This is a genomic window from Devosia sp. Root413D1 (assembly GCF_001425235.1).
Lineage (GTDB): Bacteria > Pseudomonadota > Alphaproteobacteria > Rhizobiales > Devosiaceae > Devosia_A.
In genome coordinates this window covers 225,273-282,253 of the sequence record NZ_LMEA01000012.1, presented here as the reverse complement: position 1 = coordinate 282,253, position 56,981 = coordinate 225,273, and the positions used below count along the sequence as shown (strand labels likewise).

Below are 56,981 nucleotides of genomic sequence, written 5' to 3'. Positions count from 1 at the left end.
CGCCTGATCTACGAGCGTCTCGCCGAGGCCCCCGATCGGCTCTACGGCACGGGCCTGGGCTCCAATTACCAGGCCCAGACGCTGAAGCTGAGCAAGCACTTCAAGCCGTTCGCGCTGTAGCGCCGACGCCGATCACCCCCGCTGGCGCCGCGGCTGCGCTTGCTCGGTCGCAAACAGCGCCGGCGAGCAGGTCCGTCCCTCAGTACTGATCCGGCGAATTTACTTGCGCCAACAGTCGATCAGGCAGCGGGCAAGTCTGTCCGCCTTGCGTTGCCCTCTCGCACAGGCCGTCTAGGGCAGTCGTTACGCAGCGATTTCAGCCACTTGCTTGATTGCCAAGTCGCCCGCGACCGTGCCTGCGTAAATCTTCGTTAAGGTTAAGTAATTCTCAACAGGTTATCGACAAGGTGGCGTAAGCCGGGGGTTTTGCCGGTATTGATCATACTTGGCTCATTTGAAGGTGGGTGGGGGCATGCGCCTGAAGGTTGCGCTTTTGGCTGGTATCAACGCGGTTCTGCTGGGGACGACGGCCGCCAGCGCCGCCGACCTGGATCAACTGGTCATCGAGGAGCCCGGGAACCCCTGGGTCGTGACCATCGGCGCCGGCGTGGCGGGTTACGCTGTGCCCGGAGTCGTCGGATCCTACTTCGAGGTCGATGGCAGCCAGGTCGAGCTGGAGTCCGATGGACTGGCGCTGGGTGGCCTCATTGGCATCAGCGCGTCCACCCAGTTGGGTGAGCAGAACGGTACCATCAGTTCGCTCGGCATCTCCGGCTTCATGTCGTTCGCGACCCGCAGCTCCAGCAGCACCATCGCGCTGGGGAACGATAGCTCGCTGTTCATTCCGGGCATCACGACCCCGACGGGCACGATCACCCTGACCACGGACCCCGCTGGCCCGACGGCCGGCGCCGTGGTCAGTGGCACCGCTGACATGAACCAGGTAGCAGCTGTTCTGTCCAACTCGGGAGGCGCCACCAACGGCTACGGCGTCAATCCCGACGCAGCGGGGGGCGGCTTCTCATACGTCGGCATCGCGACCCTGACTGGCGCTCCGAACCTCGCCTATGCCTTCGGCGCCATCGCCGATGAAACAGGCGGCGTTTTCCTCGCCGTCGGCGACCTCGCGGGCTGGGAGGTGAACACCGAGGTCTCGCACAGCCTCGTCTACACTGGCGGCGACGTCACTTTCGCCCTCACCAGGGCCCCTGAAGCGGGCGAGCCCACCATCACCGGTTATGCCGGTCCCAGCTACCGTTTCCTGGGGCAGGGTATCACCACCGAGATCTCGGTCGACGCGGCTGAGCTCCAGCCCACCGCGCCCGCCAATTTCGCCTATCCGCTCTACACCCAGACCACCGACGAGACGCTCGACTCGCACTATGTCGGCGGCATCGTCGGCGGCAACATCACCATGCCGGTCGCCGAGACGGCGAGCCTCACGCTCGGTCTCGAAGGCGGCGCTTACTTCATGGGCACCAGCTACGACGTGCGCGAGACCTACGCCGTCTCCGGCGGCGTGCCGAGCGCGGTCGACCACTCGGTCGAGAACGTCATCGAGATGGGCGAAGACAGCGGCTTCGCCTACGCGGTGCGGACCCAAGCGAACTACACGACCGCCATCGGCGAGGCGATGCAGTTGAGCTTCGGCGTCGGTGGTGAGTATTTGTCGCGGGTCGCCTCCATCGGGCGCGATCCGGCCGGGATCACCAGCGCTGCCTCGGTCATCGGGGACGACGCCACCTATAGCGGCCCGCACGACAATAGCGACCGCAACTTCCTGACCTTCGGCGATATGTGGTCGTTCACCTTGACTGCCGGTATCACCGGGCAGTTCTGATCACAGATCCGGGACCAGGGACCAGGGACCAACGGGCGACGGAGGGCGTCGCGCGTTTGTTTTGGCTAAGCGCATGGAGCGAATCTGAAAGATCGCGACGCGCTTTAGCCGCGGGCATCGCGCAGCTTATTCCTGCGTGATGATGGCGATCTGACCGACGCCGACCTGGCTGACGACGGCAGTGTTGCCGGTGCCCTTCTGATCGATGATCGAGAGCTGCAGGAGGCCATCCTGAATGGTCACGGCCTCGTTGAAATCGCCGCGCTGCGTGGTGCTCGACGCCTGCAGCGAGCCCCACTGCTCGGTGTGGGAGAAATTGCCAACGCCGCGCTGCTTGGTGTGCGCTGCCTGGAAGCCGGGGAAGCCGACCTGCAGGGTGTTCGAGTAGTTGGCCGCACCCTTCTGGGTGCTCACTGCGATCTGAGTGCCCACCACGGGCGAGGCTTGGGTGATATAGGCAGTGTTGATGCCCCAAGCGAAGGCGGAGTTCGTGGCGAGAAGCACGGCGGCGGCGGAAAGAACAACGCGATACATCTTTATTCTCCTGAGGAATGAAAGTCGCTTTGAAATAAACAGCGACCGAAATCCCCGCCGCTGCCGCCGGTGAAAGAAACTCAGGAGGCTAAATTCTACAACAACGTTATCGTAATGCTGTGGTGAGGTGAGTAATGGGAAGTCCTGCATATTTACCAATTGAAACTGCAGGGCAGATCGAAGTGATGGGGTATTTGAGTATTTCGATCGTCATCTGAGACGCGGCGGGCCAGGGCATACCGTTCCGATGACGCTGGTGAACCAGCAACCTGGTATGAATGTCCTGTCTGGTGATGCGCTGTCGCCGCTGTCCGGATCGATCTGCCCCGGAGCGGCCGAGGTCGGCTGCGGCGCCCTGGACCTGGGGCGCGGATGCGCCATGGCCGGTCGGCCGGTAACCATCCTCATGGTATACATGTGGTAAACGCCGAAAACCGGCCTAGAACTGGCGGCGAGCTCGAGGATGGACTGCAGGCGACGGCGACGTGCCGGACCTCAGCAAAATCGGGACGACAACGTTGTTGCGGAAGAAGGGGCGAGTAACCTTCTCGGCGCTTGTGACAAGAGTACAAACGCATGGGTTTTGCGCAGAACAGTCTCACCAGCTGCATCTATGACATGGCGCTGGGCCGCTCGAACTGGGACACCATCCTCGATATCCTCGCGGCAACCTTTCCCGGCTGCATCATCACGGGGTCGGCAGACAACGTCGCAACCGGCACGAACCTCGCCTTCGCCTCGCGCGGCTTGGCGCCGTCGGCTGTCGCCAGCTATGTCTCCACCTATGCCTCGCTGAATCCGATCCTGCCGGCGACCGCCTTGCTCGCCGCCAACCAGGTGTTCCACGATAACCATCTGCTCGATCGCGCCGTGACCGCCGCAGCGCCCTTCCACCGCAAGTGGGTCGCGCAACTGGGGGATTTCGCCGCGTCGTCGGGGGTGGTCCTGCTCCGCCAGGGCACCCGCCAGCTTACGCTCGAGGTGCGTTACTCGGCACAGCGGCAGGCCGAGCTGCGGCCGCTTATCGCCGGCGTGCTCTCCGAGGCCGCTCAGCATTTCGAACGCGCCTTCGAGATCGCCAGCCGCACGCGTTTTTCCGGTGGCCGCGGCTATCTGGAGGGCGTGGTCGCCGACTTGCCGTTCAGCGTGTTCTTCGTCTCCGAGGACATGCGGATTCACTATTCCAACGTCCATGGCGAAGCCCTTCGTCGTCAGCACGGTGGCCCGTTCAGCAGCGCCGATGGCATCCTGCGCGCGGCGGACGAGCGGGCCGACCACCAGCTGCGCACGCTGGTGGAACGCGTGACCACCTCCAAGCGCACCCCAACCTCGGTGCAGCAGATTTCGCTGGGTGGAATGGACGAGCGCTACTTCGCCATCGCGCGGCTGGCCTTGCGCGGCAACCAGCACTACCAACTGCACGACGCGGTCCTCGACCCCGGGCCGCTGGTGATGCTCATCATCCACGGCAGCCTCGAAATGTCATCGTTGCCGACCGACCTGCTCTGGCGCGCCTTCTCGCTCACTGAATCCGAAGCCCGTCTGGCCGAAGCGCTGCTCAACGGCGCCACGTTGGCGGATTTCGCCAAGGAGCGTGAGGTATCCAAACAGACCCTGCGCAACCAGTTGGTGGGGGTCATGCGCAAAACCGGCACGCGACGGCAGTCGGAACTGGTGTCGCTGCTGACGCGCCTTGCACTCACCTGCCTCTAGGCAAACTCCTGCGCATCGGCTCGCCGGACGGCAGTTCGATGTCATCGATGAAGCAATAGCGCCAGTTCTCGCCGATCTCGTAGGACTGGATCACCGGATGGCCCGTGGCATGGAAATGCCGGCGGGCGTGGCGGTTGGGCGATTCATCGCAGCAGCCGACATGGCCGCAGACGAGGCACACCCTCAGGTGGACCCAGTCGTCGCCGCGCGCCACGCACTCGGGACAGCTGTCAGCCGAGCTCGGCTCGACATCGCGGATCAGTGCATCATGGGCGCAACGCCCGACCTCATCGAACGACATAGGTCTTCTCCGGTGTCGCCGGGTGGCCCAGCCGCAACGGCAAGACGATGCGGAACTCCGTCCGTCCGGGGCGAGAGGTGAAACTGATGCGTCCGCGGTGCCGGTTGACCACGATATTGTGCGCGATGTGGAGCCCGAGGCCGGTGCCGACGCCCTGCGCCTTGGTGGTGAAGAACGGCTCGAAAATGCGCCGCCCGACCTCCTCGGGGATGCCCGGTCCGCTGTCGGCGATCAGCACTTCGACTTCATCGCCCAGCCGCTTTGCCCCCACTTCGAGCCGGCCCTCGCCGCCCATCGCCTGCACGGCGTTGTCGATCAGGTTGGTCCACACCTGGTTGAGCTCGCCGGCATAGGCCTCGATCCGGGGGAGGGCCGGCTCGTACATTCTCGTGACCGCCACCCCATGCTTCAGCTTGTGATTGAGGATCATCAGCGTGTCGTCGAGGCTCATGGCGATATCGACATCCTGCACTGGCGCCTGGTCGAGATAAGCGTAGGCCTTCACCGACTTGACGATGCCCGAGATGGCCTTGGAGGCGACCTCGATTTCTTCCATCAGCTGCTGCGCCGCCAGCCCGCGCCCCAGCCACTGCAGCACCGGATCGACATGTGCCGTCGCAAAGGTGGCCAGCACCCGCTCCAGCCGTTCGACCGACCAGCCATAGGCCGCCATGGCCGGAGCGATTTCCCAGGGTTCGGCCACCCCGAGCGTTTCGAGCCGCTGGCTGAGGCGAGATTCGATCCGCCGTGCTTCGGCGTCCGAGCAGCGGGTCGCGCGGCAATCGGCGATGCTGCGCTCGAGTTCCGCCAGCCCCTGCCGCTCCTCTTGTGTCATCGCCAGCATGCTGAGTTCGACCGTCCGGCGGCGCCACCCCTCGAATGCTTCGCTGAGATAGCCGGTCGAGCGCTGGATCGCCGCGGCGGGGTTGTTGAGTTCATGCGCCAGCCCCGCCGCCAGGGTACCCAGCGCCGCCAGCTTGTCCGACTGCACCAGCGAGGCTTCGGTGCTCCTCAGCCGCGAGGTTACCGTGCGCAGCAGCGTTGCCGCCGCCTCCGGCCGGCGCGCCAGCAGCTGGCGGAACGCCTCCGAGCCGATGGCGAGCAACTCGCTCGGCTCGGTGGCCCGCACCGATGCGGTGCGCGGCGCCTGCTCGAGCAGCGACATCTCGCCGAGGAACTCGCCCGGCCCGCGCGTTGCCAGCGTCACCTCGTGCTCGCCATCCTGCTTGGTCACCTCCACGGCGCCTGCGAGGATGATGTAGAGCGAGCCGCCTTGCTCGCCCTCACGGATGAACACTTCGCCGGGGGTGACGTTGACCCGCTGGCCGGCATGCCAGAGCTCGCTGGCTTCGGCTTCGCTCAGTTCGGCAAAGATCGGCACCTGGCGGATCAGGTCGGTGCTGTGTCCCGCGTCGGTGGCGGCTGCGGACATGGCTCAGCCACCGGCCGCCGGCGGTGGCCGCTGCGCCGGGGCAGGGCCGCGCAGATGCTGGTGCACAAAGGTCACCGCCATCGCCCCTTCGCCGACCGCCGACGCGATCCGCTTGGTCGATTGCCGCCTTACGTCGCCGGCGACGAATACCCCTGGCACGCTGGTTTCCAGCCAGAACGGCTCGCGCTCCGCCATCCAGCCTTCGGGCTTGCGCCCGGGCTCGCGCACCAGGTCCGGACCCGAGAGGATGAAGCCCTGCGCATCGAGCTGCAGCTTGTCCTTCAGCCAGTCGGTGCGCGGCGAGGCGCCGATGAACACGAACACCGCCCGCGCCGGCACCTCGGTCACCGTGCCGCTGGCGCTGTCGAGCACCGCCACCTTTTCGAGACTTTCCTCGCCGATCAGCGCACTGATCGAGGCGCCGGTCTCGACCGTAACGTTCTCGGCCTCCTCGATCCGCTCGATCAGGTATTGCGACATGCTGTCGGCGAGCGATTTGCCGCGCACCAGCAGCGTCACCGAGCGGGCAAAATGCGCGAGGTGCAGCGCCGCCTGGCCGGCCGAGTTGCCGGCGCCGACGACGAACACGTCCTGGCCGGCGGTGCCCATCGCCTCGGTCATCGCCGCGCCGTAGTAGAGCCCGGCTCCGGACAGCCGCTCCGCCCCCGGCACGTCGAGCAGCCGATAGGAAACGCCGGTCGCGACGATCAGCGCCTGCGCCGCGACCTTGCTGCCATTGCTGAGCGTCAGGATGTGATAGCCGTCCTGCGTCTCGAGGTTCAGCGCTTCCACCGGCGTCAGGATCTCGGCGCCAAAGCGCCGCGCCTGCTGCACGCCCCGGCGCGCCAGGTCGGCGCCGCTGAGCCCGACCGGAAAGCCGAGATAATTCTCGATCCGCGAACTGGTGCCCGCCTGTCCGCCGGGCGCTTCACGCTCGATCAGCAACGTCCTGAGCCCTTCGGACGCCCCGTACACTGCCGCCGCCAACCCAGCCGGGCCGGTGCCGACCACCACGAGGTCATAGGTCTCGGCCACCGCATGGGTGTGCAGCCCGACTTTTTCGGCCAGCGCCGCGATGGTCGGACGCGACAGCGCCGTGCCGTCGGCGAGGATAACCAGCGGCAGCGGTTCGGCCGCGGCCCCCGCCAGCTCACGCAAGGTCGTCGCCTCGGCGTCGGTCTCGATGTCGAGCCAGCGATACGGCACGAGGTTGCGGGCGAGGAAGTCGCGCACCCGGTGTCCATCGGCCAGCCAGCGATGGCCGACCACCCGCACCCCCTCGAACACCGGCTGATAGTTGGCCCGCCAATCGTCCAGGAGGTCATCGAGCACCGGATAGAGTTGTTCCTCCGGCGGGTGCCACGGTTTCATCAGGTAGTGGTCGAGCTTCACCTCGTTGATCGCCCGGATCGCCGCATCGGTATCGGCATAGGCGGTGAGCAGCACGCGCCGCGCCTCAGGGTAGAGTTCCATTGCCCGCGCCAGAAACTCGACGCCGCTCATCTCAGGCATCCGCTGGTCGGCGATGAACAGGGCGATCACCCGGTTGGCGAGCTTGAGCTCGCCCAGCACCTCCAGCGCCTCCGCCCCGGAGGCCGCGCGTTCGATATCGTAATGCGCGGCGTAGTGCCGCCTGAGGTCGCGCGTCACCGCGGCGAGAACCGAAGGTTCGTCGTCTACGGCAAGGATCACCGGTTTTTCCATGGCTAGGCCTGGATGATGTGGGGCAAGGCCGCCGTCGGCGGAGGTAGCTTGATCTCGTCCCGAAGGCTCGCCGCCTCCTCGCGCGCCGCGGCCGCCGCCTCGCGGTCGTCCAAGGCATCAGCGACGTCGCCGAGCACGCTCAGGGAATTGGCGAGATAGGGCTTCAGGTCCATGCGGCGGAAATAGGCGATGGCCGCAACGATGGTGTCGCGCGCTTCGCTTGCCCGCTTGAGCCGGAGGAGCGCCCGCGAGAATGGCATGGCCAGTGCCGCGACGACGAAATCGTCGTCGGTCGACCGGGCGCTGTCGATGGCGCTGCGCAGCTTCTCGACCGAACCCGTCGAGCCCTGCTCGAACTCAGCCTCCGCCAGCCCGGCGCGGATCAGGTTGATGTAGTAGTCCATGCCCACCGCGTCGGCGAGCTTCAGCGAGCGCCGGAACTGCGCCAGCGCATCATCGATATTGCGTTTGTCGAGCTCGCCGCGACCCACTCCGAAGTAACCGGCGCAGGCGCATTCCAGCCCGTTGGCCGACATAGCCAGATCCGCCCCGATATGCGCATGCTCGAGCCCCGTCTCGATGTCACCCATGTCGTAATACGCCATGCTGGCGCCGATATGTACGTCTGCCCGCTTCACCGGCGAGCCGATGCTGGGGATCAGCGCCAGGGCCTCCTCGACCAGTGCACTGGCCTCGTCGAACTCCCCCAGCCGGGCCAGGGCGATCGCCCGATAGGTCAGCGCGTGGCCGAGGATATCCGGCGCGTCCTGCTTGCGCGCCATGTCGATCACCTCGGCCAGCTTTTCCTCCCCCGAGCGGGCATCGCGCTCCACCAGCGACCAGGTGGCGATGAACAGCGGCAGCAGCAGCACCTGGTCATCACCGGTCTCGGTTGCCAGCGCCTGCGCCTCTTCGAGGTAGGGGAAGCCGCGCGACGGAAAGCCGGTGACCATGTGGACGTTGCCCATCCACGACAGGGTAAGACCGAGCCTGCGCTTGTCGCCGAGCTCGCGGGCGATCTGCACCGCCCGCTCGATCTTTTCCAGCATGCCCTCGTACTGTCCGCGGCGGTTGCGCACCCACGCCCATTCGAGCACCGCATCGATCAGCTCGGCCGGCATGGCGCCCGGCATCTTCTCGAGCGTCGAGAGAATCCGGTCGCGATGTTCGAGCTCTTCGCGCACGGCATAGACCCGGCGCGCGTTGTCGGCGGCGACCCTCGCATATTGCAATGTCCGTTCAAGATCGCCGGCCTCCTCGAAATGGTGCGCCAGCATCGCCGCGAACTCGTCGCGCCGCTCGGCGAACAGCAGCTCCAGCGCCGAGCCGCAACGTGCGTGGAGGTCCTTGCGCCGCGACCGCAGCAGCAGGTCATAGGCCGCCTCGCAGGTCAGCGCGTGCTTGAAGATATACTCCCGCTCGGGGTCGCGCGCCTTCTCGCGCACCAGCTGCTCGTAGCTGAGCGTCGCCAGATGCGGCTCGATATGCTCGATCCGCTCCAGCGCCGGCCCGCTATGCAGCACCGATTCCAGCACCCGGTGCTGGAACACCCGCCCGATCACCGCCGCCGTCTGCGCCACCCGCTTGGTGGCGTCGGGCAGCCGGTCGATGCGCGAGCTGAGGACGCCCGCCAGCGTGTCGGGAATGGTCGCCTCGAGGATGGCGCGGGTGGCGCGCCAGTGCTCGCCCTCGCGCACCACCTGGCCTCCATCGATCAGGGAACGCAGCACTTCCTCGAGATAGAACGGGTTGCCCTCGGAGCGCTCGAGGATCTGCGCCCGGATGCTCTCGGGCAATTCCTCGATGTGGAGGAGGTTGCCCAGCAACTCGCTCGATCCCGCCGCATCGAGCGGCTCGAGGTCGATGCGCGAAAAACTGCTGCCGAGGCTCCCCTGCAGCCGATCCAGCAACTGCCAGCTTTCCGCCTTGCGGTCGGGCCGCATGATGGTCACCAGCATGATCGGCTCGAACGCCGCCAGCGTCGCCACCTGGGCGATCAGTTCCAGCGTCGCCGAGTCCGACCAGTGCAAGTCATCCATCACCATCACGTAGGGTGTCATGCCGCTATCGGCGTGCATCACGGTCTTGATGGCGTTGACGATCCCCGCCGCAACGCCGTTGACCACCATCTCGCCGGACATGGCGCGCAACGCTATGCGGCTCGCATCGCCTTCGACCGCAATCATCGTTTCGTAGAACGGGATGTCGCTCGGCTTGAGCCCCAGCCTTTCGACCCACGCGGCGATCTTGTCGCGTACGGCGGGCGCCGCATCCATATCGTCGGCCCCGACAATCATCCGGCCCAGCTGTCGCCACGGATAGTAGGGCACCGACTGGCCGTAGGAAATTGCTCGCGATTCCCGCCAGATCGGCCGCGGCTCCGGCAGCGCATCGCGCAGGTGTTTCAGTTCGGCAATCAGCCGCGATTTGCCGAGGCCGGCTTCGCCGAGCACCGCCACCACCGAGCCGATGCCCATGGTGAGGTCACTCAACCGGTCGCGCAGCAGCCCGATCTCGCGCTCGCGTCCGACCAGCGGCGAGGACAGCCCTGCGAGGCCCCGCGTTGCCTCGGGCACCGCCTTGATGCCGGCGACCTCGTAGGACTCGACCGCCTCGGTCTTGCCTTTCATCTCGATCCGGCCGCGCGGCCGGAAATCGAACAGCGCATGCACCAGTTTGTGGGTATCGGCGCTGATCAGCACGGTGCCGGGTTCGGCCGCCGACTGCAGTCGCGCGGCGATGTTGGCGGCGTCGCCGAGCGCCGTGTACTCGGTTCTGATCGCGTCGCCGACGAAAGCCAGCACCGCCATACCGGTATTGATCCCGACCCGCAGATCGAAATCGACGCCGTGCTGCTGCTTGATGCCACCGGCATAGCGCATCGCCGCGTCCTGCATTTCGAGCCCGGCGCGCACCGCGCGCTCGGCATCGTCCTCATGCGCGATGGGCGCCCCGAACAGCGCCAGCACCGCGTCGCCCATCAGCCGCGAGACCGTGCCGCCATAGTGCGAGACTGCCGCATTCATGAAGGCGAAGGCGCCGTTCATGATGCCGGCCCAATCTTCCGGATCCATCTGCTCGGCAATGGCGGTGGAGCGCGCCACATCGGCGAACAGCACCGTCGCAAAACGGCGTTCGCCTTCGACGGATCGGGCGACCTCGAGCGCATTACCGCAATTGGCGCAAAACTTAGCCGCGTCCGGGTTGTTGAAACCACACTTGAGACACGTCTGCATCGCCATCTCTCGATGGACCTGCCGATCGGACATCAAGCCCATCGGCTACAAGTCCAGCCGCCACCTTAGCGTTCAGAACTGGCCCAAACAAGCCACGGCTTCGGGAGCATGTTGCGGCTGTCATCGACCGGCTGCGGGAATTGGTCGCAATTGACAAGTCCGTGTGCCGATGTGATCATCAAGTCCTAAGTGCCGGTGCCTAAAGCAAATATGGCTCCGATTCTAGCTGTCCTGCGACCATCCGGGCCGTATTTGCTCTGTAGCGACGCGCCACTCATGGCTGAAGACGAGCAGAACCTCTGCTGCGCCCGATGTCTGTTTTGTGCCCCGCATTAGGCGCCGACTGCCTCATCGTCTGCCCTCTGGAGGAGGAGTGGGATGGTCGTAGCAGTCGTTCTCGTCCTGATCGTCGTCGGCTCGGTGGTATTCCACTTCCTGAGCCCCTGGTGGTGGACGCCGATCGCCTCCAATTGGGGCTATATCGACAACACGATCATCATCACCTTCTGGATCACCGGGGCGGTGTTCGCGGCGGTGGTGCTGTTCGTCGCCTATTGCGTCTGGCGCTTCCGCCACAAGGATGGGCAGAAGGCCGACTACGAACCCGAGAACAAGCGGCTCGAGAACTGGCTGATGGGGCTGACTGCGGTCGGTGTCGCCGCCATGCTGATCCCCGGCCTGTTCGTCTGGGGCCAGTTCATCAGCGTGCCGGCCGAAGCCACCGAGGCCGAAGTGGTCGGCGCGCAGTGGCAATGGGCCTACCGGCTGCCCGGCGCCGACGGCAAGCTGGGGCTCTCCGACACGCGCCTCGTTGCCGCCGACAATCCCTATGGCATCAAGCCGGACGATCCGAACGGCCATGACGATGTGCTGATCGAGGCCGACTACCTGCACCTGCCGATCGACAAGCCGGTGAAGATGCTGCTGCGCTCGGTCGATACGCTGCACGATTTCTACGTCGCCGAGTTCCGATCCAAGATGGACATGATCCCGGGCGCCGTCACCTATTTCTGGTTCACCCCCACCCGCACCGGCCAGTTCGAAGTGCTTTGCGCCGAGCTCTGCGGCACCGGCCACCCCTATATGCGCGGCGGCGTCGTCGTCGACACCCAGGAAGATTACGACGCCTGGCTCGCCGGCCAACAGACCTACGCTCAACTCTATGCGCCGGAGGTGCTCAAGACGGCCGATATCGACTAGTTTTTGTCGCGCTTCCGAACCTGAAAGCGCTTCAAGGCCGCCGGGACTTCCGGGCGCGATTTTGCATCAGATGACGTGCGAGGAGGCACTCTGATGGTCGACGCCACTCACGGGCCCGATGCCCATGCTGCCGAGTTTCCGGATGTCGAACTCTACCATCCGCGAAGCTGGTGGACGCGTTACGTCTTCTCGCAGGATGCCAAGGTCATCGCCATCCAGTACGCCAGTACCGCACTGGCCATTGGCATGCTGGCGCTGGTGCTCAGCTGGCTGATGCGCATGCAGCTGGCCTTCCCCGGCTTCCTCACTTTCATCGACGCTGCCGCCTACTACCAGTTCATCACCATGCACGGCATGATCATGGTGATCTACCTGATCACCGCGCTGTTTCTCGGCGGCTTCGGCAATTACCTGATCCCGCTGATGCTGGGCGCGCGGGACATGGTGTTCCCCTACGTCAACATGCTCAGCTACTGGACCTACCTGCTCGCCGTGCTGGTGCTGGTGGCGAGCTGGTTCACCCCCGGCGGCCCTACCGGCGCCGGCTGGACCCTCTATCCACCGCAGGCCATCCTCTCCAACACCCCCGGCCAGGAATCCGGCATCGTCCTGATGCTGGTGTCGCTGATCCTGTTCGTCATCGGCTTCACCATGGGTGGGCTCAATTACATCGTCACCGTGCTGCAGGGCCGCACCCGCGGCATGACGCTGATGCGCATGCCGCTGACCGTCTGGGGCATCTTCATCGCCACCGTCATGGCCATGCTGGCCTTCCCGGCGCTGTTCGTCGCCTGCGTGATGATGCTGTTCGACAAGCTGCTCGGCACCAGCTTCTTCATGCCGGCTTTGGTCGAGATGGGCGAACTCCTGCCGCATGACGGCGGCAGCCCGATCCTGTTCCAGCACCTGTTCTGGTTCTTCGGCCACCCCGAAGTCTACATCGTGGCGCTGCCGGCCTTCGGCATCGTCTCCGACCTGATCAGCACCCATGCCAGGAAGAACATCTTCGGCTACCGCATGATGGTCTGGGCCATCGTCATCATCGGCGCGCTGAGCTTCGTGGTCTGGGCCCACCACATGTATGTGAGCGGCATGAACCCCTATTTCGGGTTCTTCTTTGCCGTCACTACCTTGATCATCGCGGTGCCTACGGCGATCAAGGTCTACAACTGGGTGCTCACCCTGTGGCGCGGCGACATCCACCTCAATCCGCCCATGCTGTTCGCGCTGGCCTTCATCGTCACCTTCGTCAATGGCGGGCTCACCGGGCTGTTCCTCGGCAACGTGGTGGTCGACGTGCCGCTGTCCGACACCATGTTCGTCGTGGCGCATTTCCACATGGTGATGGGTGTCGCGCCGATCCTCGTGATCTTCGGCGCCATCTATCACTGGTACCCCAAGATCACCGGCCGCATGCTCGACAACACGCTGGCCCACCTGCACTTCTGGGTCACCTTCCTCGGCGCCTACCTGATCTTCTTCCCCATGCATTATCTCGGCATCATGGGGGTGCCACGGCGCTACTTCGAATCCGGTGACATCTCGTTCCAGCCACCCTCGGCGCACGATCTCAACATCTTCATCACCGTGATGGCGTTGATCGTCGGCGCAGCGCAGCTGGTGTTCGTCTTCAACCTGATCTGGTCGATCCGGCACGGCAAGCCGTCCGGCGGCAACCCATGGCGAGCCACCACGCTCGAGTGGCAGACCCCCGAAACGCCGCCCGTCCACGGCAATTTCGGCCGCGAGCTGCCGGTGGTCTATCGCTGGGCCTATGACTACAGTGTGCCTGGCGCCGCCGAGGACTTCATCCCGCAGAACCAGCCCGGCACCAACCCGCCGCATTCCGAAGCACCCAAGAAGCGCCGGGGCGCTAAGTCATGAGCGTCGTGGTGATGTTCTTTGCCATCATCGCCGGCCTCGCCGGCTGGTGGCTGGCGCGCCAGCGGCTGACCGTCAAGCCGTGGCTGGAGCAGGGGGTGATCGAGGGTGTCCCCGATTTTGAGGCCTCTCGCGATCCGGCCAAGCGGGTCGGCCTCGGCTTCCTGCTTGCGGTTGTCGGCTCGCTCTTCGCCTTGCTCACCGGCGCCTATTTCATGCGCCGCGAGCTCGGCGACTGGCAGCCGCTGCCGGTGCCGCCAATCCTCTGGTTCAACACCGCGATGCTGGTGCTGTCGAGCCTCGCGCTCGAATGGACCCAGCGGGCGGTGCGCCAGCGCAACCAGACGCAGCTCCGCCTCGGCCTCGCTGCGGCGGGCGTCTTCGCCATCACCTTCCTGGCCGGCCAGTTGATCGCCTGGGGCGAGCTCGCTGCGTCCGGCTATCTCGTCGACGGCAATCCGGCCAACAGCTTCTTCTATCTCGTCACGGGCCTGCATGGCCTCCACATCCTCGGCGGCCTCGTGGCGCTGGGCTGGGCGGGCATCAAGGCCTGGGGCAGGGGGGGCATCGAGAGCGTCCGGCTCAATGTCGAGCTCTGCGCCACCTACTGGCTGTTCATGCTGTTCGTCTGGATGGCGCTGTTCAGCCTGCTGGCCGGCTGGGCCAGCGATTTCATCGCATTCTGCCAGCAGTTGCTGAGCTGAGGGGAGCCTCACATGTCCGATCCGGCCGTGACCCACACCGACCCGCAACCAGGCCTCACCGGTTTCGTCTCCGACTGGTCGTCCGACAAGACCGCCTTCAAGACCGCCTCCTGGGGCAAGGCGATGATCTGGATCTTCCTGCTCTCGGACACCTTCATCTTCAGCTGCTTCCTCATCGCCTACATGACCGTGCGCATGTCGACCACCGAGGCCTGGCCGAACCCGTCCGAGGTGTTCGCGCTCGAGATTGGCGGCGTGCACATGCCGCTGATCCTCATCGCCATCATGACCTTCGTCTTGATCTCCTCGAGCGGCACCATGGCGATGGCGGTGAACTTCGGCTATCGCCGCGACCGGGTGAAGACCACGGTGCTGATGCTGCTGACCGCAGCGCTCGGCGCCACTTTCGTCGGCATGCAGGCGTTCGAGTGGACCAAGCTGATCTCCGAAGGCGTCCGCCCGTGGGAGAACCCCTGGGGCGCGCCGCAGTTCGGCTCGGTGTTCTTCATGATCACCGGCTTCCACGGCACCCACGTCACCATCGGGGTGATCTTCCTCCTGCTCATGGCCCGCAAGGTCTGGCGCGGCGATTTCGACACCGGCAAAAAGGGCTTCTTCACCTCACGCAAGGGCCGCTGGGAGATCGTCGAGATCACCGGCCTCTACTGGCACTTCGTTGACCTGGTGTGGGTCTTCATCTTCGCGCTGTTCTACCTGTGGTGAGAGGCAATCATGGCTGAAGCACACATGAGCTCACAAACCCTCGCGGCCCCGACCGACCATGCCGAGGGCCAGCAGCACCCCATCCGCCTCTACCTGATCGTCTGGTTCTGGCTGTTCGTGCTCAGCGCCTGCTCCTATGCGGTCGATCTGCTGCAGTTCCAAGGGTACCTGCGCTGGGGCCTGATCCTCATGCTGATGGTGGGCAAGGCCGGGCTGATCATCGCGGTGTTCATGCACATGGTGTGGGAGCGGCTGGCGCTGAGCTACGCCATCCTGGTGCCACCAGTGCTGGTGCTGGTCTTCGTGATCCTGATGGCGTTCGAGGCGGACTACACCTTCTTCACGCGCATGGAGTTCTTCGGCGCGAGCCCCGCAGTGCCCGCGCCGGTGGTGCACTAAGCCTGACTGGCGGCTTACTGGGCCGGCGGTTGGAAGTCCGGTGAGAAGGTTGCGAGATAGGCGATGACGTTGGCGACGTCCTCGGGCTGCGCCAGGCCCATAAAGCTCATCTTGGTGCCTTTGACGAAGTCTTTCGGCTTGGGCAGGAACTGCGCCAGCGTCTCGGGCGTCCACACCAGCCCGCCGGCGCCGGCATCCTTCATCGCCTGCGAGTAGTTGAAGTCAGTCGATCCGGCGGTCCGTCCGAGCACGCCGTTGAGCTCCGGCCCAACCTTGTTCTTGGCGCCTTCGCCGATCGCATGGCACGCCATGCACTTCTTGAACACCGTCTCGCCCAGCGCAGCGTCGCCGCCCTGAGCCAAAGCTCCGCCGCCGCTCAGCATGAGAACGGCAATTGCAATCGCAGTCCGAACCATCGCACGACCTCCCTGACTGACCACGCACCCGAAATCAGCTCCCGGTAATGTCGGGTCAGCGGGGTGAGTATAGCGCAAGTGGAGACCCGCGCCAAAACTCACCGCGTGGCGTTCACCGCCCACCTTGACGCCCGCGCCGCACTCCGGCACATACGAACGCGTCGCGGGTGTAGCTCAATGGTAGAGCAGAAGCTTCCCAAGCTTACGACGAGGGTTCGATTCCCTTCACCCGCTCCAACCTCTCATTGCGATCCTCGAGTGCAAAGGTCCCGTATCCGGGCCTGATGCGGGGAATACCGGTTCTCGACCGACATCCACAGACTCCCCACATCAGTTGAAGTAACTGCCTCGCCAGTCCTGCAGCGCCCCAATGGTCTCCCCGGCTTCATCGAACAGGTGCACGAAGTGCTCCGTGAACCCGACGGCGAGCTTGTCGCCTGCCTTAACGCGGCTGATGCCGCGTAGCGCGAGGGCGAAGTCGTTGCCGGTGCTGTCCTTGGTATGGACGATGGTGCCTGAGCCGAGTACCTCGGTGGTGGTGGCGGTGACCTCGAACGGTCCTGGTCCGAGTTCGGCGTGCTCGGGGCGGATGCCCAGCGTGACTTTGGCTCCGTCGGCGAACGCGAACTGGCGGCCGGGCAGGGGATCACCGCGCCGGAGGCGAGTTCCACGGCGGCGCCGTCGGCGAGGCGCCGTAGCCTGCCCTGCAGCGTGTTCATCGGCGGAGCGCCGATGAAATGGGCGACGAACAGGTTCCTGGGCTGCGCGTAGAGCTCGACCGGGCTGCCCACCTGCTCGATGCGCCCTTCGTTAAGCACGACGATCTGGTCGGCCATGGTCATCGCTTCGACCTGGTCGTGAGTGACGTAGATCATGGTCGAGCCGAGCCGCTGGTGCAGCGCGATCAGCTCGCTGCGCATCTTGATGCGGAGCTCCGCATCGAGGTTGCTGAGTGGCTCGTCGAACAGGAAGGCCTTGGGCTCCTTGACGATGGCGCGGCCGATGGCGACGCGCTGGCTCTGGCCACCCGACAGCTGGTTGGGCCGGCGGGCGAGCAGGTGCTTGATCTGCAGGATATCGGCGGCCTTGGCGACGCGCGCCGCGATCTCGGGTTTGGCGAGCCGCTGGTTCTCGAGCCCGAAGCGCAGGTTCTGCTCGACGCTCATATGCGGGTAGAGCGCGTAGGACTGGAACACCATGGCCATGCCGCGGGCCGAGGGCAGCAGGTGATCGCAGCGAGCGCCATCGATATGCACCTCGCCGCCCGTCACCTCTTCGAGCCCCGCCATCATCCGCAGCAGCGTGGACTTGCCGCAGCCGGAGGGGCCGACGAACACCGTGAACGAGCCATCCTTGATGGTGAGGTCGATGCCGTGGATCACTTCCAGCGACTGGAAGCTCTTGGTCACCGATTTGAGCTGGATTTCGGCCATGGGCTTTACTGGAACTCGGGGGGCGCAACGAGTGATGGGGCGGCGATGGTCCGGCCATCGACGATGATCTTCGCGTCGGGCTGCAGCGATCCGCCCAGCAGCGCGATACTGACCTCGGCGCCCGAACGGCTGAGCGTCCCGAACGCGGTGCCGGCCGACCAGAACAGCCGGTAGTCGCCCGTGAGTTTCGGCGCAAAGCTCAGCCGCCCCGCCACGAAATCGGCCTCGAGGCCCGAGAAGGCGTTGACCAGCTGCCAGGCCGACATCGAACGGGCGTAGTAGGAGCCGCATTCGATATCGTTCCACGGGTTCCGCGCCGCGCCGTCGTGCCGGTCGCGCGCTGCGCGGACGATGTCGAGGCCCTCTTTGACGAGCCCGTGCATGATCATGTGCGAGGCGGACATGTATTCGATGCCGGTCCAGACTTCCTCTGCATAGGGCGCGGCCACCATCGGCTGGCGGATGCCCTCGGGATAGGTGGCGATCAAGAGCCCGCCTTCGTCCTCGAAGGCATAGTTGCGGCACGGGTTGAAGTGATCGGCGAGGGTGGGGCGGAAATTGTTGGCGTAGACCGAACGCAGCGCCGTCTCGATCCGCCCCTTGTCGAGGAAGCGGCCGATGCCCGCGACTTCGGCGTGCCACTGCCCGAGGATCTGGTCGGAGATACAGCCCTCGCCCATCTGGTACTTGATCTCGCCGAACTCGTCGGACCAGTAGACGTCCATAAAACTGTCGGCGAGGACCCCGGCGGCGCGGCCCTCATCGAACGGGGTGAGCACCGACTTGTCGGAAAGGTCGATCTTCTGGATGAACCAGCGGCCGTTGAACAACTCGCGGTCGATATACTCCGCGCCCGCCCTGCCCATCCGCGCGGTCGTCGCGGCGAGTTCGTCATCCCCGATGACAGTGGCCATCTCCGAGGTGGCGAGCAGTGCCGCCACATACATCGAGCCGAGCCATGAGTTGGGCCCGAACAGCTCCATGTCGAGCGTCTGGTGCTGGCGGCCGGAGAGGATGCCGGTCTGGCCGGGATCCCAGCGGTCGGGGTTGTCCTCGCTCCAGGCATATTCAATGGCGCGCTTGACCTGCGGCCAGTAGCGCTTCAGCCACTCGGTGTCGCCGCTCAGCTTCCAGTCGCGAAACGTCTTGATGATGGCGCCAAAATGCCCGTCGGCGCAGGGGCCGATAATGTCAAAACCGTTGCCGAGCGGCAGCTTCTGGCGGAAGGTCAGGCCGCCGGATGGCAGCATGTTGTAGGTGAACTCCGTCTCGCGCAGGGTGCGCTCGATCGCCGGGAACAGGTGGGCGAGCGCCTGCTGGTAGTTCCACACATGCGTGCACGAGCCTTCGCAGGAGCCGTCATTGGCGTGCTGGCCTTCCCAGGCCCAGAGCTCGCCGCCCTCGAGCCGGATCACCGTGGCGGTGCGGAGCAACGCCAGGGTCGAACTCGCCGCGTCCTTCACTTCGGCCGGCAGTGTGCTGCCGAACAGCCCGTCGCGGAACGCGAGGGTGCGCCGCTTAAGCTCGTCCCAACGGCTGAGGGCGTCGGTGGCCGTCGCCAGCGAGTCGGCCCATTGCGTAGAGTAATAGTTCGTCCAGGCCGGCGTGGCGCGATCGGGGATGATGCCATCGGGCTTGGGGCGATGAGCCCAGTAGACGTCGCCCTTGGGGAAGTTCCACGAGATGACGAAGCGCACGGTCTTGCGACCGCCCGCCGGCACGGCGACTTTCGCGCCGAGCGTCGTGTGCTCGGGCTGGAAGTACATGTGCTTGCTGCGCGGCTTGTCGTAATGCCGGGTCGGGAGCGGGCCGGGGCGGGCGAACTCCTTCCAGTAGACGCTCAGATCGTCGAACCACTGCCCGCGGAAGTGATAGTCGGTGTGCTCGACCAGTTCGGCGTCGGTCGCGATCGTCAGGTCGCCGCGCTCGGTTTCCTTGAGCTCGGGGTCATCAGAGGTGAGGTGCATGGCGCTCACGCCGCTCGCCTGCCGGAAGCTGTTCTTGCCGCTATTGGCGCCATAGTTCCCGAGCGTACCGGCGAGCGTGTAGGTCAGCGCCTCGGCGCTGGTATTGACGATCTCGAACTCCAGCATCGCGGCGGGCATCGAGCTGTCGCGATCCTCGTGCGGGATGAATGGCGAGAACGCCGTCAGCCGGACGCCGCCGGGAAAACGATCATCGGAAAACACCAGGTCGGCGGTAGGAAAGCGCCCGTAGAACTCGACATTAAGGAAATGCGGCACGCCGACCAGGGTCTGGCGGTTGGCGCCGTGCCCGAACCCATCGAACATCTTGCGCATCCCCGGCGCGCCGGCCGGGTTGAGATCATAGGGGCCGTTGAGCACGCGGGCATCGACGAGCTGGCCGTCCTTCTCGGCCTTGATGGCGAAGTGCGAGTAGCCGTTATAGCTCTGCAGCGCCGGGCGGTTGCGCAGCGACCAGTCGATCAGCCGGCCGCTGCCCGAGATGGAAAAGCCGCCCGAGCCGATGCCGCCCAGCGGGAAGGCAAGGTAGCGGGAACGCTCGCCGGCATAGTGAAAGCGTGCGTCGATGGAGGCGAGATCGTCCCACATAAAATGCAAAATCCTGGTTCTAGTTCTTGATGCCGCTCATCGTGATGCCTTCGATCACGAACTTCTGGGCGATGAGGAAAAGCAGCACGACGGGCAGGATGGACATGCTCATCGCTGCCATCACCAATGAAAGGCTGCCCGAGCCGAGATAGCCCCGCAGCACGTCCATCGCGACCGGCAGCGTCATCGAGGTCTCGCGGCCGAGCAGCACGCGGGCCTGGAAATAGTAGTTCCAGGTCTGGGTGAAGGTGATGATGCCGAGCGCCGAGAGCGCCGGCCTCAGCTGCGGCAGCGAGATGCGCCAGAATATCTTGAGGTAGCCCGCGCCATCCATCAGCGCGGCTTCCTCAAGTGCCTTGGGCTGGCTCAGCATGAACTGGCGCATCAGGAACACCCCGAAGCTCGAGGTGAGATACATGAGCCCGAGCCCGATCGGCTGGTTGATCAGCCCGACCTGGGCATAGCCGAGATAGATCGGCAGGATCGTGACCTGTGCCGGGAACATCAGCCCGATCAGCAGGATGACGAACAGCGTGTCGCGGCCGCGGAACTCGAGCCGGGCGAAGGCGAAGGCGGCGAGCGTGCAGGTGACCAGCTGGCCCACCGTCACCACCACCGCGATCAGCAGCGAGTTGCCGTAGATCTGCAGGAACGGCACGCGCGAGGCGAGCACGGCGGCGTAGTTGGAGAGGTCGAGGCTGGTCGGCCAGAAGGTCGGCGGCAGCTTGTAGGCTTCCGATACCGGCTTGAACGACACCGAGAACAGCCACAGGAACGGCAGCAGCATGCCGATGGCGAGCACCGCGATAACGGCGATGATGGTGTAGTCCAGCCAGCGCTTGGCGGCCTGGGTCTGCATGGCGGTGTTCATCGCTGCACCCACTTGCGCGACAGTGCTTGCTGGATGGCGGTGATGACGAGGATGATCACCGTCATCACCACCGAAATGGCGGCGGCATAGCCGATCTGGAAGCTGCCAAAGCCCTGCTCGACGATGAGGATCGAGAGCGAGCGCGTGGCGTCGCCAGGGCCGCCCTGGGTCAGGATGACAATCGATTCATAGACCTGCAGCGCGCCGATCGAGGCGTAGACGATGCAGAAGAACACCACAGGCGAGATGTAGGGCAGGGTGATGCGAAAGAACTGCCGCCAGGCCGGGGTCCCGTCCATCACCGCCGCTTCCATGATGCTTTTGGGCACGCCCTGCAGCGCGGCGATGAAGATGATCATGAAGAAGCCGGTGTTCTTCCACACATCCATGATGACGATCGAGGTCATGGCGGTCGAGGCATCGGTCAGCCAGCGCACGGCAGGCAGGCCGAGCACGCGCAGGAAGTAGTTGATGACGCCGAGGTCGTCGCCGAAGAAATAGCTCCAGACGATCGACACGAACGCTGCGGCGATGATCACCGGCAGGAAGAAGGCGAGCCGGAAGAAGTAGAGCAGCCAGCCCGGCATGGCGCGATTGAGCGCCAGGGCGAGGATCAGCCCGATCGAGACGTTGAAGGTCACGGCGAAGAAGGTGAAGCGCAGCGTGTTCCACAGGATCTCGAGCGAGCGCCGATCGGTGAAGAAGCGCTGGAAGTTCTCGAGCCCGACCCAGCGCGAGCCGAGCATCGGATCGTAATAGGCGAAACTGAGGATGACGGTGAGGATCACCGGCGCCAGCACGAAGGTCAGGTAGAGCACCGAGGTGGGCAGCACGAAAAGGTACCCGGTCCGCGCCTGCGTGCGGCGGAGATCGGAGGGCTTTCGTAGCGCGGTCATGCTTGCTGTGGTCACGGTGTTTCAAACCCGACTGATAGAGACGGCCCCCTCCCTCGCCATTCGAGCGTAGCTCTCATGGCCTTCTCCCCTCAAATCGCTCCACTGGAGCGATTTGCCCTGTGGGACGGCTCGAAGTCCCCCATTAAGGGGGAGGTGAAGAGGCGGGGCTCTGTCTTCGATTGTGCCACGCTCACTGGCGGGGCACCTCCCCCTTCATGGGGGAGGATGGGAGGGGGCCGTCTGTCTCAGTAGGCCCTCTCCCACGGGAGGAACTCAGCCGCCCAGCTGCTGCTTCAGGCGGGTGAAGGACTCGCTGAGCTCGGCGTCGGCGGCTTTGGTGCCGTCGGCGATGGTTTCCTGGCCTGACATCATCGCGGTGTAGTGCCGGATGAAGATCTTCTCGACTTCCTGGAAGTTGGCAGGCGAGGGGACAGGCGTCGTGAACGGCAGCGTCTCGTAGTAGAGGAAGGCGCTGGGCGGGAAGGCCAGGAAGGCCTCGGAGGACGCGGCCGACTTGCGGCCCGGCACGCCACCACCACGTTCGCCCTGCTCGCGCTGTGTCTCCTCGCTGGTAAGCTCGAGCACCAGCGCCTTGGCGAGATCGGCATTCGCAGCGGACTTGGCGATCGCATAGGCGCCGAAGCCGATGATCGTGGCTTCCTTTTCCTTCTGCGGCGGCACCGCAATGTCCATGTTGAGGTTGTTCTTTTTGGCGTTCTGGACGATCCACTGGCCGCGGTTGATCATCGCCACCTGGCCGGCGAAGAACTGGTTGTCCATCGCCTCGGCGCCCGGGATGGGCGAGACGCCGTCGACATGGATCAGGTCGTACAGGAACTGCAGCGTCTCGGCGACCTTGGGATCCAGCATGTTTGATGCGGTCCAGTCGGCGCTGAGGATGTTGGTGCCGTTGGAGAAGAACCAGGGCAACACGAAGAAGTTCTGGTTCGGCACTTCGTAGCCGAACTGGCTGACGTTGCCCGAGCCGTCCTTGACGGTGAGCGCCTTGGCGGTCTCGCGGAACTGCTCCCAGGTCCAACCGCGCGCCGGGTAGGCCACGCCTGCCTTATCGAACAGGTCGCGGTTGTAGTTGATCATGATGTTGTTCCAGCCGATGGGGATGTAGTTGATGTTCCCATTGTACGAGCCCTGTTCGAACAGGCTGGGTGCGAAGTCCGAGAAGCCGGAATTGGCAGCGACGAAGTCGTTGAGCGGCAGGAACAGGCCGCGCGCCGAGAAGGCCTGGAAGGTCTCGATGGCGGTGCCGTAGACATCGGCGGCCGAGCCCGAAGTGAACTGGCCCAGCACCTTGGTGACGTAGTCGCCCCAACCGGTCGAGATCGGGTCGATCGAGACCTCGACAGTCACGTTCGGATAGGCCTTGTTGAAGCGCTGAATGGCGCTGTTGATGCCGGCGAGCTCGGCATCGCCGCCGAATGTCTGCAGCTTCAGCGTTGCGGTGGCATCCGACTGTGCCACGGCACGGCCGAGGCCGAGACCGGCGCCTGCCGCCAGTGCCGCCGAAGACACCAGCAGGTTACGGCGTGAAATCCTGAACATACTCAATCCTCCCTCTGCGCTATCAGGCGCTTGTCGCTGACCGATCCCCCGGTCGAAACGTTTCGTGTTGCTGCCCTTGTTAGACGCCGGCTGGAGTTCGGCTCCATCCGCCGCTGGTCATTTGCGAACACGAAACGTTTCGTATACAGCATTTCGCAGCGCATTTGGCAAGGGCCACGGCGACCGAGGATTTGATTTGGCAACCATTCGGGATGTGGCAAGGCATGCAGGCGTGGCCATTTCCACGGCCTCGGCGGCGCTGAACCGTTCGGCTCCGGTGAGCGCCGATGTGATCGCCAAGGTCGAGGAGGCGGTGCGCGAGCTGGGCTATGTGCCGCATGGCGGGGCGCAGAGCTTGAGGAGCGGCCAGTCGAGACTGATCGGCCTGATCGTCCCCTCGATCACCAACCCGCATTTCGCCGCCGTGGCGCGGATCATCGAGAATGTCTGCCTCAATGCCGGCTATCTCTCGATGGTGTTTTCCACCGGGCAGGATTCCGAGCGTGAGAACCATATCCTGCGCATGCTGCGCCAGCAGCGCGTGGCCGGGTTGATCATCATTCCCACCCGTTCCGACGCCGAACACGGCGAGCGGCTCAGAAGCGAGATCCACGTGCCGACCGTCCTGCTCGACATGTATGTCGAGGGGCTCGCCTACAACGTCGTCAAACTGGACAATGTCGCCGCCACCCGCATGGCGACCGACCACCTAATCGGGCTCGGCCATCGCCGGATCGCCGTCCTCACCGGCATCGCCGAGCTCGCCACCAGCAAGGACCGCCTTGCCGGTTACCTCGAAGCCCATCGGGCCGCCGGCCTCATGGTCGAGCCCGGCATGCTGCTCAAGGGCGACTACGACCAGTCGCTGGCGGCCAGCAGTGTGTTCGAGGTTATGCGATCGCCCGAGCCGCCGACGGCGCTGCTGTCGATCTCCAACATGATGACGCTGGGGGCGCTCCATGCGCTGCACGATCTCGGTCTCGCGGCTCCCGGAGATCTGTCGATCGTCGGCATCGACGATTTCGACTTTGCCGAACTCCTCGCACCGCCGCTGACGGTGGTTCGCGTGCCGCTGGCGCCGATGGCCGAGCGGGCCATCGAGATCATGCTCGATCTCATTGCCGGCCGCCGCCGCCCGAGCAGCACGACGGACCTGTTCACTCCCGAACTGGTGCTCCGCAGCTCCACCATCCCTGCGCCGAAATCGGAATCCTAGGCCAGCCGCCTCGTCGATTGCCTGATCGTCAGCGCCAGCGGCAGATAGATATGCCCGGTGCCTTCCGCGTCCTGGGCAACGCCTTCGATCCGGTCGATCAGGCGGTTGGCGGCCAGCTGGGCGATGCGTTCTTCATCGAAGGTGACCGAGGTGATCTGCGGACGGGCAAAATCCCGGTGGCCGCTGCCGAACGAGACGAACGACACATCGTCGGGTACCCGCAGGCCATTGTCGGAAAGGGCGGCAAGCGCACCCGTCGCCACCGCATCGTTGAAGGCCACCATGGCGGTAAATCGGCTGCGCGCCGCCAACGCTGCCTGCACCGCGTCGTAGGCCGCCGCCGCGGAGTAACCGCCGGTCGACACCAGCTCCAGCCCGGCCTCGCTGCCAGGTTCGTTGTCGGCATAGGCGGCGCGCACGCCGGACCAGCGTCGCTCGGCCGACCGGCTTGGCGTCGGGCCGACGAACAACACCTGACGATGTCCCAGCCGATGCAGGTAGTCGCCGATCTGCCGCCCGCCGCCGTCCTCGTCATGCAGGAAGCAGTCGATGTCGGCAAGATCATAGGACCCCGACACGCCAACCATCGAGATGCCGCGCTCGGCGAGGCGTGACAGCCCAATCTCCGGGTGTCCCATGACCCAACTGAGCGGCAGGAACGCCCCATCCATCCTCAGTCCGATAATCCGGTCGAGCGCCTCGCGGGTCATTTCCACCGAGCCGTCGGTATCGAGCAGGAACACCGCGTAGCCGCGGGCATGCGCCACCGCCTCGACGGCCTTGAAGGTGCGGACGATGGCAACGTTGGTGATATCGGGCGTCAGGTAGGCGAGGGTGCGCGTCCGCTTGGCGTGCAGCGAGCGCGCCATGTGGTTGGGTTGGAACTCGAGCTTTGCGATCGCCTCTCGCACCCGGCGGGCGCGATCCTCCGATACCGGCTTGTTGCCGTTCACCACCGAGGACACGGTCGAGATCGATACGCCGGCTTCGCGGGCCACATCCTTGATGGTGGCGATTGGCTTGGACATCGACGGTCAGAATCCTCGAACAGTGGCCGCTCGCCTCGAGCAGAGCCAGATCGTCACGCCGACCGCAAGGGTATCGCAGTCGCTTACGCACTTGAGAAACGTTTCTTCAGAAATCACGATCATGCCCTCATATCTTACCACATGGCCCTGCTATTGCGTCAATCCACATTTGCGAAACGTTTCTCGAATTTCTTGACTTCCGCAGATTCTGGTGCCGAGTATGGATGCATCGCCGGGCGCTATCCCGGTCGCTCTGGGAGGAGATCCATGCTCAAGACTGAGAAACTGCGGGGCCGGACGGGCGCTGCGCGGCTGCTGGCCGCCACCATACTCGCCGGCTCGCTATCGGTGGTCGCAACGCTGGCGCAGGGCGTCGAACTGACGCTATGGGCGCCGCCGACCTTCACGCCGACCGCCGGCCTGCCGGCGGTGGCCGACGCCTATAAGGACCTCTACGACCGGTTCCAGGCCGAGCAGCCGGATATCACGCTGAAGTTCGAGATCCTGCCCAACGGCACCGAGGCGCTGCAGCAGTTGCTGACCGCCGCCACCGCCGGCAACCTGCCCGATCTCGCGGTGCTCGACGGCTTCTGGATCGCCCGGCTGGTCGAGACCGGCAAGCTGCAGCCGCTCGACGAGATGTGGCCGGCCGAGGCGCGGGCCGCTTTCTATCCGCAGGCCGTCGACGCCGTGACCTTCGAGGGCAAGGTCTATGCCGCCTGGTTCCACAATGCCTGGCGCGGCCTGTTCTACCGCCCCAGCGTCATGGCCGAACTCGGCTATACCGAGCCGCCGAAAAACTGGGACGAGTTCGTCGCGTTCGGCGAGAAGGCCAAGGCGGCTGGCAAGTCTGCCGTGATGCTTCCCGCCTCGGGTACCGAACTCACCGCACTCCACATGCTCTCGATGTTCTGGGGCCTGGGCGGCAATCTCGTCGACGATACCGGTAAGCCGGTGTTCTTCGATGGGGCCAACCGCGCGGCGCTCGAGCAGGTCTACGCCCTCTACCGCGAGATGGTCGCGAAGGGGATGATGCCGCTCGATGTCTCGACCATGGACGAGAGCGCCATCCGCCCGTTCTTCTACTCGGGCGAAACCGCCTCGGTGGCGCAGTCGTCCTCGGCGGTGACGCAGATGTACGCCGATGTCCCCGACCTCAAGGGCGATCTGGGCGCTTACAGCTATCCGCTGCCCGGCGGCGCGCAGGCCTCGCCGATCCTTGTCGGCTGGACTTACGGCATCTTCGCCGATGACCCGGAGCGCAAGGCAGCTGCGTGGGCATTCGTCGACTTCGTGCTCAAGCCCGAGAACCTCGGCAAGCTCAATGCCGCAGCCGGCCACCTGCCGATCGTGCAGTCGATCTGGGACCAGGATTTCTACAACAACGACCCCTTGATGCAGCAGTTCAAGGCCATCTTCGATACCGGCGCCATGCGCGCCCGGCCCAACGTGCCGATCTACCCCACCATCACCAATGCCTGGGCCTTGCAGATGGCAGAAGTGCTGGCCGGCAACATCACCCCAGCGCAGGCGGTCGACAACGCCCGCGACCAGGTGATGACCGAGTATGACCGGATGTCGTCGCGCTGAACTCCGCCCTATCCCGCGCCGGGCGGTGTTCTGCCGCCCGGCCCCGCCCACGACCATCACGGGGGTCTCAGATGGCTCGAGCCCGCTCGGCTAATGGCCTGTCGCGTCACCAGTACCTGTTCTTCATCATGCCGGCGATCCTGGTGGTGCTCGGCTTCACCGCCTATCCGGCGCTCTATGGCATCTGGATCAGCCTGACCAATCTCCACTTCGCCTATCCGGACTCCCGCTTCGTCGGGCTAGATAATTACGTGCGGTTCTTCACCTGGCCGGCGCTTCCGCAGGTCGCGACCAACACGGTGATATTCGTCACCTCGGTGGTGGCGCTGCAGCTGTCGCTCGGGCTGATGATCGCGCTGTTGCTCAACAAGCTGGTGTTCGGCCGCCGGCTGATGCGCTCCATCGCCATCCTGCCCTGGGTGATCCCGGCGGTGATCATCGGCCTGATGTTCCAGCAGCTGTTCTCGGGCAGCAAGCTGGGGATCATGAACACAGTGATCGCTATGTTCGGCTTCGAGACCCGCAGTTGGCTCTCCAACCCCTCGGAATCGATGGCGATCATGATCGCCTCTGTGGTGTGGCGCGGCGTGCCGCTTTCTATCATCCTGCAACTGGGCGGCCTGCAGACCATCCGCCGGGAACTCTATGAGGCTGCCTCGATCGATGGCGCGTCGCGCTGGCAGGTGCTGCGCTACATCACCATCCCGTCGCTGAAGCCGATCCTGCTGATCAACCTGATCATGGCGACGTCGGGCACGCTCAACCATGTCGATATTCCGCTGGCGCTCACCGGCGGCGGGCCGGGCAGGGCGACCGAAGTGCTGTCGCTCAGCCTCTACAACCAGGGTTTCCAGGTGCTCGACGCGGCCTATGCCTCGACCATCGCCACGGTGATCCTGATCATCAACCTGATCCTGACCGTCGCCTACCTGCGTGTCCTGAGGGTACCCAGATGACCACCGAAGCCATCGTCCATTCGCGCCCGCTCGCCGATCGGCCGCGCTATCGGCTGCCTGAGCTGGCGGTCACCTACGCCCTCTATGGCCTGCTGTCGCTGGTGGTGCTGTTCCCGCTCGCCTGGGTGCTGCTCGGCTCGTTCAAGAACCCGGGCGAAATCTTCGCCTTCCCGACGACCTTCTGGCCGCGCGACTTCACCTTTTCCAACTACACCGATGTCATCAATCGCACGGCGCTGCCGACCTATCTGTGGAACACGGTGATCGTCACCGCCTTCACCCTGGTCTTCTCGCTCGGCATCGGCACCGTTGCCGCCTACGGTTTCTCGCGCTGGGAGTTCCCGTTCAAGGATACCATCCTCGTCGTGCTGCTGATCCTGCAACTGATCCCCAGCACCGTGAACATCGTACCGTACTACATGATGCTCAACTCGCTCGACCTGTTGAACACCCATGCCGGGTTGATCATCATCTACACGGCCGGCAATGTCCCCTTCGTCATCTGGATCATGAAGGGCTATTTCGACACGCTGCCGCGCAGCCTCGATGAGGCGGCGGTGATCGACGGCTGTTCGATGTTCCGGGTGTTCTGGAGCATCATCCTGCCGCTGAGCCTTCCCGGGCTCTCCGCCGCCGGCTTCCTCACCTTCCTCAGCGCCTGGTCGGAGTTCCTCCTGCCGCTGGTGCTCGCCAATTCGCGCGAGGTGGCGGTGATGAGCGTCGGCCTGTTCAGCTTCTTCGGCACCGACAACACGGCCTATCACTACGCTTTTGCGGCCTCGGTGATGTCCACGGCGCCGGTGATCATCGCTTACCTCTTTGCACAGGAGTACCTCGTGTCGGGCCTAGCCAGTGGAGCCGAAAAATGATCGACGCAACCATCTTCCAGGTTGGTCGCCAACCGCAGCTCTTCGTCGACAACTGGCTCATCGAGCAGTCCGACAGCGTGACCCGCCGTTGGCACAAGCCCGAGCGTCTCGGCGCCGGCCCGGTGCTCAAGGCCGACCGGCCCTGGGAGCACACGCCCTACTTCACCTACAGCAACTTCAACGTGCTGAAGGACCCGACCGACGGGCTGATAAAGTGCTGGTACGAGGACCTTGGTCCGATGGCACCGTATCAGCGTCACCCCTGGCAGAACCGCATGCTCTACGCGGTGAGCGAGGACGGCGTCCATTTCGAGAAACCTCTGATGGACCGCGTGCTGGTCGATGGCCAGCGCACCAATATCTTCGCCGGCTATGTCGAGGGCGCTTCGCCCAGTGCGGTTAACCCATGGGCTGATACTGGCGTGCATTCCGCTGCCATCGTCATCGACCCCGAGCCGACGGATCCGGCGCAGCGCTACCGCATGCTGTTCACGCGCGCCACCGCGGACTATCGCCACAAGATCGACGTGGCGCATTCGGCCGATGGCCTCACCTGGCAGAGCTACGGCGTTCCGCCCAGCTTCGGCAATGCCGGTGGCCGTCTCTCGGATGTCTCGACCATTACCTATGACCCGGCGACGCGGCTCTACCTGCAATACACCCGGCACGGCCGGATGACCGCGGCCGGCGCGCCAAGCGATTGGCCCGGCGTTCCCTCCGGCTGGGGCGGGTGCTTCGCCAGCTACTGGCCCAACCGGCCCGACCTGATGAACAAGCGCCGGGTTTACCGCACCGTCAGCGCCGACTTTCTCAACTGGACCGATCTGGTCGCTGCGGTAACCCCCGACGATCTGGTCGACAACCTCGACGAGGCCTTTTACGGGCTCGGCCAGTTCCGGGTCGGCGGCCTGCATTTCGGCACGCTTGGCGTGCTGCAATATGTCGATAACGAAATGGAGGTGCGGCTGGTCTACAGCCGCGACGGCATCTCCTGGCAGCCGACCGACAAGGCCAACGCCTTCCTCGCGCCGCGGCACGGCGCGCACTGGGACAGGCACATGGTGTCGATCGTCTCGCCGCCGGTGCGGGTCGGCGACCGCTGGCATTTTTACCACGGCGGCTCCTGGGCGCATCATGACTATTGGTGGGCCGGCGGCCAGAAGCTCGATCACGACGAGGCCCGCGACCCCAGTGCCGAGGTTCGTTTCGGCATGGGCGTCGCCACGTTGCGCTTCGAGGGTCTGGTCTCGCTCGACAACCGCGGTCCGCGGCTGGGGCGGATCATCACACGCCCGCTCAGCACCGACGGCCGCTCACTCTGGCTCAACAGCCGCGGCAAGGGCGGCGCGATCCGCGTCGCCATCAGCGATTCCAATGGTCGTATCCTGCCCGGCCGCAGCTTTGACGACTGCACGCCGATCAGCGCCGACGGCGTCCGCAACCAGGTGCGTTGGACCACGGGCACCGCCCCCGACCCGGAAGGATCCGCGGATCGCTTCATCAAGCTCTGGTTCGAGATCGACGACGCCGAACTGTTCGCGTTCGGCTTCGACGACTAGGGGCGCCTCGTTATCCCGCGCCGGTCGCTGCCGGGTCGGGGACGGCGATCCAGCCCTGGGGCAGGAAGCCGCGGGCGTCGATCGGCCAGCTGGCGTCGGCGGGGAGTTGCGGTTTGCCGTCGACGCAGGCCCAGGTCCCGCTTGGCGCCAGCAACTGCTCGACATTGGGGTTGCGCTCGCAGAACTCGCGCATCTCCAGCACCGTCGGCGCCATGTCGCAGATCGGCCCGACATAGGACGTGCAGGCCAGCACCGCGCCCTCGAAGCAACGCCAGCGCACCCGGTCGCGCGCCGAGCCGGCAGGGATCAGCAGCGCGCTGGTCATCGCCATGACGGTGGCCGGACCGCTGTAGCGATGGTCCACATAGTCGATCGTGCCCACGGCGCGGCAATAGGCGAAGGGGTCGTCGTAGCTTTCCGGCGCCGCTGCAGCAACGCGCGTCGGCGTTGTTGCCGGCTCGCTGAGCAGCGGGGCAGCCGGCGTAGCGGGCGCTGCAGCAGCGGGCAGAGGGGCGGAGAGAGCGGCGACGGCCGGGGTCGTCGTGGCAGGAGCGTCGAGTGGCCGGGCAGCAGCTGTCGACGCATCGGCTGCCGTTGCCGGCGGTTGCAGTTTCGCTGCGGCAACAGGCGTGGCGGCCCCGGGGGCAGGCGCTTCGCCGCTGGCCGCGACCATCGGGGTGTTCAGTGGGCTGAGCAGGGCTTCGAGCGAGCCGTCGCGGTAGATCAGGTAGCCGCCCGCCGCAAGGATGCCGATACCCAGCACAGCGCCCACCGCCGCCAGCGCTGCGACCCAGACGCTGCCGCGTCGGGTCCTGCGCCGGCCCTGTGGCTCGCGCCGGGCTTCCGCCTCGCGCTTCCGCTCGCGGTTCTCCGGCTCGCGTCGCCGTACCCCGGGGTCCTGTTCCCGCATCTCGGCTCGCAGCTCAGGTGCAGCCTTGGTCCGCGGTGCTTCCGGTTCCGGCCGCAGCTGCTCGCGCCGCGCCTCGGCCCACATGTCGGGATCGTGCCGACGCGGCGGCTGCTGCGCATCGAGATCCTGCCAGCGCGGGGGCATGCTCGTTGGGCGAGAGGTGACCGTCACATCGTCGAGCGTCAGCGGAATGGACCGCTTGGGCGGTGGCGCTGCGTCCTGCCGCGGCATCAGCAACGGGTCCATCCGCAGCGCTGCCTCGCGCTCGAACTCGCTGTCGACCTCTTCGGGCGGCTCGGCCGCGAGCTTCCGGTTGCGCCGGGCCAGTCGCCGCCGTCGCACCTGCAATTCCCCGGCGAGGAACGCGAACAGTGCCGCGATACCGGCCGCGCCTGCCGGCGCCAGCAGGTGGTAGGTGAACAGCTGCGGCACCGATATGGCGACCACCAGCCAGCCCGCCGCCGCGCCGATCAGCAGCAACGCGGCAAAGCCCGGTGTCACCGTGGCGAGCACGCCGCCGAGCAGCGCGGCGCCGGCGATGGCGTACCAGATGATGGTGCCGAGCAGCCGCTCGTTCGAGGTCGTCGTCCAGAAGTCGAGGAATGGTGAAATGAGGTCGACGCGCAGCGCACTCGGCGCCAGGAGCGCAAACAGCCCGGCAATCAACCCCAAGAACAGCGCGGCAATTCTCACCGTTTATTTCCCCGATGGTCTTTGTTGCGCCCCCGCGGGCGAAGCATGCCCATGGGCGCACCCAAGCGCAAGTCGGCATGCGTGCTCGATGCACTGTAACCGGCCCATGTTGCTGTCGCGTATTGCCTTTCAGCCCGCTCTCGTGATGATGAAGGCATGAAAGTCCTCATCCTCGGTTCGGGCGTCATCGGCACCACCTCTGCCCATTATCTGGCGCAGGCAGGCCACGAGGTGACGGTGATCGATCGCCAGCCGGGACCGGGGCTCGAGACCAGCTATGCCAATGCGGGCGAGCTGTCCTACGGCTACGCCTCGCCCTGGGCCGGGCCGGGTATCCCGGTCAAGGCGATCAAGTGGCTGCTGATGACCGATGGCCCGCTGGTGCTCAGGCCCAAGCTCGATCCGCGCATGTGGATCTGGGGCCTGCAGCTGCTGGCCAACTGCACCGAGCGCGCTTATGCCGTCAACAAGGGCCGCATGGTGCGGCTGGCCGAGTACTCGCGCGACAGGATGATCGCGCTACGCGCCGAAACCGGCCTCGCCTTCGACGGCCGCCAGCAGGGCACGGTGCAGCTGTTCCGCGAGCAGAAGCAGCTCGATCACGCCGCCGACGACATCGCCGTGCTGAAGCGGTACGGCGTGCCCTACGAGGTGCTCGACCCCAAGGGCTGCGTCGCGGCGGAGCCGGGGCTTGCCACGGCCACGGTGCCGTTTGTCGGCGGGCTGCGCCTTGCCAACGACGACACCGGCGACTGCAAGATGTTTACCGAAGCCCTGGCGGGGCGCGCCGCCAGCCACGGCGTCGCCTTCCGCTACGGCACCCGTATCGACCACATTGCCACCGAGGCCGGCGCGGTGACCGGCGTTGCCACCGACAAGGGCATGTTGACCGCCGACGCCTATGTCGTGGCGCTCGGCAGCTATTCGCCGCTGCTGCTGCGCCCCCTCGGCATTGGCCTGCCGGTCTACCCGATCAAGGGCTATTCGCTCACCGTGCCGATCACCGATGCCTCGGTGGCGCCGGTTTCGACCGTCATGGACGAGACCTACAAGGTGGCGACCACCCGGCTTGGCGACCGCATCCGGGTGGGCGGTACCGCCGAGATTGCCGGCTACGACACGACGCTCCACCGTGCGCGCCGCGGCCCGCTCGACCGCTCGCTGCGCGAGTTGTTCCCCAATGCCGGAGATGCGTCGAAGGCCAGTTTCTGGTGCGGGCTCAGGCCGATGACGCCGGATGGAACGCCGGTGCTGGGGCGCTCGAAGTTCTCCAACCTCTACCTCAACACCGGTCACGGTACGCTTGGCTGGACCATGGCCGCCGGGTCCGGCCGCGTGCTTGCCGACATCATTTCCGGCCAGACACCCGACATCGAAGTCGCCGACCTCGGGCTAAGCCGTTACGCTTATGCCTCGGGCTAAGCCGTTACGCTTACGCCTCGGGCTAAGCCGTTACGCTTATGCCTCGGGCTAAGCCGTTACGCTTACGCCTCGGGCTAAGCCGTTACGCTTCCTGATCCGTGCTGCGCTCCAGCGGCTCGAAAACCGAGAGCTTGAGAACAGCCGGCATCGGCCCTCGCCTTTACCGGCGAATTGGGCGATAAGCCGAGGATTGCTCGCCCCGGGACGTCATGCGCGCCTTACTGTTCGCCTTCGCTCTGCTGCTCGCCCCGTCGGCGCCGGTGATGGCGCAGGCGCTGCCCTATCACATCGATCCCGGCGCGCGCGAAATCGTCCCCAGCCTCGCCGCGGTGCCGTCGATCCGGTTCCTGACCACCGCGGATTTTCCGCCGTTCAACTTCCGTGACGACAAGGGCGAACTGGTCGGCTTCAATGTCGACCTGGCGCGGGCGCTCTGCGCCGATCTTGCCATTGCCTGCACGGTGCAGGCCTGGCCATGGGATCAGGCAGCACGAGCGCTGGAAGATCGGCAGGGCGATGCGCTGATCGCCGGGCTGGCGCTGACCCGCGAGAACGGGGCGCTGTTCGATTTTTCGCAGATTTACCTGATGCTGCCCGGCCGTTTCGTCACCCCCGTCGCTGCGGCCGCCAGGTTCGAGCCGGCATCGCTCGATGGCAAGCGGGTGGCGGTGCGCCGCGGCTCGACCCATGCCGAGTTCATCCGTCGCTACCTGCCGGCAGCCGGGCTGATCCAGTTCGACAGCGAGATCATGGCGCTCGATGCGCTGTCGAAGGGCGAAGCAGACGCCTATTTCGGCGATGCGATGCGCGCCTCGTTCTGGCTCAACGAGCATGTCGGCTGCTGCGAGTTCGCGGGCGAGGCGTATTTCCGTCCCGACCTGTTCGGCGATGGTCTGGCCGTCGCCGTACCGGCGGGCGCCGACGCCGTCCGCCAGGTCATCGACTACGGCCTCGCCCGGCTGAAGCGCTCGGGCGCCTACGACGAACTCTACCTGCGCTGGTTCCCGGTGAGTTTCTATTAGAGCGCTTTCAGGAAAAGTTGCAGACTTTTCCGGTTCGAAAGCGCGACCAAATCAAAAACCCAGAGCACGCACCGATTCAAAGAAGCGGTGAAATGCTCTAGGCCGCGCGCATGCGGGCGCGGGCGCTTGCTTCGATCGCGGCGGTGACCAGCCGGTCGACGTCCAGCCGATCGCGCACCATCTCGAGCAGGCGCAGCTCCTCCTGCGGCAGCTGCACGTCGACCACCGCGACCTCGACGGCGAGCGCGTAGGCGGTGTCGTGCAGGCGCTTCGGCACAGCGGCGATGGCATCGTTGAGCACCGTGTCGAGGCCGGCGCTGTTGGTCTTGTCGACCGCCGCGTTGGCCACCGCCGAGAGCCGCTCGAGGTCGAAATCGGCGAAGACCGGCGAGCGCACGACCAGGCTGCCGATCACATCCAGCTCGTGGTCGGAAATGCCCTCGTCGGACGAGGCGGTGACCACCATGATGTGGATGAGAGCGTCCTGCAGGGAAATGGCCATCGGGTCCTCGAAAGCGAGATCAGGAAAAGTCGCAGACTTTTCCGGTTCGATCTCGCGATAACCGAGACCGCGCTGGAAAAGTCCCGCATAACTAGGCACCGCACCGGCGCTTGGCAAGGCAGGGCAGGGCGCTTCCCATTGACGCCCGTAGCCGGCTGGTGCAATTGAGCGCCTTCTCCCCACTCAGCATCTGAGGCCTGCCGTGCCCGCGCCGCTTCCAACCCTCGACCCCGCCTTCTTCGACGCCGCCCAGACGGCGCGCGCCTGGCCGTTCGAGGAAGCCCGGAAACTGGTGGCTCGGGTCGAGCGGCTGGGGCTGGAAGAAGTGCTGTTCGAGACCGGTTACGGTCCCTCGGGCCTGCCGCATATCGGCACGTTCGGCGAAGTGGCGCGCACCACCATGGTCCGCACTGCCTTTCGGCTCCTGACCCGCGACGAGATCCCGACCCGCTTGCTCTGCTTCTCCGACGATATGGACGGCATGCGCAAGATCCCGGAAAATGTGCCGGATCGCGCCGCGCTAGAGCCTTACCTGCAGATGCCGCTCACCGCCGTGCCGAACCCGTTCGGCGGCGATTATCCGAGCTTTGGCGACCACAACAACACCATGTTGCGGCGCTTCCTCGATACCTTCGGCTTCAACTACGAGTTCGCCAGCGCCACCGAGTACTACAAGGCAGGGCGCTTCGACGAAGTGCTGCTGCGCGCCGCCGAGCGCTATGCAGAGATCATGGCGGTGATGCTCCCCAGCCTCGGCGAGGAGCGGCAGGCGACCTATTCGCCATTCCTGCCGATCTCGCCGATTTCGGGCCGCGTGCTCTACGTGCCGATGAAGCACGTCGATGCCAAGGCCGGCACCATCACCTTTGTCGACGAGGATGGGCGCGATGCCACCCTGCCGGTCACCGGCGGGCATGTGAAGCTGCAGTGGAAGCCGGATTTCGGCATGCGCTGGGCGGCGCTGGGCGTCGATTTCGAGATGTTCGGCAAGGACCACCAGACCAACCAGCACCTCTACGACAAGATCTGCGCCATCCTCGGCGGCACCCCGCCCGAGCACTATGTCTATGAGCTGTTCCTCGACGACCTGGGCCAGAAGATCTCGAAGTCGAAGGGCAATGGGCTGACCATCGACGAGTGGCTGACCTATGCCGGCACCGAGACGCTGAGCCTCTACATGTTCCAGAAGCCGCGGGTGGCCAAGCGCCTCTATTTCGACGTGATCCCGCGTGCCGTCGATGAGTATTACCAGCACGTCGCCGCCTATAACGGCCAGGACGCGGCAGCTGCGCTCGAGAACCCGGCCTTCCACATCCATTCGGGCAAGGTCCCGGTGGTCGACATGCCGATCTCCTTCGGGCTGCTGCTCAACCTGGCCTCGGCTGCCAATGCGCATGAGAAGTCGGCGCTGTGGAACTACATCTCGCGCCGCCTGCCAGGCGAGACGCCGCTGACCAACCCCGAGCTCGACCGGCTCGCGGGTTATGCGGTGCGGTACTTCAACGACGAGGTGAAGCCGACCAAGACGTTCCGCGCTCCCACTGACAAGGAACGCGCCGCGTTGCAGGATCTCGCCGACCAGCTCGCCGGCAAGGAAGCGCTCGAGGCCAAGGAACTGCAGGACATCGTCTATGCGGTCGGCAATGCGCACGCCTTCGATCCGCTGCGCGATTGGTTCGGCGCCATCTATCAGGTGCTGCTCGGCGCCGACCAGGGCCCGCGCTTCGGCTCGTTCATCGCGCTTTACGGCGTGGCCGAGACCCGCAAGCTGATCGCCGAGGCGCTGGCCGGCAAGCTGGTCACTGCTGCCGATTGAACGGCTGACGCTCAGTCGGCGCGGAGGAACGCCACCGAGCGTTCGAACGCCGCCTCGGCGGCCGCGGCATCATATTCCGGCCGGTCGGCTTCGGCGAACCAGTGCGTGGTGTGGGGGTAGACGATGGCGGTGCTGGGCGCACCGGCGGCCTCGAGCTTTCTGATCATCCCGTCCTGATCGTCAGCGAACGGGTCGGTCTCGGCGAAGTGGCCGAGCACCGGCACCTTCAACCTGACTTCGCGGTCGGCGTAATAGGTGACGACGCGCCTGAGCGGCAGCTCCTCCTGTAGCTGGAGCAACTGGAAACCGCCGAACGAAAAGCCCAGCCCACTGACGCCACCGGTCACCGCCGCATGTGCGGCCAGGGTGCGGACATTGTCGGCGAGCAGCGCCGGGGCCGATTGCCAGTAGCGCTCCAGCAGCCCCTGCGCCGTATCGCGCTCGGTCGCGACGTTACCCTCGAAGGCGTCGGCCAGCCCGACGACGAAGCCGCGCTCGGCGAGGCGCCGGCCAAAATCCAGCACTGTCTGGTTGCAGCCCCACCACGGATGGATGACCAGTACACCCGGCCCGCTGCCGTCAGGGGGCAGGACGATCTCGAGTTGTTCGGTCACTGGCTGGCCCAGACGATGCGGCCCATACCCTCGACGTCCTTCATCGCGAGGATGCGCGGTGGATGGGCGGGGTTGAGCGAGTGGAGTTCGACCAGCTTCGGGGTCAGCCGGTACAGCACTTTGACCAGCACCTCGCCGGCCCTCGTGCGCACCACCACGCGATCGCCACGGCGCATCTGCATGGTGGGGGACACCACGATGATGTCGCCATCGCGATAGAGCGGTTGCATCGAGTCGCCCGAGACTTCTAGGGCGTAGCTGCCGTCCTCGGGCGGCGACGGGAAGGCCACCTCGTCCCAGCCCTGGCCTTGCGGGAAGCCGGCCGCATCGAAGAAGCCGCCCGAGCCGGCTTGCCCGAGACCGAGCAGTGGGACAGACGACCGCGTAGCGTTCGGCGCCCGTACCTGCATAAAGGCGCCGCTGCCGGCGAGGAAGGCATCGAAACTCTCGTTGGTCGCTTCCAGCACCTTGGCGACGCTCTCGGTCGAAGGCCAGCGCTTGCGCCCGTCCTTGCTGATCCGCTTGGATCGGTTGAACGCCGTGGCATCCAGACCCGCAAGCCGCGCCAGCCCGGACGCCGACAGCCCGTGCCGTCCGGCGATCGTGTCGATGGCGTTCCAGATGTCGCTATGCGAGAGCATGCTTTCCGGTCGAGCTCCCCGAGGAATGCTGTCTCCGCGCGGAAACAAGTCCTATCCAAAACCTGGCCCAGACGCTTGTAAAGCGGGCCGGACCAACTTGTGATCGGCGGCCTGACTCTCTAGGGTCCGGCGCGTTCGATCCAAGGAGCATGCCGTGGCCACCCCGGAGTTCATCTACAAGGTCGCGAGCCGCGAGATTTATGAGGCGTCGCTGGCCGCCGGCCGCTTCGTCGGCCAGCCGATCGACCTCAAGGATGGCTACATCCACTTCTCCAGCGCCCCACAGCTCGGCGAAACCATCCGGCTCTATTTCGCCGGGCTCGGCGATCAGGTGCTGTTCCAGGTGCCCGCGGCGCCGCTCGGCGAGGCGCTGAAATGGGAGGCATCGCGCGGTGGCGATCTGTTCCCGCATCTGTTCGCCAGCTTGCCGATGTCGGCGGTTTCCAACACGGCGCGGCTCGATGTCCCAGCTGACGGCCTCGTCTCACTGCCGGATTGGGTCAAATGATCTTCTCGCGTCTCTCCCCGTTGCTCCGTATGCCGCTGGTCTCGGGCCTGACCCGTGACACGCTGCTGAAGATGGACCCCGAGATCGCCCACGGCGCCACCATCGCGGCGCTGCGGCTCGGCCTCGCGCCGGAGCAGGAGGGCGTCGATCCCCCCGAACTGCACACCACGCTTTGCGGGCTCGACCTCAAGAACCCGGTCGGCATGGCGGCCGGCTTCGACAAGAATGCGGAGGTGCCCAAGCCGCTGGCCCGCATGGGCTTCGGCATGGTCGAGATCGGCACCGTCACGCCGCGCCCGCAGGTCGGCAACCCCAAGCCGCGGCTGTTCCGGGTCACCCCGGCCGATGGGGTGATCAACCGCATGGGCTTCAATAACGAGGGCCATGACGCGGCCTTTGCCCGGCTGAAGGGTGCGCATGTCGGCGCCATCCTCGGGGTCAATATCGGGGCCAACAAGGACTCTGAGGATTTCGTCGCCGACTATGTCACCGGCGTCACCCGCTTCGCCGAGGTCGCCGATTACCTGACGGTCAACATCTCGTCCCCCAACACCCCCGGCCTCAGGAACCTTCAGGCCGACGAGGCGCTGACGCGGCTGCTGGCCGCGGTGCTGAAGGCCCGCTCCAAAGCCTCGGTGCGCGTGCCGGTGCTGCTGAAGATCGCCCCCGATCTCGACGAGAAGGCGCTCGACGGCATCGCCAAAGTGGTGCTCGCCACCGATCTCGACGGGCTGATCGTCTCCAACACCACGCTGAGCCGCGACCCGGTGCAGGGCCTGGAGAATGCCACCGAAACCGGCGGCCTCTCCGGCAAGCCGCTGTTCAACCTCGCGACGCAGAAGCTGGCGCAGGTCCGCCAGCGGGTGGGCAAGCTCCCGATCATCGGAGTTGGGGGCATCCACTCGCCCGAGAGCGCCGTGGCCAAGTTCGAGGCCGGCGCCGACGCGATCCAGCTCTACTCGGCCCTGGTGTTCGGCGGGCTCGATATGCTCGACCGGCTGAAGCGCGGGCTGAGCGCTGCGGTGCGGAGCAGGGGGCTGAAGTCGGTGTCCGAGCTGACCGGGCTGACGACGGCTGAGTGGGCTTCAGGCAAGGCTAGCCTCTAGGATCCGGTGGCTCGCAAGGGGGAGGGAGACGCAGACTGAGATGCTGGTGTGAGGGTCTCCCTCCCCCTTGCGGGGAGGGGACAGGGGTGGGGGTCCACAGCCACCGGCCGATCAGTCAGCTACTGAACAACCCCGCCTTCTTCCGCTCCAGCGCCCACCAGTAAAAGCCGGCGCGGCAGAGGAAGAACAGGTGGATCGAGATCCATAGCCCGGTATTGCCGAACGCCCCCTGCAGCACCACGGCGGCGGCGAGGAACAGGCCGAGCGCCAGCACCATGCCGTTGCGCATCACCGTATTGAGCGTGACGCCCACCAGAATGCCGTCGAACACGAAGGCCGGCATGCCGGTTAGCGAGGAGAGCGCCGCGACCCACAGGAACATCCGGGCATATTCGCGCACCGGTTCGCTCGTGGTCATGAAGTCGATCAGGTACCAGCCGCCGGCGAACCAGACCAGCGCCAGCCCGACCGCGATCAGCGTGCCCCAACGGAATGCGAGGGTGTAGGCGCGGTCGAAGGCCGGCCGCCAGTTGGCGCCGACCGCCTTGCCGCAGAGCTGCTCGGCCGCCTGGGCGATGCCATCGAGGAAGAAGCCCGAGATCATCAGGAAGTTGAGGAGGATGGCGTTGGCGGCGAGCGGCACTTCGCCCAGTCGCGAGCCCTGCGCGGCGAAATAGGCGTAGGCCCCCATCAGCGCGATCGAGCGGATCATCAGATCGCGGCTCAGCCCGAACATCCGTCTGAGCGCATGGCCGTGGAACAGCTCGTCCGGCACGATCATTGCCACCACCTTGCCGGCTCCGCCGAAATGCCGGACCAGCAGCACGAGGCCGAGGAGGCACGCCGCGGCCTGGCCGATCACCGTCGCCAGCGCCGCACCGTGCGGGCCCCAGCCAAAGCTCATCACGAACAGGATCGACAGCGGAATATCGATGCCGTGGATCAGCATCTGCAGCATCATGCCGGTCTTGGCCTGCGCCCGGCCATAGAACCAGCCGAGCAGCGCATAGTTGATCAGCGAGAACGGCGCCGCCCAGATCCGTACCTCGAAATACTGCTTCAACGCCTCGGCGACACCGGCGGTCGGCGCCATCGCGAGGTTCGCCAGCGCCAGCAGCGGCAGCTGCAGCGCGATCATCAGCACGGCGGCGATCACTCCGATGCCGATGGCCCGCGCCACATGCAGCAGGCCGTCGCGCGGGTCGCGCGCCCCGATCGCCTGGGCGGTCAGCCCGGCCGTGCCGGTCCTCAGGAAATACGCCATCGAGAAGATGAAATCGAACACCAGCGCGCCCAGCACAACGCCGCCCAGCATTGCCGCATCGCCCTGCCGGCCGATCACCGTGATATCGACCAGCCCGGCCAGCGGCTCGGTGATGAAGGCCACCGAGGCGGGCAGCGCAATGGCCCAGACGTCGCGGGAGCGCACGTCGAACGGATAGGTCGGTCGGGTCAATTGGGCCGTCTGAAATGGAGGCGGGGTGGGCGATTCGATGGAACGGGCTAAACTCTACGCCAGCCGTGCGGCCCGGTCACGCCTCCGCCGGTTCTGGCAACAGCAGTATGACGAGTGCAAGGCCGATCATCGAAATGAACTCGAAGGCCTTCTGCTGGCCGTTCCAGGTTTCCGACTGCCACATGGCGAACCACTCACCGCCGACGACGACGAAACCCAGCCCGAACAACAGAAAGCCCATGGTGAGGCCGGCAGCGGCGATGCCCTTGGCGCGGGCGAACCCCAGACCGGAGACGGCCGCGAGCAGCCGGATCACGCCGATCCACAGCACCAGCGCCGTCAGCGCCTCCCAGCCGATAATGCCCCAATATCCGGCGGTCTGCAGGTTCGGGTCGGTGATCGCCCGCCACTTCAGCGTCGAATTGGGGAAAATGGTGTCCATGCTCAGCACATGCTGCACGAACTGCCAGTTGCTGTCGTAATCGGTGATGTTGCCGTAGGCGATGACCGAAAAGAACAGCGCCACCACCGCCACGAAGCCGATCTTGCAGAAGCGAACAAGCATGGACCTGACCCCGCCGCCGAGACGCCTTAGATGCGTAGCAGGCGCATGGGCGCGGCGGTAGCCGGGTCAGCGCTCGGTCATCAGATCTATGGCGATATCGGCACGGCCGCGGGAGCGTTTTACCAGATCGTAGTTGGCGAGGTCGACGCGCTCGATATGTTCGCGGTTGCGCTCGGCGGTGAACAGGCCGTGCTCGGCATGCCGTGCCAGCAGCCTCGCCTTCACCGTGTGGCGCGGCAGGTCGATGAACACCGCAAGGTCGAGCAGCGGCCGCACCTGCCACCACGGCGCATTGGCCAGCAGCAGGTAGTTGCCCTCGACCACCAGCACCCGCGCGCCAGCCGGAACGATGAAGGCGTCAATCACCACGTCCTCGATTTCGCGCGAATAGCCGGGGCCGCTCACCTGCACCGTCGCCGCCTTCACCCCAGCGAGGAACTCGGCGAACGCCGCGCCTTCGAAAGTGTGAGGCGCCCCCTTGTCCTTCACCGTGCCGAGGCTCTCGAGCTTGGCGTGCCGCATGTGGAAGCCGTCCATCGGCACATAGGCGGCAAGCTCAGGGGTTGCCGCGTTCAGCGCCTCTACCAGCTTCACCGCCAGCGTCGATTTGCCGACCCCCGGCCCGCCGGCGAGCCCGATGGCGATGCGCCCGTCGTAGGTGGTCAGCATGTGCTGCACCCGCTCGACCAGCAGCGCCAGCGCCGCCTCCGGCCTCAGTTGCAACACTTGCTGTTCGTTGTCGTTCATTGGCGGGCCTCCGGCGAATGGCGTAGCGGATTCCGTGCCCGTGGCCCACCCCCCTCCCGGCCTCCCCCACAAGGGGGGAGGTGAAGGGGAGCTTGTGGTGCGGCTTGTGCCAAGTGAACGGAAGCGGCACCTCCCCCCTTGTGGGGGAGGATGGGAGGGGGGGCCACACACGCTGAAGCAAGTGCTCTTGCCCCTTCCACCGCCTCCCCCCATACTAGGCACAAACCGGGAACGCCCCTTGCCCCTCCGCTCAGAGATCACCGACTGGTTCGCCGGCAAGGGCTGGGCGCCGCGCGCGCATCAGCTTGCGGTGCTGGAGGCGACCGAGGCCGGGGACTCGGCGCTGCTGATCGCCCCGACCGGCGCCGGCAAGACGCTGGCCGGGTTCCTGCCCACCATCAACGACCTGATCGAGCACCCGCGGCCCGGGCTGCACACGCTCTACCTCTCGCCGCTCAAGGCGCTGGCGGTCGACGTGCAGCGCAACCTGATGACGCCGATCAGCGAGATGGGCCTTGGCATCAGGGTCGAGGCCCGCACCGGCGATACTCCGTCACACCGGCGGCAGCGGCAGCGTTTCGATCCGCCGCAGATCCTCTTGACCACGCCCGAGCAACTGGCGCTGCTGCTGAGCCATCCGGACTCCGGCAAGCTGTTCGGCTCGCTCCGGCGCGTCGTGCTCGACGAGCTGCACGCCATGGTCACCAACAAGCGCGGCGAGCTGATGTCGCTCGGTGTCGCGCGGCTCGGCTCGATCGCGCCCCAACTCCGGATCACGGCGCTCAGCGCCACCGTGGCCCGCCCGGACCTGTTGCGCGATTGGATCGCGAGCCCGGTGCCGGGCGCCGAGGCGCGGTTGCTGATGGGGCAGGGCGGAGCGAAGCCGCATATCGAAATTCTGAAGTCTGCTGAGGTGATCCCTTGGGCCGGACACTCCTCGCTCTACGCCATCCCCGATCTCTACCGCACCATCAAGGACCACAAGACGACGCTCTTGTTCGTCAACACGCGCAGCCAGGCCGAGATGCTGTTCCAGGAACTCTGGCAGGCCAACGAGGACATGCTGCCCATCGCCATGCATCACGGCTCGCTGGCGGTGGAGCAGCGGCGCAAGGTCGAGGCAGCGATGTCCGAAGGCCGGCTCCGCGCGGTGGTCTGCACCTCGACGCTCGACCTCGGCATCGACTGGGGCGATGTCGACCTCGTGGTGCAGGTCGGCGCTCCCAAGGGCGCAAGCCGCATGCTGCAGCGCATCGGGCGCGCCAATCACCGGCTGGATGAACCGAGCAAGGCGCTGTTCGTCCCCTCCAACCGCTTCGAGGTGCTGGAGTGCGAGGCAGCGCTGGAAGCCGTCGAGCACAACCACCAGGACAGCGAGGATCCGGTATCGGGCGGCCTCGACGTGCTGGCGCAGCACATCCTCGGTATGGCCTGCGCCGATGCCTTCGATCCGCTTGCACTGCACGCCGAAATCCGCCGCGCCTGGCCCTATCGCGAGCTCAGCTGGGAGCAGTTCGAGCGTACCGTCGATTTCGTCGCCACCGGCGGCTATGCGCTGCGCGCCTATGAGCGCTATGCCAAGCTCCGCCAGACCGGCGACGGCAAGTTCCGCATCTCCAACCCGCAGGTGGCCCAGCAATACCGGCTCAACATCGGCACCATCGTCGAGGAGCCGATGGTGAAGGTGCGGCTGGTCAAAGGCCGCGGCTTCACCAAGGGCGCCACCACCGGCCCGATCGGCCGCTTCGGCCGGGTGCTGGGCGAGATGGAGGAGTACTTCTTCACCACCCTCACTAAGGGCGACACGTTCCTGTTCGGCTCGGAGATCGTCGCCTACGAGGGGATGTTCGAGAGCGAGGCCTATGTGTCGCGCTCGCAGGGCAAGGACCCGAAAATCCCCTCCTATATGGGCGGCAAGTTCCCGCTCTCCACCTTCCTCGCCGACGGAGTGCGCAAGCTCCTCGCCCATCCCGACCAATGGCACCTGTTGCCCGACCAGGTGAGCGACTGGCTGCGTCTGCAGCAGGAGGCCTCTATTCTGCCTGCAGAGGACTCGCTGTTGGTCGAGACCTTCCCCCGCGGCGCGCAGAACTACCTCGTCTGCTACCCGTTCGAGGGGCGGTTGGCGCACCAGACGCTGGGGATGCTCTTGACCCGCCGGCTGGAGCGGGCCCGCGCCCGGCCGCTCGGCTTCGTTGCATCGGACTACTCGCTCGCCGTCTGGGGCCTGGGCGATTTTTCGGCGCTGATCCGCACCGACCGGCTGTCGCTCGACGACCTGTTCGACGAGGATATGCTGGGCGACGATCTCGAGGCCTGGCTCGACGAGAGCCAGCTTATGCGCCGCACCTTCCGCAACTGCGCCATCATCGCCGGGCTGATCGAGCGCCGGCACCCGGGCCAGAAGGAGAAGACCGGGCGACAGATCACCGTCTCCTCCGACATCATCTACGATGTGCTCTACCAGCACGAGCCCGACCACATCCTGATCCAGGCCACTCGTCGCGACGCTGCCCGCGGGCTGCTCGACATCGAGCGGCTCGGCCACATGCTCGCCCGCATCAAGCGTCACATCGTGCACAAGCCGCTCGACCGAATCTCGCCATTGGCGGTACCGGTATTGCTCGATATCGGAAAGGTTCCGGTGGTCGGTGAGGCCCGCGAAAGCACCATGGCCGAAGCCGCCGAGGAACTGATCGCCGAGGCCATGGGCGTCAGCCCCGCGTCGAGCGAGATGAGGAAACGGGCGAATTGACTTCAGCCTGGGCGGCGCGCACTGCCCCGATCGACGACAGAGGCGACCCCGTGTACCTGGATTTCGCCGGTCACAGCTTCGAGCCGCTCCCCTCGGGCGCCCTGTGGTGGGCCGCCGAGGGCGTGTTGCTGGTCGCCGACCTGCACCTCGAAAAGCTCTCGTCCTTCGCCAGGCGCGGCAGCCTGCTGCCGCCCTATGATACCGCCCTGACGTTGCGCCGCATCGAGGCCGACATCGCTGCGACCGGCGCCACCGAAGTTATCGCGCTGGGCGATAGTTTTCACCGCGACGAGGGCACCTCGACGCTGCAGCCGGCCGACCGCCTGCGGCTCGCCACCCTGATGGGCAAGGCCCGTTGGACCTGGATTTCGGGCAACCACGATCCCGCCCCGCACAGCCTCGGCGGCGTTTGCGTCACCGGCCTCAGCCGCGCCGGGCTGACGCTGACGCACGAACCCGGAGCGGGGCAGGGCGTCATCGCCGGCCACCTCCACCCCGCTGCCCATGTGGCGATGAACGGCCGCTCGGTGCGCCGCCCCTGCTTCGTGCACGATGGCCGGCTGTTTGTGCTCCCCGCCTACGGCTCCGCTACCGGCAGCCTCAATATCCTCAGTCCGGCATTCGTCGGTCTGCTGCACTGGCCGACCCTCGAGGTGGCGATGATCGGGCGGGGGCGGGTGTACCCGGTGAGCCCGAAGCGGCTGGTGCCCGGCTACGACTGGTAGCCGCTTGGCGACCTCGGTAAGCCGCTTGGCGACCTCGGCCCGTATCGACCCGACCAGCATTTTGGAGAACTGTCATCCGGCGGTGGGCCGTCCCCCGGGCGCTTGACTGTGCCCGCAGTTATGGAGACCAGCCATGCTGCATATCGCGAACGCGCGACTTCCGGTCCTCATCCTCGGCATCACCGTCGCCCTGTCATTCGGCGCTTCGGCCATCGCCGAGAGCCGGGTGGTCTTCCAGGCCAGCAAGGACGACGTCAAGAAAGCCTGCGACAACATCGAGGGTGGCGGCGGTGTCCCGGTCAAGGGTGAGGGCGGCACCGGCTACGGCTGCTACAACACCAATAACGGGGTTCTGGTCGCCTGTTCCGATGGCGGCACCTGCACCGGCTACCTGCCCAAGGGCGCTCCGCGCAAGAAGGCCCTGGGCAATGTGCTGAACTTCGGTGCTGGCGTTGGCGCCGCGCCCGAGACCAAGAGCTCGGAAGGCGCCGGCGGCGACGGCGGTGGCGGTGCCGGTGGTGAGGTGCCCTGTGGCGGCCCCGACGGCTGCATCCAATAGCTCGGCATGCCGAAATAAACTGCTGCCTTGCTCTTGATCGGCAGGTAACACACCACCCACGTGTCAGCCTCAAACAGGAATGGGACGGCTGACATGCATGGGATCGCGAAACTAGCCGCCGCTTCGGCGGCCTTACTGTTGCTTGCTGCGCCGGCTCTTGCCGAGACGCGCACCATCGAACTGCCGGCCTTTACCGCGCTGGATGTTTCCTCGGGCATCGACGCCGTCGTCAGCATTGGGGCGGCGCAGTCGATCACTGCTGAGGCCAAGGACAAGCGCCTGCTCGACGACCTGCAGCTCAAGGTCGAGGGCAACACGCTGAAGGCCTATTACGACTGGAGCTTCTTCGACATTTTCAGCTTCGGCGATCGCGACCAGATCAAGCTTACCATCACCGTGCCGGCGCTGAAGAAGATCGAAGCCAGTGCCGGTTCTGATGTCGTCGCCGCCGGGATGACCGGCGACATCCTGGAATTCGGGTCTTCGAGCGGCGCTGATCTGTCGCTCAGCGGCGTGGTCGGCAAATTGGTCGAGCTCGACGCCTCCTCCGGCGCCGGACTCAAGGTCGAAGGCACATGCGTCGACGGCAAGGCCAACGCCTCGTCCGGCTCCGATCTCGACGCCGAAGACCTGCTCTGCGCCACCATGGATGCCAATGCCTCCAGCGGTTCCGACCTCGAGGTCTATGCCTCGAAGTCGATCAAGGCCAACGCCTCGTCGGGCTCCGACCTCAGCATCTACGGCAACCCGGCCGAGGTCGACCAGGAAGCGAGCAGCGGCAGCGACATCAAGCTGGAGAACTAGGCTTAGGCACAACCTGGGCTTGGTTAAGCCCACCGGGTCATCCCCGGGAAAGCGGGGAACTCCGTTTGCGATCGTGCGGCAGGCACCAAAACAGAGGTTCCCGCTTTCGCGGGAATGACCCGGTGGGTGGGGCACGACCCTAACTTTGCGCGTATGCGCGCAGGTGGGGATGGCGCCGGCCCGGGCGGGAAGGTCTCGCTCTACCGCTTGAACACCACGCCGCCGAGCCAGCCGGTGAACAGCGCCAGCGCCACGCAGACCAAGCCGTAGAGCAGGGGCTGCGTGCGCGCCGATTGGCCGAGGAAGCGCTCAAAGCCGATCTTCCTGACCGAGAACCCGTCGGACTTCTCGGCGATCACCTGGCCGTTCTTGATCAGGTAGGTGTGCGCAAGATAAGGCCCCGGCGGCGCGTCGGACGGCAGTGCCACCTGCGCGAAGTAGAAAGTGTCCGAACGGAACACCACGCCGTTCTCGTTGAGCTTGAACATGCCCTTCTGCTGCATCAGCCGGGTGAGTTCGCCGCCGAACACCGTGGCATCCCACCAGCCGGCTTTGGCGGTGTAGCGCGCCTGGCTGTCGAGTGGGATTTCCTTTTCCGCCAGCGTGATCGGGTCGGTGATGTTGCTCAGCGGCGCGTCGCTCAGCACCTGGTAGAACGAGGGGAAGCGCTCGAACTCGGCCTGCGAGGTGTTGAGCCAGATGCCGAACTGGTTGGTCTTGCGCCGCGCCACCCGGTTCTGCAGCGGCCCGGTTACGGTGATGATGACGTGATAGGGGCCTTCGACGAAGCGCTGCTCGGCGCCCACTTCCGGCTCGATCGAGCCGAACAATGTCAGCGTCTGGCCGGCAAAGCTCGAGGTGATCGACACCTCGTCCTGGCTGACCTGCGTCACCAGCCGCTCGGCAGAGGCCGGCGAGGCGGCGAGGACCAGCGCCAGCGCGAGCAGCAGCCGGCGCATCAGATCACCCCCGACGCGCCGATCACGGCGGTCGAGTAGACATCGCCCGGGGTCAGCACCAGGCTGATGCCGAAGCGGATGGCGACAGCGAGAACGAGGATGGCGAGCAGTGCGCGCAGCTGTTCGCCACGCAGGTATTTGCCGGCCGAGGCGCCGAACTGGGCCCCCACTGTGCCGCCGACCATCAGGCAGAAGGCGAGCAGGATATCGACGCTCTGGCTCGAGACGGCGTGGAGGATGGTGGTCGCCGCCATCATCGCCACCACCTGCAGCAGCGACGTGCCGATCACCATGTTGCCGGGCATCCTGAGGATGTAGACCAGCGCCGGCACCAGGATGAAGCCGCCACCGATGCCCAAGAGCGACCCGACAAAACCGATGGCGACACCCAGCGCCAACACCGGGATCACCGAGATATAGAGCCGCGATTTCTTGAATCGCACCCGCCACGGCAGGCCGTGGAACCAGTTGTGCTGGTTGGGCAATTTTTCTCGCACCACGATACCGGCGCGGCGCTTCATGATGGCGCGCGCCGCCTCGATCAGCATCAACGTGCCGACGAAACCGAGGAGAATCAAAAAGCCGAGCGAGATGACGAGATCGAGTTGGCCAGCGGCGCGCAGCACCTGGAAGGTCGCAACGCCGCCGAAGGCCCCAAGCACACCCGACAGCACCAGGTAGAGCGCCATATGCAGGTCGATCTGCCCGCGCCGGTAGTAGCTGAGCGCCCCGGAGGTGGAAGCCGCCACCACCTGGCCGGTTACCGAGGCCACCGCGACCGAGGACGGGACGCCCGAAAAGATCAGCAGTGGCGTCAGCAGGAACCCACCGCCCACCCCGAACAGCCCCGACAGGAACCCGACCGCGCCCCCGATCCCCACGAGGAAGAACAGGTTCATCGAAAGCTCGGCGATCGGCAGATAGACCTGCACGTGGGGCGTCCAATAGCACTAGGGCATTCCCGAGGCTCTAGCGTGAGGCCGCGACGGAAATGCGACGGTTTTTCGCGAAATGCCACCGAGCATTAGCAGCAAAATACAAAGGCGAGGTTAGCCTACCGGGTGGGTCGGGAATATGGGACTTAAGCCGTTCCACGTGCCGCCGCTAACCGGGTGGATGTGGACCCACACGGATTGCCTTGTTATCAAACCGGCAGCCAGTACTTCTCAGCGCCCGCAATACCAACCGGATGCCGGAAAGGCGGAGGGCAACGTGGCACCTGCTGACGACCCGGACCGCGACAGCGGTGACGAGAGTGCCCCGGTAGCGCCTCGCGCGAATCCTGTCGTCGGCGAGTACGTCACCGAGACCTTTGACTACGATGGCGGTCGGAACGTTACCGTGTACCTGCCGCCCGACCGTCCCGAGGCCGTGGTGTTTGCTGGTGACGGCCAGTTGATATCTCGGTGGGGCGCCTGTCTCGAAGCGGCGGGCGTAGTGCCCACCATGATCGTCGGCGCCCACCGGGTTACCTCCGAGGATGAGATGGTGAGGCTGGGCGAGTATTCGCCCCCCATTGATCCAGCGCGCTTTGCGGCGCACGAGCAGTTCTTTGTTCATAGCCTCGGCGAATGGGTCCGATCGAGGTTCGGTGCGGCGCTGCCGGCCGAGCGCACCGCGGTAGCTGGTGTGTCGGCGAGCGCCGAACTCTCCCTCGCCATGGGGATGCGGCACCCGGCTCGCTACCGCGCGGTGTTCGCCGCCTCTCCCGGGGCGGGATACCGCCCGCCTGCGGTCATGCCGGAAATGTTGCCGCGAGCCTACCTCACCGCTGGCACCCTCGAACCTTTCTTCCTCGAGAATGCCATCCGCTGGGCCGAGGCCCTGCGGATCGCCGGCGCCGATGTCGTCATGAGCGAGTGCGTCGGCGACCACGGCGACCCGTTCTGGCAAGCCGAGTTCGTAAGAATGGTGCGCTGGGCGTTTGGCCCCGGGTAGGCCTCAAACCCGTTTGAATGAGCGGTAGATGCCGGCCTCATTCGAGCCGCTTGCGGAACTTCATATCGGCGCGGTGCTGCTTGTTACGCTTTATCCGAACCTTGCGACTTTCGGCTTGCGCCTTGGGGTCCTCCTTGCCGGTATGGAAGTTCAGCTCGCGTTGCAGCTTGCCGTACGCCCGCCAGCGCGCGGCATCGAGCGCGCCGGTTTCCAGCGCCGCTGCGATGGCGCAGCCGGGCTCGCCGTCATGGCCACAGTCACGGAAGCGGCATTGCGCGGCCAGCGCCTCGATATCGGCAAAGGCGGTGGACATGCCGTCGCCCGCCTCCCACAGCCCGAGTTCGCGCATCCCTGGCGTATCGAGGATCAGCGCCCCGCTGGGCAGCAGCACCAGTTCCCGGTGCGAGGTGGTGTGGCGGCCACGGGCATCGTCCTCACGGATCGCCTGGGTGGCCATCTGCTCCCGGCCGGCCAGCGCATTGACCAGTGTCGATTTGCCGACACCGGAACTGCCGAGCAACACGGCGGTTTGTCCTGGCTGGAGATAGCCCCGCAAGGCGTCAAGCCCGGCCCCGGTCACCGCCGATACGGCGAGTACCGGCACACCCATCGCCACCGCTTCGATCTCGCTGAGGCGCGCCTCGGCGTCGCTGCACATATCGGCCTTGGTCAGCACGATGACCGGATCGGCCCCGCTCTCCCAGGCGGTGGCCAGATAGCGCTCGATCCGGCGCGCATTGAGATCGGCGTTCATCGAGGCGGCGAGCAAGGCGACATCGACATTGACGGCGACCAGTTGGGCCCGCGCCGCACCCGGGCCGCTGGCCCGGCGCATGAACGTACTGCTGCGCGGCAGCACATGCTGGATGCTGGCGCTCCGCTCGGCCGGCCGCGCCTGGACCGCGACCCAGTCGCCGGTGACCGGAAGTGCACCGTCCTCGGCATCATGCGCAAGTCTGCCGGCCAGCGTGGCCGTTAGCTCGCCGATATCGGTCACGATGTCATAGTGACCACGCTGCTGCACGATGATCCGCGCCGGGATCAGACCCGCGGCCGCATGGGGGGTAAATTGCTGCTTGAGCGCATCGCTCCAGCCGTATTGTTCGAGCAAAATGGAATTCCTTGGATCGGGGCCATGAAGGCGCCAGCCGGAATCCCGTGTGTGCGGAAGTTACGCGGCAGCGCGACGGAAGGCAGTTCTCACAATGTCAGTCATCGGAGCGCCTCCTCTCTGTTGCGCGGCGAGGGAAAGCTAGCCTCGACCCGAGGGCGTGTCAACGCGATCGCGGCTCACCGGCCGCAGAGATTGGCGGAACGCCAGCGGGCTTTGCCTGGTCCACCGCTTGAAGCGCTGACTGAAATAGAACTGGCTGTCGAACCCCACGGTTTCGGCGATCTGCAGCACCGAGAAGCCGGTGCGCGCCAATAGTTCGCTGGCCCGCTGCATGCGGCGCATCTCGAGGTAGCGCTGCACGCTCTGGCCGGTCTCGGCCGTGAACAGATGCGCCAGCCGTGAGCTCGAGAGGCCGACGGCGGCCGCGACGTCGTCGAGCAGAACCTTGCTGGCGAGGTTGCCGTCCAGGTAGTCCATCGCCCGGCGCACGCGCGCGTCGTAATGCGACGTGGCGGCAAGCGGGTTCATCAGGTCGCATTCGAGCAGCAGACCCTCGAGCGCATGCATGGCGAAAGCCTCTCGCTGTCTGAGGTCGCCATGCAGCAACCGATGCACCTCGAGGAAGCGCTCGGCGGCTTTCGGGGGGGCGGGCCGCAGCAGCATGAGGCCGGGTGCAATGGCCGGCCAATCGAGGCATTCCAGCCAATGGGCGCGCGGATGGAAGTGCACCCAGAGCAGCTCCCAGTCGGCTGCGGCAGGGGCAACCGCATAGTCGTGCAGGGTCCCCGGGCGGATCAGCACCCAGTCACCGGGGCCGGAGATCAGCTCCCCACCCACGTGACCAAAACGCCCGGCTCCGGCGATCGTGTGGATCAGCAACCAGTCTCCGACGCCATCCGGTCGAAGCACTCGATAGCCGGATGTTTCGTGGTAGTGCCCGGTCAGCAGCCCGAAAACAGGGGTGTGCGCGAGCTTTTGTGGCTTGATCATAGCAGGATATTACATGCGATCGACCCAATGTTCCATGTTGCTCCGCGGTCTCGCGAGTTAGCTTGCTCGCAACAGGAGGAACCCAATGGCACTGTCGACCGAGCAGAAGCAGCAGTTCGAACGTGACGGCTTTCTGGCGCTGCGTGGCCTGTTCAGCCGCGATGAGATCGACGAGATCCGTGACACCTTCATGCACGAGGCCAAGGATGGACCGGTGCCGGGTCTGTCCGACGTGCCCAAGGCGCGTGCCGGGGCGCCGGCCGCCTCTAGCGATCCCCTCGCGCGCTACCCCAGGATGATGCATCCGCACAAGCACATGGACAAATCGGTCGGCCCGCTCGCCTTGCGCTACATGCGGGACCCGCGGCTGCGGCCGATCCTCGCCGAGCTGTTCGGCGAAGATCCCTTCGCCTGCCAGTCGATGTTCTATTTCAAGCCGCCGGGCGCCCGCGGACAGGATCTGCACCAGGACAATTTCTACCTCCGGGTGAAGCCGGGCACCTGCATGGCCGCCTGGGTCGCGGTGGATGATGCCGATGCCGGCAATGGCGGCATGATGTGCGTACCCCAGACCGCCAGCCTCGACATTGCCTGCCCCGAAAAGGCCGACCCGACGCTGTTCTTTACGACCGAGCACGTCGAGCCGCCGCCGGGCTTCGAGCCGCAGATGATGGAGCTGAAGGCCGGCGACGTGCTGTTCTTCAATGGCAGCGTCATTCATGGCTCGACGCCGAACACCAGCACCGATCGCTTCCGCCGCTCGCTCATCTTCCACTATGTGCCGGCCAGCACGGTCGAGATGAGCCACTATTACGAGGCCCTGAGCTTCGACGGTGAGAAGCAGGATATCGCCGTCAACATGGACGGCGGCCCCTGCGGCACCACCCAGGATCTTCCCGCCGGCCCGCACTGAAAGGCGCGGGCGCTGGAGCGCTTTCAGGAAAAGTTGCAGACTTTTCCGGTTAGAAAGCGCAACCAAATCAAAGACTTAGAGCATTGCACCGATTCAAGTAAACGGTGCAATGCTCTAGGCGGCAGCAGCGCCGAACCGGTCGCGATAGGCGCTGGCCGAGAGGCCGGTGACCTTGAGGAAGACCCGGCGAAAGGCGGATGGGTCCTTGTAGCCGACGTTCCAGGCGATCCGCTCGACGGTGTCGCGGCTGAATTCCAGCCGTTCTCGGGCCAGTGCGATCCTGAGCGCCTGCACATACTCGGTCGGCCTCAGGCCGGTGGCTTTCTGGAAGCGGCGAAGGAAGGTGCGGGTCTCGAGCCCGGCCCGTTCGGCAAGGTCCGGGACATTGATCTCTTCGCTGCGATGCGCCTGCAGCCAGTGCTGCACCCTCAGCACCGCGTCGTCGCCATGTGACAGCCGCGGCGCGAAGGTCGAGTAGTGGCGCTGCTCGCGCCCGGCCGGGTCGACCAGCAGGAACTTGGCCGTGTCGGCCATCACCGTCGGGCCGAGCACGCGGTGAACGAGGCGCAGCCCCAGGTCGGTCCAGGCCAGCATGCCGCCGGCAGTGATGATGTCGCCGTCCTCGACGATGATATCGCCGGCCGTGACCTCGACATCCGGGAAAGCCATGCCGAAGGCCTCGGCATAGAGCCAGTGCGTCGTCGCGCGTCGTCCCGACAGCAGCCCGGCATGCCCGAGCATGAAGGCGCCACCGCAGATCGAGGCGATGGTTGCGCCGGTATCGTGGCGCTGGCGCAGCCAGCCGGTGAAATCGGCTGCCTCCGCCGCGGTCAGCGGATCGGCCAGCCGGCCGGGGATGACGATGTATTCGGGCTGCCCGCTGAGGCCGGGATCGCTGTCATAGCTGCGCTCGAAGCCGGCCTCGCCCACCCGCCAGTGGCTGGTGCGGATGCGGTCGGCACCGCCATGCTGGCGCGCATAGTCGTTGGCGACCTGGAACGCATCGGTGAGCCCGTGCACCGACGCCATGGCGCAGCCGGGGTAGAGCAGGAGGCCGATTTCAGTGTGCCTCAGTCCGTCCATCGTCTTTGTCACTTCTGGCCCCGACTATGTCAGTTGCGGCAATCGTCGCCGGTCAAGCTCAAGCTTAGGGTCATCACATCGCGGCGGACAAGGGTTCGCCCAACCAAGGAGAGACCCAAAATGACCAAGACAATCGTTCTGATCCACGGCGCCTGGCTCAACAGCCTCAGCTGGGAAAACGTCAAGGCCCGCTACGAAGCCAAGGGCTACACCGTGCTCACCCCCGATTGGCCGTTCGACGACCGCGCCCCGTCGGCACTGCGGGCCAACCCGGCCCCGGAACTGGCAAAGATCGGCCAGCGCCAGATCGTCGACCACTTCGACAAGATCATCCGCGCCCTGCCAGAACAGCCGATCCTGATCGGCCACTCGTTCGGCGGCGTTATCGTCCAGCAGTTGCTGGCCCGTGGCCTCGGCGTCTCCGGCGCGGCGATCAACCCCGCTCCCACTCCCGGCGTGCCGCTCGGACCCCAGGCGATTATCTCGGCCCTGCCGGTGCTCGGCGACCTGTTCAGCTGGAAGAAGGCCAAGCAGATGTCGTTGAAGTTCTTCTCGACCCGTTTTGCCCAGACCGAACCCAATCCGGCAGCCAAGTATGACCGCTACGTCATCCCGACCGCCGGCAAGGTTTACTGGGATGGTGTGATCAACCCGATGCTGATCGACTGGGCCAGGCAGAACCGCGCCCCGCTCCTGCTCATCGGCGGCGGCAAGGACCTGATCGCCGACGCCTCGATGACCGACGCCATCTACCGCAAGCAGAAGCAGGCCGCTTCGACCACCGAGCTCAAGATCTTCGATGATCGCTCGCACTGGACGCTGATGGACAAGGGCTGGGAAGCCGTCGCCGACCTGGCGCTCAACTGGGCCGTCGAACACGCCACCGACAAGCGCCCCGCCCTGCGGCTGGCGGCCTGAATGGCCAAGCCCACCGGTCCCGACGATAACGCGGTTGGGACCGGTCGCCTCAAAAAGTCCGCTTCGGCTCGAAGCGGACTTTTGGCCATCTGATCCTGGGCGAAGCCCGACTGCGACGTCATCTGCGTTCCCGCCTGAGCGGGACCCCAGGGGTTCGCGACCTCAACGCAGATCAAGCCCCAGTTCGCGGGATGGCATAAAGTGGGGCTTCATGTTGGGAGTGCCCATGTCTGCAGTGCTCAAGACCGTCTGGTTCGTCGAGACCCGCTTCCGGGACAATGAGCTTTCGCTTGAGGCGATGGCGGACCATGCAGGCGTTTCACGCTCGCACCTGTCGCGCACCTTTCCGATACTCACCGGCTACCAACTCTCGACTTACCTGCGCGGCCGGCGGCTCACAGAGGCGGCGAAAGAACTCGCCAGCGGAGCCCCCGACATTCTCAATGTGGCGCTCGACGCGGGGTACGGGTCGCATGAGGCTTTCACCCGCGCCTTCCGCGACCAGTTCGGGCTGACGCCCGAGGAATTACGGCGGAGGCGTTCGCTCGACACGCTCGATCTCGTGGAGCCTCTGAGCATGGACTCGCCCGAAAAAGTGAAGCTCGCGCCGCCGGCCGTTCAGGATCGGCATGCCCAGCGCATCGCCGGCCTCAGCAACCATTTCACATTCAGGACGCTGGATACCATCCCACACCTCTGGCGGCGCTTCGGACCCTACCTGCCCGAGATGCGAGTGGATGGACCTCCCCCCGCGTTCGGCGTCACTGGATCGATGCCGGAGGGCAGCGACGGCTTCGACTATTTCGCGGCGGCGCCGTTGCCAAAAGGCCGTGATCTCTTGCCCGGCCTCACCGAAATGACGCTGCCCGCCGGAACCTATGCCCAGTTCAGGCATGAAGGGCACATCTCGGGCATCCGCGCGACCTGTGCGGCCGTATTCGAGAGTGGCATTCCAGCCCTCGGACGTGAGCCGGACACCCGGTGGTTCAGTTTTGTGGAGTATTACGGCCCAGACTTCGAACCATCGACCGGGTTCGGAACTGTGGAGATCTGGGTCAAGCTCAAGCAATGATCGAGAGACTCGTCGCCAACACCGGGCCGGGGCAAGCGGCTGCACCGCGTTGCAACCTGTGACAGATCCGAGCCAAAGGACATCGGCATGCTGACGCTGCCCAGGATCGTTGATCGCCCGGAGACGCCCTATTTCGCCCTCAAGCGGACCGTCACCCTGCCGTTTGAAGCGGAAATTCCCAGCATCATGGCGACGCTGCGATCTCGTCTCGACACTCAGAGTGTAGTTCCCGCTGGCCCAGTGTTTTTCAAGCACAACGTCGTCGCCATGCCTGTGATCGAGATGGAATTCGGCGTGCCGGTTGAGCGCTTGCTGCCTGCGGAGGGGGATTTCGTGACTGGCATCTTGCCGGCCGGACGATATGCCGAGATCACCTATAAAGGCCCCTATGACGACCTGATGGAGGTCAACGGCCTGCTCATCATCTGGGCTCGAGAGCTTGGCCATAGCTTCGACGCACGGCCTGTGGGCGGCGGCGAGTGGTTCGCGAACCGGGCAGAAATTTATCATACGGA

Annotated in this window: 50 protein-coding genes, 1 tRNA gene and 1 pseudogene (2 of these 52 cut by a window edge); 28 read left to right on the top strand and 24 right to left on the bottom strand. The window is 65.5% G+C overall.

Going from position 1 to position 56,981, the window contains the following annotated elements:
* Both ASC89_RS23695 and ASC89_RS23690 read left to right on the top strand, forming a co-directional pair.
* Positions 1–120 carry the 3' end of a 2'-deoxycytidine 5'-triphosphate deaminase gene (locus ASC89_RS23695; RefSeq protein ID WP_056002586.1) on the top strand. It extends 990 nt beyond the left edge of the window, so only the last 120 of its 1,110 coding nucleotides appear in the window; the start codon falls outside the window, past its left edge; it ends in the stop codon at positions 118–120.
* A 352-nt stretch (positions 121–472) separates the two neighbouring features.
* Positions 473–1,840, top strand: coding sequence for a hypothetical protein (locus tag ASC89_RS23690; protein ID WP_056002583.1), 1,368 nt, complete (start codon positions 473–475; stop codon positions 1,838–1,840).
* 126 nt (positions 1,841–1,966) lie between these two features.
* On the opposite strand, the gene ASC89_RS23685 is transcribed toward ASC89_RS23690, so the two are convergent.
* A complete protein-coding gene (locus ASC89_RS23685) occupies positions 1,967–2,374 on the bottom strand; it encodes a hypothetical protein (protein ID WP_056002580.1) in 408 nt (135 codons plus the stop codon).
* Between the two features lie 576 nt (positions 2,375–2,950).
* Here ASC89_RS23685 and ASC89_RS23680 point away from each other — a divergent pair.
* Positions 2,951–4,087 carry a helix-turn-helix transcriptional regulator gene (locus tag ASC89_RS23680; RefSeq protein WP_055887730.1) on the top strand — a complete coding sequence of 379 codons (1,137 nt, stop codon included), beginning with the start codon at positions 2,951–2,953 and terminating at the stop codon, positions 4,085–4,087.
* Here the strand turns inward: ASC89_RS23680 and ASC89_RS23675 are convergent.
* Genes ASC89_RS23675 through ASC89_RS23660 form a run of 4 tightly spaced genes read right to left on the bottom strand, consistent with a single transcriptional unit; the run spans position 4,074 to position 10,760 of the window.
* On the bottom strand, positions 4,074–4,388 hold the full coding sequence (locus ASC89_RS23675; RefSeq protein WP_055887727.1) for a UBP-type zinc finger domain-containing protein: 315 nt from the start codon (positions 4,386–4,388) through the stop codon (positions 4,074–4,076). The two genes, ASC89_RS23680 and ASC89_RS23675, sit on opposite strands and share 14 nt — an antisense overlap.
* Complete coding sequence (locus ASC89_RS23670; protein ID WP_055887724.1) at positions 4,375–5,820, bottom strand: sensor histidine kinase; 1,446 nt, start codon at positions 5,818–5,820, stop codon at positions 4,375–4,377. Before ASC89_RS23670 ends, ASC89_RS23675 begins: the two co-directional genes overlap by 14 nt.
* Before the next feature lie 3 nt (positions 5,821–5,823).
* Positions 5,824–7,512 carry an FAD-dependent oxidoreductase gene (locus ASC89_RS23665; protein ID WP_197421426.1) on the bottom strand — a complete coding sequence of 563 codons (1,689 nt, stop codon included), beginning with the start codon at positions 7,510–7,512 and terminating at the stop codon, positions 5,824–5,826.
* Positions 7,513–7,526: 14 nt separating this feature from the next.
* On the bottom strand, positions 7,527–10,760 hold the full coding sequence (locus ASC89_RS23660; protein ID WP_056002577.1) for an adenylate/guanylate cyclase domain-containing protein: 3,234 nt from the start codon (positions 10,758–10,760) through the stop codon (positions 7,527–7,529).
* 378 nt (positions 10,761–11,138) lie between these two features.
* On the opposite strand from ASC89_RS23660, the gene ASC89_RS23655 reads away from it, so the two are divergent.
* From ASC89_RS23655 to ASC89_RS23635, 5 genes are all read left to right on the top strand, one after another.
* Positions 11,139–11,960: a cytochrome c oxidase subunit II gene (locus ASC89_RS23655; protein ID WP_055887714.1), complete on the top strand. Its 822-nt coding sequence runs from the start codon at positions 11,139–11,141 to the stop codon at positions 11,958–11,960.
* A gap of 93 nt (positions 11,961–12,053) precedes the next feature.
* On the top strand, positions 12,054–13,844 hold the full coding sequence (locus ASC89_RS23650) for a cytochrome c oxidase subunit I (RefSeq protein ID WP_056002574.1): 1,791 nt from the start codon (positions 12,054–12,056) through the stop codon (positions 13,842–13,844).
* On the top strand, positions 13,841–14,545 hold the full coding sequence (locus ASC89_RS23645; RefSeq protein ID WP_056002571.1) for a cytochrome c oxidase subunit 3: 705 nt from the start codon (positions 13,841–13,843) through the stop codon (positions 14,543–14,545). The genes ASC89_RS23650 and ASC89_RS23645 overlap by 4 nt, the downstream gene beginning before the upstream one ends.
* A 12-nt stretch (positions 14,546–14,557) precedes the next feature.
* Complete coding sequence (locus ASC89_RS23640) at positions 14,558–15,268, top strand: heme-copper oxidase subunit III family protein (RefSeq protein ID WP_055887701.1); 711 nt, start codon at positions 14,558–14,560, stop codon at positions 15,266–15,268.
* 9 nt (positions 15,269–15,277) lie between these two features.
* Positions 15,278–15,667 (top strand): cytochrome C oxidase subunit IV family protein, encoded by a 390-nt coding sequence (locus tag ASC89_RS23635; protein ID WP_055887698.1) that lies wholly within the window; start codon positions 15,278–15,280, stop codon positions 15,665–15,667.
* Positions 15,668–15,681: 14 nt separating this feature from the next.
* Here the strand turns inward: ASC89_RS23635 and ASC89_RS23630 are convergent, their stop codons facing one another.
* Positions 15,682–16,083, bottom strand: a complete 402-nt coding sequence (locus ASC89_RS23630; RefSeq protein ID WP_056002568.1) for a cytochrome c family protein — start codon at positions 16,081–16,083, stop codon at positions 15,682–15,684.
* A gap of 163 nt (positions 16,084–16,246) precedes the next feature.
* Between ASC89_RS23630 and ASC89_RS23625 the strand changes: the two genes are divergently transcribed.
* Positions 16,247–16,320, top strand: a tRNA-Gly gene (locus ASC89_RS23625).
* A 93-nt stretch (positions 16,321–16,413) separates the two neighbouring features.
* Here the strand turns inward: ASC89_RS23625 and ASC89_RS23620 are convergent.
* From ASC89_RS23620 to ASC89_RS23600, 5 genes and pseudogenes are all read right to left on the bottom strand, one after another.
* Positions 16,414–17,516, bottom strand: a pseudogene (locus ASC89_RS23620) (ABC transporter ATP-binding protein).
* 5 nt (positions 17,517–17,521) lie between these two features.
* Positions 17,522–20,089, bottom strand: a complete 2,568-nt coding sequence (locus ASC89_RS23615) for a GH116 family glycosyl-hydrolase (protein ID WP_056002565.1) — start codon at positions 20,087–20,089, stop codon at positions 17,522–17,524.
* Between the two features lie 19 nt (positions 20,090–20,108).
* The gene (locus tag ASC89_RS23610; protein ID WP_055887660.1) at positions 20,109–20,960 is read right to left on the bottom strand and encodes a carbohydrate ABC transporter permease; all 852 of its coding nucleotides are present in this window, start codon (positions 20,958–20,960) and stop codon (positions 20,109–20,111) included.
* Positions 20,957–21,856: a carbohydrate ABC transporter permease gene (locus ASC89_RS23605; RefSeq protein ID WP_055887656.1), complete on the bottom strand. Its 900-nt coding sequence runs from the start codon at positions 21,854–21,856 to the stop codon at positions 20,957–20,959. Before ASC89_RS23605 ends, ASC89_RS23610 begins: the two co-directional genes overlap by 4 nt.
* 273 nt (positions 21,857–22,129) lie before the next feature.
* Positions 22,130–23,416 carry a sugar ABC transporter substrate-binding protein gene (locus ASC89_RS23600; protein WP_056002562.1) on the bottom strand — a complete coding sequence of 429 codons (1,287 nt, stop codon included), beginning with the start codon at positions 23,414–23,416 and terminating at the stop codon, positions 22,130–22,132.
* A gap of 214 nt (positions 23,417–23,630) precedes the next feature.
* Between ASC89_RS23600 and ASC89_RS23595 the strand changes: the two genes are divergently transcribed.
* Positions 23,631–24,632: a LacI family DNA-binding transcriptional regulator gene (locus tag ASC89_RS23595; protein ID WP_274532728.1), complete on the top strand. Its 1,002-nt coding sequence runs from the start codon at positions 23,631–23,633 to the stop codon at positions 24,630–24,632.
* Here the strand turns inward: ASC89_RS23595 and ASC89_RS23590 are convergent.
* Positions 24,629–25,660: a LacI family DNA-binding transcriptional regulator gene (locus tag ASC89_RS23590; protein WP_056002555.1), complete on the bottom strand. Its 1,032-nt coding sequence runs from the start codon at positions 25,658–25,660 to the stop codon at positions 24,629–24,631. The two genes, ASC89_RS23595 and ASC89_RS23590, sit on opposite strands and share 4 nt — an antisense overlap.
* Before the next feature lie 267 nt (positions 25,661–25,927).
* On the opposite strand from ASC89_RS23590, the gene ASC89_RS23585 reads away from it, so the two are divergent.
* The 4 genes from ASC89_RS23585 to ASC89_RS23570 all read left to right on the top strand — a co-directional run bounded on the left by ASC89_RS23585 (position 25,928) and on the right by ASC89_RS23570 (position 30,634).
* Entirely contained in the window at positions 25,928–27,250 is a 1,323-nt protein-coding gene (locus tag ASC89_RS23585) for an extracellular solute-binding protein (protein WP_056002552.1), read from the top strand.
* A gap of 71 nt (positions 27,251–27,321) precedes the next feature.
* On the top strand, positions 27,322–28,206 hold the full coding sequence (locus ASC89_RS23580) for a carbohydrate ABC transporter permease (RefSeq protein WP_056002549.1): 885 nt from the start codon (positions 27,322–27,324) through the stop codon (positions 28,204–28,206).
* The gene (locus tag ASC89_RS23575; protein WP_056002546.1) at positions 28,203–29,075 is read left to right on the top strand and encodes a carbohydrate ABC transporter permease; all 873 of its coding nucleotides are present in this window, start codon (positions 28,203–28,205) and stop codon (positions 29,073–29,075) included. Before ASC89_RS23580 ends, ASC89_RS23575 begins: the two co-directional genes overlap by 4 nt.
* On the top strand, positions 29,072–30,634 hold the full coding sequence (locus ASC89_RS23570) for a hypothetical protein (RefSeq protein WP_056002543.1): 1,563 nt from the start codon (positions 29,072–29,074) through the stop codon (positions 30,632–30,634). Before ASC89_RS23575 ends, ASC89_RS23570 begins: the two co-directional genes overlap by 4 nt.
* Positions 30,635–30,644: 10 nt before the next feature.
* On the opposite strand, the gene ASC89_RS28845 is transcribed toward ASC89_RS23570, so the two are convergent.
* Positions 30,645–32,237: a hypothetical protein gene (locus ASC89_RS28845; RefSeq protein WP_200940479.1), complete on the bottom strand. Its 1,593-nt coding sequence runs from the start codon at positions 32,235–32,237 to the stop codon at positions 30,645–30,647.
* A gap of 156 nt (positions 32,238–32,393) precedes the next feature.
* On the opposite strand from ASC89_RS28845, the gene ASC89_RS23560 reads away from it, so the two are divergent.
* Together ASC89_RS23560 and ASC89_RS23555 are read left to right on the top strand one after the other, a co-directional pair.
* Positions 32,394–33,659, top strand: coding sequence for a D-amino acid dehydrogenase (locus ASC89_RS23560; RefSeq protein ID WP_056002539.1), 1,266 nt, complete (start codon positions 32,394–32,396; stop codon positions 33,657–33,659).
* Between the two features lie 209 nt (positions 33,660–33,868).
* Positions 33,869–34,681: a transporter substrate-binding domain-containing protein gene (locus tag ASC89_RS23555; RefSeq protein WP_056002536.1), complete on the top strand. Its 813-nt coding sequence runs from the start codon at positions 33,869–33,871 to the stop codon at positions 34,679–34,681.
* Positions 34,682–34,778: 97 nt separating this feature from the next.
* On the opposite strand, the gene ASC89_RS23550 is transcribed toward ASC89_RS23555, so the two are convergent.
* A complete protein-coding gene (locus tag ASC89_RS23550; RefSeq protein WP_055887634.1) occupies positions 34,779–35,183 on the bottom strand; it encodes a tellurite resistance TerB family protein in 405 nt (134 codons plus the stop codon).
* A gap of 163 nt (positions 35,184–35,346) precedes the next feature.
* Here ASC89_RS23550 and ASC89_RS23545 point away from each other — a divergent pair, with 163 nt between their 5' ends.
* A complete protein-coding gene (locus ASC89_RS23545) occupies positions 35,347–36,999 on the top strand; it encodes a lysine--tRNA ligase (RefSeq protein ID WP_407065085.1) in 1,653 nt (550 codons plus the stop codon).
* A gap of 11 nt (positions 37,000–37,010) precedes the next feature.
* Here the strand turns inward: ASC89_RS23545 and ASC89_RS23540 are convergent, their stop codons facing one another.
* Positions 37,011–37,613: a dienelactone hydrolase family protein gene (locus ASC89_RS23540; RefSeq protein ID WP_056002530.1), complete on the bottom strand. Its 603-nt coding sequence runs from the start codon at positions 37,611–37,613 to the stop codon at positions 37,011–37,013.
* A complete protein-coding gene (locus tag ASC89_RS23535; protein WP_056002528.1) occupies positions 37,610–38,254 on the bottom strand; it encodes a helix-turn-helix transcriptional regulator in 645 nt (214 codons plus the stop codon). Before ASC89_RS23535 ends, ASC89_RS23540 begins: the two co-directional genes overlap by 4 nt.
* Positions 38,255–38,408: 154 nt before the next feature.
* Between ASC89_RS23535 and ASC89_RS23530 the strand changes: the two genes are divergently transcribed.
* Both ASC89_RS23530 and ASC89_RS23525 read left to right on the top strand, forming a co-directional pair.
* Complete coding sequence (locus ASC89_RS23530) at positions 38,409–38,762, top strand: DUF952 domain-containing protein (protein ID WP_082533557.1); 354 nt, start codon at positions 38,409–38,411, stop codon at positions 38,760–38,762.
* 29 nt (positions 38,763–38,791) lie between these two features.
* Positions 38,792–39,868, top strand: a complete 1,077-nt coding sequence (locus ASC89_RS23525; protein WP_056003198.1) for a quinone-dependent dihydroorotate dehydrogenase — start codon at positions 38,792–38,794, stop codon at positions 39,866–39,868.
* Between the two features lie 115 nt (positions 39,869–39,983).
* On the opposite strand, the gene ASC89_RS23520 is transcribed toward ASC89_RS23525, so the two are convergent.
* From ASC89_RS23520 to ASC89_RS23510, 3 genes are all read right to left on the bottom strand, one after another.
* Positions 39,984–41,324, bottom strand: coding sequence for an MATE family efflux transporter (locus tag ASC89_RS23520; protein WP_056002525.1), 1,341 nt, complete (start codon positions 41,322–41,324; stop codon positions 39,984–39,986).
* A gap of 76 nt (positions 41,325–41,400) precedes the next feature.
* Complete coding sequence (locus ASC89_RS23515) at positions 41,401–41,889, bottom strand: DUF2165 family protein (protein ID WP_056002522.1); 489 nt, start codon at positions 41,887–41,889, stop codon at positions 41,401–41,403.
* A gap of 66 nt (positions 41,890–41,955) precedes the next feature.
* Entirely contained in the window at positions 41,956–42,636 is a 681-nt protein-coding gene (locus tag ASC89_RS23510; RefSeq protein WP_055887607.1) for a hypothetical protein, read from the bottom strand.
* A gap of 211 nt (positions 42,637–42,847) precedes the next feature.
* On the opposite strand from ASC89_RS23510, the gene ASC89_RS23505 reads away from it, so the two are divergent.
* The 4 genes from ASC89_RS23505 to ASC89_RS23490 all read left to right on the top strand — a co-directional run bounded on the left by ASC89_RS23505 (position 42,848) and on the right by ASC89_RS23490 (position 47,479).
* Positions 42,848–45,391 (top strand): ligase-associated DNA damage response DEXH box helicase, encoded by a 2,544-nt coding sequence (locus ASC89_RS23505; protein ID WP_055888006.1) that lies wholly within the window; start codon positions 42,848–42,850, stop codon positions 45,389–45,391.
* Positions 45,388–46,116, top strand: coding sequence for a ligase-associated DNA damage response endonuclease PdeM (gene pdeM, locus ASC89_RS23500; RefSeq protein WP_056002519.1), 729 nt, complete (start codon positions 45,388–45,390; stop codon positions 46,114–46,116). Before ASC89_RS23505 ends, pdeM begins: the two co-directional genes overlap by 4 nt.
* A gap of 133 nt (positions 46,117–46,249) precedes the next feature.
* Positions 46,250–46,675, top strand: coding sequence for a hypothetical protein (locus ASC89_RS23495; protein ID WP_056002516.1), 426 nt, complete (start codon positions 46,250–46,252; stop codon positions 46,673–46,675).
* Positions 46,676–46,768: 93 nt separating this feature from the next.
* Positions 46,769–47,479, top strand: a complete 711-nt coding sequence (locus ASC89_RS23490) for a head GIN domain-containing protein (RefSeq protein WP_056002513.1) — start codon at positions 46,769–46,771, stop codon at positions 47,477–47,479.
* A gap of 200 nt (positions 47,480–47,679) precedes the next feature.
* Here the strand turns inward: ASC89_RS23490 and ASC89_RS23485 are convergent, their stop codons facing one another.
* Both ASC89_RS23485 and ASC89_RS23480 read right to left on the bottom strand, forming a co-directional pair.
* Positions 47,680–48,438, bottom strand: a complete 759-nt coding sequence (locus ASC89_RS23485; protein ID WP_055887602.1) for a TIGR02186 family protein — start codon at positions 48,436–48,438, stop codon at positions 47,680–47,682.
* Positions 48,438–49,370, bottom strand: a complete 933-nt coding sequence (locus ASC89_RS23480) for a sulfite exporter TauE/SafE family protein (RefSeq protein ID WP_055887600.1) — start codon at positions 49,368–49,370, stop codon at positions 48,438–48,440. Before ASC89_RS23480 ends, ASC89_RS23485 begins: the two co-directional genes overlap by 1 nt.
* Before the next feature lie 280 nt (positions 49,371–49,650).
* Between ASC89_RS23480 and ASC89_RS23475 the strand changes: the two genes are divergently transcribed.
* A complete protein-coding gene (locus ASC89_RS23475; RefSeq protein WP_056003194.1) occupies positions 49,651–50,376 on the top strand; it encodes an esterase family protein in 726 nt (241 codons plus the stop codon).
* A gap of 37 nt (positions 50,377–50,413) precedes the next feature.
* Here the strand turns inward: ASC89_RS23475 and rsgA are convergent, their stop codons facing one another.
* Together rsgA and ASC89_RS23465 are read right to left on the bottom strand one after the other, a co-directional pair.
* Positions 50,414–51,487, bottom strand: a complete 1,074-nt coding sequence (gene rsgA, locus ASC89_RS23470; protein ID WP_056002510.1) for a ribosome small subunit-dependent GTPase A — start codon at positions 51,485–51,487, stop codon at positions 50,414–50,416.
* 141 nt (positions 51,488–51,628) lie between these two features.
* Entirely contained in the window at positions 51,629–52,480 is an 852-nt protein-coding gene (locus ASC89_RS23465; protein WP_056002507.1) for a helix-turn-helix domain-containing protein, read from the bottom strand.
* An 85-nt stretch (positions 52,481–52,565) separates the two neighbouring features.
* Here ASC89_RS23465 and ASC89_RS23460 point away from each other — a divergent pair, with 85 nt between their 5' ends.
* Positions 52,566–53,393: a phytanoyl-CoA dioxygenase family protein gene (locus ASC89_RS23460; protein ID WP_056002504.1), complete on the top strand. Its 828-nt coding sequence runs from the start codon at positions 52,566–52,568 to the stop codon at positions 53,391–53,393.
* Between the two features lie 114 nt (positions 53,394–53,507).
* Here the strand turns inward: ASC89_RS23460 and ASC89_RS23455 are convergent, their stop codons facing one another.
* A complete protein-coding gene (locus ASC89_RS23455; RefSeq protein WP_056002501.1) occupies positions 53,508–54,476 on the bottom strand; it encodes a GlxA family transcriptional regulator in 969 nt (322 codons plus the stop codon).
* Positions 54,477–54,596: 120 nt separating this feature from the next.
* Here ASC89_RS23455 and ASC89_RS23450 point away from each other — a divergent pair, with 120 nt between their 5' ends.
* The 3 genes from ASC89_RS23450 to ASC89_RS23440 all read left to right on the top strand — a co-directional run.
* Positions 54,597–55,394: an alpha/beta hydrolase gene (locus tag ASC89_RS23450; RefSeq protein WP_056002498.1), complete on the top strand. Its 798-nt coding sequence runs from the start codon at positions 54,597–54,599 to the stop codon at positions 55,392–55,394.
* Positions 55,395–55,620: 226 nt separating this feature from the next.
* Positions 55,621–56,466 (top strand): helix-turn-helix domain-containing protein, encoded by an 846-nt coding sequence (locus tag ASC89_RS23445; RefSeq protein WP_056002495.1) that lies wholly within the window; start codon positions 55,621–55,623, stop codon positions 56,464–56,466.
* Positions 56,467–56,553: 87 nt separating this feature from the next.
* Positions 56,554–56,981, top strand: the 5' portion of a protein-coding gene (locus ASC89_RS23440; RefSeq protein WP_056002493.1) for a GyrI-like domain-containing protein. The gene runs 73 nt beyond the window's last position; the window shows 428 of its 501 coding nt (coding positions 1–428); it begins with the start codon at positions 56,554–56,556; its stop codon lies off the right edge, out of view.

Bases quoted from the DNA above. Each gene is read 5' to 3' on its own strand.
- ASC89_RS23690 (WP_056002583.1), top strand. From the start codon at position 473: ATGCGCCTGAAGGTTGCGCTTTTGGCTGGTATCAACGCGGTTCTGCTG.
- ASC89_RS23685 (WP_056002580.1), bottom strand. From the start codon at position 2,374: ATGTATCGCGTTGTTCTTTCCGCCGCCGCCGTGCTTCTCGCCACGAAC.
- ASC89_RS23680 (WP_055887730.1), top strand. From the start codon at position 2,951: ATGGGTTTTGCGCAGAACAGTCTCACCAGCTGCATCTATGACATGGCG.
- ASC89_RS23675 (WP_055887727.1), bottom strand. From the start codon at position 4,388: ATGTCGTTCGATGAGGTCGGGCGTTGCGCCCATGATGCACTGATCCGC.
- ASC89_RS23670 (WP_055887724.1), bottom strand. From the start codon at position 5,820: ATGTCCGCAGCCGCCACCGACGCGGGACACAGCACCGACCTGATCCGC.
- ASC89_RS23660 (WP_056002577.1), bottom strand. From the start codon at position 10,760: ATGCAGACGTGTCTCAAGTGTGGTTTCAACAACCCGGACGCGGCTAAG.
- ASC89_RS23655 (WP_055887714.1), top strand. From the start codon at position 11,139: ATGGTCGTAGCAGTCGTTCTCGTCCTGATCGTCGTCGGCTCGGTGGTA.
- ASC89_RS23650 (WP_056002574.1), top strand. From the start codon at position 12,054: ATGGTCGACGCCACTCACGGGCCCGATGCCCATGCTGCCGAGTTTCCG.
- ASC89_RS23645 (WP_056002571.1), top strand. From the start codon at position 13,841: ATGAGCGTCGTGGTGATGTTCTTTGCCATCATCGCCGGCCTCGCCGGC.
- ASC89_RS23640 (WP_055887701.1), top strand. From the start codon at position 14,558: ATGTCCGATCCGGCCGTGACCCACACCGACCCGCAACCAGGCCTCACC.
- ASC89_RS23635 (WP_055887698.1), top strand. From the start codon at position 15,278: ATGGCTGAAGCACACATGAGCTCACAAACCCTCGCGGCCCCGACCGAC.
- ASC89_RS23630 (WP_056002568.1), bottom strand. From the start codon at position 16,083: ATGGTTCGGACTGCGATTGCAATTGCCGTTCTCATGCTGAGCGGCGGC.
- ASC89_RS23615 (WP_056002565.1), bottom strand. From the start codon at position 20,089: ATGTGGGACGATCTCGCCTCCATCGACGCACGCTTTCACTATGCCGGC.
- ASC89_RS23610 (WP_055887660.1), bottom strand. From the start codon at position 20,960: ATGAACACCGCCATGCAGACCCAGGCCGCCAAGCGCTGGCTGGACTAC.
- ASC89_RS23605 (WP_055887656.1), bottom strand. From the start codon at position 21,856: ATGACCGCGCTACGAAAGCCCTCCGATCTCCGCCGCACGCAGGCGCGG.
- ASC89_RS23600 (WP_056002562.1), bottom strand. From the start codon at position 23,416: ATGTTCAGGATTTCACGCCGTAACCTGCTGGTGTCTTCGGCGGCACTG.
- ASC89_RS23590 (WP_056002555.1), bottom strand. From the start codon at position 25,660: ATGTCCAAGCCAATCGCCACCATCAAGGATGTGGCCCGCGAAGCCGGC.
- ASC89_RS23585 (WP_056002552.1), top strand. From the start codon at position 25,928: ATGCTCAAGACTGAGAAACTGCGGGGCCGGACGGGCGCTGCGCGGCTG.
- ASC89_RS23580 (WP_056002549.1), top strand. From the start codon at position 27,322: ATGGCTCGAGCCCGCTCGGCTAATGGCCTGTCGCGTCACCAGTACCTG.
- ASC89_RS23575 (WP_056002546.1), top strand. From the start codon at position 28,203: ATGACCACCGAAGCCATCGTCCATTCGCGCCCGCTCGCCGATCGGCCG.
- ASC89_RS23570 (WP_056002543.1), top strand. From the start codon at position 29,072: ATGATCGACGCAACCATCTTCCAGGTTGGTCGCCAACCGCAGCTCTTC.
- ASC89_RS23560 (WP_056002539.1), top strand. From the start codon at position 32,394: ATGAAAGTCCTCATCCTCGGTTCGGGCGTCATCGGCACCACCTCTGCC.
- ASC89_RS23555 (WP_056002536.1), top strand. From the start codon at position 33,869: ATGCGCGCCTTACTGTTCGCCTTCGCTCTGCTGCTCGCCCCGTCGGCG.
- ASC89_RS23550 (WP_055887634.1), bottom strand. From the start codon at position 35,183: ATGGCCATTTCCCTGCAGGACGCTCTCATCCACATCATGGTGGTCACC.
- ASC89_RS23535 (WP_056002528.1), bottom strand. From the start codon at position 38,254: ATGCTCTCGCATAGCGACATCTGGAACGCCATCGACACGATCGCCGGA.
- ASC89_RS23525 (WP_056003198.1), top strand. From the start codon at position 38,792: ATGCCGCTGGTCTCGGGCCTGACCCGTGACACGCTGCTGAAGATGGAC.
- ASC89_RS23515 (WP_056002522.1), bottom strand. From the start codon at position 41,889: ATGCTTGTTCGCTTCTGCAAGATCGGCTTCGTGGCGGTGGTGGCGCTG.
- ASC89_RS23510 (WP_055887607.1), bottom strand. From the start codon at position 42,636: ATGAACGACAACGAACAGCAAGTGTTGCAACTGAGGCCGGAGGCGGCG.
- ASC89_RS23495 (WP_056002516.1), top strand. From the start codon at position 46,250: ATGCTGCATATCGCGAACGCGCGACTTCCGGTCCTCATCCTCGGCATC.
- ASC89_RS23490 (WP_056002513.1), top strand. From the start codon at position 46,769: ATGCATGGGATCGCGAAACTAGCCGCCGCTTCGGCGGCCTTACTGTTG.
- ASC89_RS23485 (WP_055887602.1), bottom strand. From the start codon at position 48,438: ATGCGCCGGCTGCTGCTCGCGCTGGCGCTGGTCCTCGCCGCCTCGCCG.
- ASC89_RS23465 (WP_056002507.1), bottom strand. From the start codon at position 52,480: ATGATCAAGCCACAAAAGCTCGCGCACACCCCTGTTTTCGGGCTGCTG.
- ASC89_RS23460 (WP_056002504.1), top strand. From the start codon at position 52,566: ATGGCACTGTCGACCGAGCAGAAGCAGCAGTTCGAACGTGACGGCTTT.
- ASC89_RS23455 (WP_056002501.1), bottom strand. From the start codon at position 54,476: ATGGACGGACTGAGGCACACTGAAATCGGCCTCCTGCTCTACCCCGGC.
- ASC89_RS23450 (WP_056002498.1), top strand. From the start codon at position 54,597: ATGACCAAGACAATCGTTCTGATCCACGGCGCCTGGCTCAACAGCCTC.
- ASC89_RS23445 (WP_056002495.1), top strand. From the start codon at position 55,621: ATGTCTGCAGTGCTCAAGACCGTCTGGTTCGTCGAGACCCGCTTCCGG.